This window comes from Chitinophaga filiformis, from assembly GCF_021646545.1.
Classification (GTDB): domain Bacteria; phylum Bacteroidota; class Bacteroidia; order Chitinophagales; family Chitinophagaceae; genus Chitinophaga; species Chitinophaga filiformis_A.
This window is the reverse complement of the sequence record NZ_JAKIRP010000001.1, coordinates 230,687-288,357: the sequence shown is the minus strand read 5'-3', so window position 1 is coordinate 288,357 and position 57,671 is coordinate 230,687. Positions and strand designations below refer to the sequence as shown.

At 44.4% G+C, this 57,671-nt stretch carries 53 protein-coding genes and 1 tRNA gene (2 of these 54 running past the window's edge); 26 read left to right on the top strand and 28 right to left on the bottom strand.

The window, feature by feature from the left end:
• The 3 genes in view from L3C95_RS01230 to L3C95_RS01220 are tightly spaced (at most 13 nt apart) and all read left to right on the top strand, a layout consistent with a single transcriptional unit that may run on beyond the window.
• Nucleotides 1-132: the end of a DoxX family protein gene (locus L3C95_RS01230; protein ID WP_236384230.1), read on the top strand. It extends 303 nt beyond the left edge of the window; only the last 132 of its 435 coding nucleotides appear in the window; its start codon lies beyond the left edge, outside the window; it ends in the stop codon at nt 130-132.
• Between the two features lie 13 nt (nt 133-145).
• Nucleotides 146-619 carry a Dps family protein gene (locus L3C95_RS01225; RefSeq protein WP_236384229.1) on the top strand — a complete coding sequence of 158 codons (474 nt, stop codon included), beginning with the start codon at nt 146-148 and terminating at the stop codon, nt 617-619.
• A gap of 7 nt (nt 620-626) precedes the next feature.
• Complete coding sequence (locus L3C95_RS01220) at nt 627-1,271, top strand: YoaK family protein (protein ID WP_236384228.1); 645 nt, start codon at nt 627-629, stop codon at nt 1,269-1,271.
• 110 nt (nt 1,272-1,381) lie between these two features.
• Here L3C95_RS01220 and L3C95_RS01215 read toward each other — a convergent pair whose 3' ends face one another.
• The 4 genes from L3C95_RS01215 to L3C95_RS01200 all read right to left on the bottom strand — a co-directional run bounded on the left by L3C95_RS01215 (nt 1,382) and on the right by L3C95_RS01200 (nt 7,798).
• Nucleotides 1,382-3,295 (bottom strand): SPFH domain-containing protein, encoded by a 1,914-nt coding sequence (locus tag L3C95_RS01215; protein WP_236384227.1) that lies wholly within the window; start codon nt 3,293-3,295, stop codon nt 1,382-1,384.
• Between the two features lie 423 nt (nt 3,296-3,718).
• Complete coding sequence (locus L3C95_RS01210) at nt 3,719-6,217, bottom strand: hypothetical protein (protein WP_236384226.1); 2,499 nt, start codon at nt 6,215-6,217, stop codon at nt 3,719-3,721.
• A complete protein-coding gene (locus L3C95_RS01205) occupies nt 6,180-7,319 on the bottom strand; it encodes a hypothetical protein (RefSeq protein ID WP_236384225.1) in 1,140 nt (379 codons plus the stop codon). The genes L3C95_RS01210 and L3C95_RS01205 overlap by 38 nt, the downstream gene beginning before the upstream one ends.
• A gap of 80 nt (nt 7,320-7,399) precedes the next feature.
• Nucleotides 7,400-7,798 (bottom strand): VOC family protein, encoded by a 399-nt coding sequence (locus L3C95_RS01200; protein WP_236384224.1) that lies wholly within the window; start codon nt 7,796-7,798, stop codon nt 7,400-7,402.
• Nucleotides 7,799-7,836: 38 nt separating this feature from the next.
• Between L3C95_RS01200 and L3C95_RS01195 the strand changes: the two genes are divergently transcribed.
• The gene (locus L3C95_RS01195; RefSeq protein WP_236384223.1) at nt 7,837-9,066 is read left to right on the top strand and encodes a multiheme c-type cytochrome; all 1,230 of its coding nucleotides are present in this window, start codon (nt 7,837-7,839) and stop codon (nt 9,064-9,066) included.
• Here the strand turns inward: L3C95_RS01195 and L3C95_RS01190 are convergent.
• Complete coding sequence (locus L3C95_RS01190) at nt 9,056-9,631, bottom strand: Crp/Fnr family transcriptional regulator (protein ID WP_236384222.1); 576 nt, start codon at nt 9,629-9,631, stop codon at nt 9,056-9,058. The two genes, L3C95_RS01195 and L3C95_RS01190, sit on opposite strands and share 11 nt — an antisense overlap.
• 85 nt (nt 9,632-9,716) lie before the next feature.
• Between L3C95_RS01190 and L3C95_RS01185 the strand changes: the two genes are divergently transcribed.
• The 5 genes from L3C95_RS01185 to L3C95_RS01165 all read left to right on the top strand — a co-directional run bounded on the left by L3C95_RS01185 (nt 9,717) and on the right by L3C95_RS01165 (nt 16,279).
• Nucleotides 9,717-10,697 carry an NAD-dependent epimerase/dehydratase family protein gene (locus L3C95_RS01185; RefSeq protein WP_236384221.1) on the top strand — a complete coding sequence of 327 codons (981 nt, stop codon included), beginning with the start codon at nt 9,717-9,719 and terminating at the stop codon, nt 10,695-10,697.
• A 185-nt stretch (nt 10,698-10,882) separates the two neighbouring features.
• Complete coding sequence (locus tag L3C95_RS01180) at nt 10,883-13,063, top strand: PQQ-binding-like beta-propeller repeat protein (RefSeq protein ID WP_236384220.1); 2,181 nt, start codon at nt 10,883-10,885, stop codon at nt 13,061-13,063.
• 334 nt (nt 13,064-13,397) lie between these two features.
• On the top strand, nt 13,398-14,471 hold the full coding sequence (locus tag L3C95_RS01175) for a sensor histidine kinase (protein ID WP_236384219.1): 1,074 nt from the start codon (nt 13,398-13,400) through the stop codon (nt 14,469-14,471).
• Nucleotides 14,449-15,201: a LytR/AlgR family response regulator transcription factor gene (locus L3C95_RS01170; RefSeq protein WP_236384218.1), complete on the top strand. Its 753-nt coding sequence runs from the start codon at nt 14,449-14,451 to the stop codon at nt 15,199-15,201. Before L3C95_RS01175 ends, L3C95_RS01170 begins: the two co-directional genes overlap by 23 nt.
• Before the next feature lie 265 nt (nt 15,202-15,466).
• Nucleotides 15,467-16,279: a 2OG-Fe(II) oxygenase gene (locus L3C95_RS01165; RefSeq protein WP_236384217.1), complete on the top strand. Its 813-nt coding sequence runs from the start codon at nt 15,467-15,469 to the stop codon at nt 16,277-16,279.
• 64 nt (nt 16,280-16,343) lie between these two features.
• On the opposite strand, the gene L3C95_RS01160 is transcribed toward L3C95_RS01165, so the two are convergent.
• The 3 genes from L3C95_RS01160 to L3C95_RS01150 are packed head-to-tail and all read right to left on the bottom strand — an operon-like array spanning nt 16,344 to nt 19,355.
• Entirely contained in the window at nt 16,344-17,849 is a 1,506-nt protein-coding gene (locus L3C95_RS01160; RefSeq protein ID WP_236384216.1) for a hypothetical protein, read from the bottom strand.
• Nucleotides 17,821-18,771, bottom strand: a complete 951-nt coding sequence (locus tag L3C95_RS01155; protein ID WP_236384215.1) for a FecR family protein — start codon at nt 18,769-18,771, stop codon at nt 17,821-17,823. The genes L3C95_RS01160 and L3C95_RS01155 overlap by 29 nt, the downstream gene beginning before the upstream one ends.
• 2 nt (nt 18,772-18,773) lie before the next feature.
• Nucleotides 18,774-19,355: an RNA polymerase sigma-70 factor gene (locus L3C95_RS01150; RefSeq protein WP_236384214.1), complete on the bottom strand. Its 582-nt coding sequence runs from the start codon at nt 19,353-19,355 to the stop codon at nt 18,774-18,776.
• Nucleotides 19,356-19,567: 212 nt separating this feature from the next.
• Here L3C95_RS01150 and abc-f point away from each other — a divergent pair, with 212 nt between their 5' ends.
• Nucleotides 19,568-21,157 carry a ribosomal protection-like ABC-F family protein gene (gene abc-f, locus L3C95_RS01145; protein ID WP_236384213.1) on the top strand — a complete coding sequence of 530 codons (1,590 nt, stop codon included), beginning with the start codon at nt 19,568-19,570 and terminating at the stop codon, nt 21,155-21,157.
• Nucleotides 21,158-21,165: 8 nt separating this feature from the next.
• On the opposite strand, the gene L3C95_RS01140 is transcribed toward abc-f, so the two are convergent.
• Nucleotides 21,166-21,429 (bottom strand): hypothetical protein, encoded by a 264-nt coding sequence (locus L3C95_RS01140; protein ID WP_236384212.1) that lies wholly within the window; start codon nt 21,427-21,429, stop codon nt 21,166-21,168.
• A gap of 350 nt (nt 21,430-21,779) precedes the next feature.
• Between L3C95_RS01140 and L3C95_RS01135 the strand changes: the two genes are divergently transcribed.
• Nucleotides 21,780-22,046: a hypothetical protein gene (locus tag L3C95_RS01135; RefSeq protein ID WP_143011353.1), complete on the top strand. Its 267-nt coding sequence runs from the start codon at nt 21,780-21,782 to the stop codon at nt 22,044-22,046.
• A 458-nt stretch (nt 22,047-22,504) separates the two neighbouring features.
• Here L3C95_RS01135 and L3C95_RS01130 read toward each other — a convergent pair whose 3' ends face one another.
• The gene (locus L3C95_RS01130) at nt 22,505-22,900 is read right to left on the bottom strand and encodes an SDR family oxidoreductase (protein WP_236384211.1); all 396 of its coding nucleotides are present in this window, start codon (nt 22,898-22,900) and stop codon (nt 22,505-22,507) included.
• A gap of 19 nt (nt 22,901-22,919) precedes the next feature.
• On the opposite strand from L3C95_RS01130, the gene L3C95_RS01125 reads away from it, so the two are divergent.
• Nucleotides 22,920-23,291, top strand: coding sequence for a winged helix-turn-helix transcriptional regulator (locus L3C95_RS01125; protein WP_236384210.1), 372 nt, complete (start codon nt 22,920-22,922; stop codon nt 23,289-23,291).
• Here L3C95_RS01125 and L3C95_RS01120 read toward each other — a convergent pair whose 3' ends face one another.
• Nucleotides 23,292-23,660, bottom strand: a complete 369-nt coding sequence (locus tag L3C95_RS01120; protein WP_236384209.1) for a VOC family protein — start codon at nt 23,658-23,660, stop codon at nt 23,292-23,294.
• Between the two features lie 61 nt (nt 23,661-23,721).
• A complete protein-coding gene (locus L3C95_RS01115; protein ID WP_236384208.1) occupies nt 23,722-24,306 on the bottom strand; it encodes a TetR/AcrR family transcriptional regulator in 585 nt (194 codons plus the stop codon).
• 130 nt (nt 24,307-24,436) lie between these two features.
• Here L3C95_RS01115 and L3C95_RS01110 point away from each other — a divergent pair, with 130 nt between their 5' ends.
• Nucleotides 24,437-26,563: a T9SS type A sorting domain-containing protein gene (locus L3C95_RS01110; RefSeq protein WP_236384207.1), complete on the top strand. Its 2,127-nt coding sequence runs from the start codon at nt 24,437-24,439 to the stop codon at nt 26,561-26,563.
• 345 nt (nt 26,564-26,908) lie between these two features.
• On the top strand, nt 26,909-28,633 hold the full coding sequence (locus L3C95_RS01105; protein WP_236384206.1) for a hypothetical protein: 1,725 nt from the start codon (nt 26,909-26,911) through the stop codon (nt 28,631-28,633).
• Between the two features lie 74 nt (nt 28,634-28,707).
• Here the strand turns inward: L3C95_RS01105 and L3C95_RS01100 are convergent, their stop codons facing one another.
• From L3C95_RS01100 to L3C95_RS01085, 4 genes are all read right to left on the bottom strand, one after another.
• Entirely contained in the window at nt 28,708-29,475 is a 768-nt protein-coding gene (locus tag L3C95_RS01100) for an ABC transporter permease (protein WP_236384205.1), read from the bottom strand.
• A gap of 1 nt (nt 29,476) precedes the next feature.
• Nucleotides 29,477-30,235: an ABC transporter ATP-binding protein gene (locus L3C95_RS01095; RefSeq protein WP_236384204.1), complete on the bottom strand. Its 759-nt coding sequence runs from the start codon at nt 30,233-30,235 to the stop codon at nt 29,477-29,479.
• Between the two features lie 13 nt (nt 30,236-30,248).
• A complete protein-coding gene (locus tag L3C95_RS01090; protein WP_236384203.1) occupies nt 30,249-31,181 on the bottom strand; it encodes a pentapeptide repeat-containing protein in 933 nt (310 codons plus the stop codon).
• Between the two features lie 63 nt (nt 31,182-31,244).
• Entirely contained in the window at nt 31,245-31,433 is a 189-nt protein-coding gene (locus tag L3C95_RS01085) for a hypothetical protein (protein ID WP_236384202.1), read from the bottom strand.
• A gap of 329 nt (nt 31,434-31,762) precedes the next feature.
• On the opposite strand from L3C95_RS01085, the gene L3C95_RS01080 reads away from it, so the two are divergent.
• From L3C95_RS01080 to L3C95_RS01070, 3 genes are all read left to right on the top strand, one after another.
• Entirely contained in the window at nt 31,763-32,284 is a 522-nt protein-coding gene (locus L3C95_RS01080; protein ID WP_236384201.1) for a hypothetical protein, read from the top strand.
• Nucleotides 32,284-32,742, top strand: coding sequence for a type II toxin-antitoxin system RatA family toxin (locus L3C95_RS01075; RefSeq protein WP_236384200.1), 459 nt, complete (start codon nt 32,284-32,286; stop codon nt 32,740-32,742). The genes L3C95_RS01080 and L3C95_RS01075 overlap by 1 nt, the downstream gene beginning before the upstream one ends.
• Before the next feature lie 163 nt (nt 32,743-32,905).
• Nucleotides 32,906-33,583: a hypothetical protein gene (locus tag L3C95_RS01070; protein WP_236384199.1), complete on the top strand. Its 678-nt coding sequence runs from the start codon at nt 32,906-32,908 to the stop codon at nt 33,581-33,583.
• A 154-nt stretch (nt 33,584-33,737) separates the two neighbouring features.
• Here the strand turns inward: L3C95_RS01070 and L3C95_RS01065 are convergent, their stop codons facing one another.
• Complete coding sequence (locus tag L3C95_RS01065) at nt 33,738-34,685, bottom strand: NADP-dependent oxidoreductase (protein ID WP_236384198.1); 948 nt, start codon at nt 34,683-34,685, stop codon at nt 33,738-33,740.
• A 52-nt stretch (nt 34,686-34,737) separates the two neighbouring features.
• The gene (locus L3C95_RS01060) at nt 34,738-35,475 is read right to left on the bottom strand and encodes an AraC family transcriptional regulator (protein ID WP_236384197.1); all 738 of its coding nucleotides are present in this window, start codon (nt 35,473-35,475) and stop codon (nt 34,738-34,740) included.
• Between the two features lie 254 nt (nt 35,476-35,729).
• Here L3C95_RS01060 and L3C95_RS01055 point away from each other — a divergent pair, with 254 nt between their 5' ends.
• The 3 genes from L3C95_RS01055 (at nt 35,730) to L3C95_RS01045 (ending at nt 37,809) form a co-directional block, all read left to right on the top strand.
• The gene (locus L3C95_RS01055; RefSeq protein WP_236384196.1) at nt 35,730-36,416 is read left to right on the top strand and encodes a hypothetical protein; all 687 of its coding nucleotides are present in this window, start codon (nt 35,730-35,732) and stop codon (nt 36,414-36,416) included.
• A 154-nt stretch (nt 36,417-36,570) separates the two neighbouring features.
• Nucleotides 36,571-37,155: a Crp/Fnr family transcriptional regulator gene (locus L3C95_RS01050; RefSeq protein WP_236384195.1), complete on the top strand. Its 585-nt coding sequence runs from the start codon at nt 36,571-36,573 to the stop codon at nt 37,153-37,155.
• 57 nt (nt 37,156-37,212) lie between these two features.
• Nucleotides 37,213-37,809: a sugar O-acetyltransferase gene (locus L3C95_RS01045; RefSeq protein ID WP_236384194.1), complete on the top strand. Its 597-nt coding sequence runs from the start codon at nt 37,213-37,215 to the stop codon at nt 37,807-37,809.
• 438 nt (nt 37,810-38,247) lie between these two features.
• Here the strand turns inward: L3C95_RS01045 and L3C95_RS01040 are convergent, their stop codons facing one another.
• The 4 genes from L3C95_RS01040 to L3C95_RS01025 all read right to left on the bottom strand — a co-directional run bounded on the left by L3C95_RS01040 (nt 38,248) and on the right by L3C95_RS01025 (nt 41,884).
• Nucleotides 38,248-39,537, bottom strand: coding sequence for an epoxide hydrolase family protein (locus L3C95_RS01040; RefSeq protein WP_236384193.1), 1,290 nt, complete (start codon nt 39,535-39,537; stop codon nt 38,248-38,250).
• Between the two features lie 334 nt (nt 39,538-39,871).
• Nucleotides 39,872-39,958, bottom strand: a tRNA-Ser gene (locus tag L3C95_RS01035).
• A 66-nt stretch (nt 39,959-40,024) separates the two neighbouring features.
• Entirely contained in the window at nt 40,025-41,068 is a 1,044-nt protein-coding gene (locus L3C95_RS01030) for an asparaginase (RefSeq protein ID WP_236384192.1), read from the bottom strand.
• 45 nt (nt 41,069-41,113) lie between these two features.
• Complete coding sequence (locus L3C95_RS01025) at nt 41,114-41,884, bottom strand: TatD family hydrolase (RefSeq protein WP_236384191.1); 771 nt, start codon at nt 41,882-41,884, stop codon at nt 41,114-41,116.
• A 120-nt stretch (nt 41,885-42,004) separates the two neighbouring features.
• Between L3C95_RS01025 and L3C95_RS01020 the strand changes: the two genes are divergently transcribed.
• The gene (locus tag L3C95_RS01020) at nt 42,005-42,895 is read left to right on the top strand and encodes a hypothetical protein (RefSeq protein ID WP_236384190.1); all 891 of its coding nucleotides are present in this window, start codon (nt 42,005-42,007) and stop codon (nt 42,893-42,895) included.
• Between the two features lie 126 nt (nt 42,896-43,021).
• Here L3C95_RS01020 and L3C95_RS01015 read toward each other — a convergent pair whose 3' ends face one another.
• Nucleotides 43,022-43,648 (bottom strand): polysaccharide deacetylase family protein, encoded by a 627-nt coding sequence (locus L3C95_RS01015; RefSeq protein ID WP_236384189.1) that lies wholly within the window; start codon nt 43,646-43,648, stop codon nt 43,022-43,024.
• A 54-nt stretch (nt 43,649-43,702) separates the two neighbouring features.
• Here L3C95_RS01015 and gltX point away from each other — a divergent pair, with 54 nt between their 5' ends.
• Nucleotides 43,703-45,235, top strand: coding sequence for a glutamate--tRNA ligase (gene gltX, locus L3C95_RS01010; protein WP_236384188.1), 1,533 nt, complete (start codon nt 43,703-43,705; stop codon nt 45,233-45,235).
• A gap of 75 nt (nt 45,236-45,310) precedes the next feature.
• On the opposite strand, the gene L3C95_RS01005 is transcribed toward gltX, so the two are convergent.
• Complete coding sequence (locus tag L3C95_RS01005; protein ID WP_236384187.1) at nt 45,311-46,978, bottom strand: glutamine--tRNA ligase/YqeY domain fusion protein; 1,668 nt, start codon at nt 46,976-46,978, stop codon at nt 45,311-45,313.
• Between the two features lie 128 nt (nt 46,979-47,106).
• Here L3C95_RS01005 and L3C95_RS01000 point away from each other — a divergent pair, with 128 nt between their 5' ends.
• The 4 genes from L3C95_RS01000 (at nt 47,107) to fumC (ending at nt 51,178) form a co-directional block, all read left to right on the top strand.
• Nucleotides 47,107-47,526 (top strand): cobalamin B12-binding domain-containing protein, encoded by a 420-nt coding sequence (locus L3C95_RS01000; RefSeq protein WP_236384186.1) that lies wholly within the window; start codon nt 47,107-47,109, stop codon nt 47,524-47,526.
• Nucleotides 47,527-47,611: 85 nt separating this feature from the next.
• The gene (locus L3C95_RS00995) at nt 47,612-48,412 is read left to right on the top strand and encodes an outer membrane beta-barrel protein (RefSeq protein WP_236384185.1); all 801 of its coding nucleotides are present in this window, start codon (nt 47,612-47,614) and stop codon (nt 48,410-48,412) included.
• Nucleotides 48,413-48,840: 428 nt separating this feature from the next.
• Nucleotides 48,841-49,617: an enoyl-CoA hydratase/isomerase family protein gene (locus L3C95_RS00990; protein WP_236384184.1), complete on the top strand. Its 777-nt coding sequence runs from the start codon at nt 48,841-48,843 to the stop codon at nt 49,615-49,617.
• Between the two features lie 160 nt (nt 49,618-49,777).
• On the top strand, nt 49,778-51,178 hold the full coding sequence (gene fumC, locus L3C95_RS00985; protein ID WP_236384183.1) for a class II fumarate hydratase: 1,401 nt from the start codon (nt 49,778-49,780) through the stop codon (nt 51,176-51,178).
• A gap of 82 nt (nt 51,179-51,260) precedes the next feature.
• Here the strand turns inward: fumC and L3C95_RS00980 are convergent, their stop codons facing one another.
• The 4 genes from L3C95_RS00980 to L3C95_RS00965 all read right to left on the bottom strand — a co-directional run.
• Complete coding sequence (locus tag L3C95_RS00980; RefSeq protein WP_236384182.1) at nt 51,261-52,268, bottom strand: sulfite exporter TauE/SafE family protein; 1,008 nt, start codon at nt 52,266-52,268, stop codon at nt 51,261-51,263.
• A gap of 210 nt (nt 52,269-52,478) precedes the next feature.
• Nucleotides 52,479-55,352, bottom strand: a complete 2,874-nt coding sequence (locus tag L3C95_RS00975; protein WP_236384181.1) for a TonB-dependent receptor — start codon at nt 55,350-55,352, stop codon at nt 52,479-52,481.
• A 287-nt stretch (nt 55,353-55,639) separates the two neighbouring features.
• Nucleotides 55,640-56,290 (bottom strand): lipoprotein signal peptidase, encoded by a 651-nt coding sequence (locus tag L3C95_RS00970; protein WP_236384180.1) that lies wholly within the window; start codon nt 56,288-56,290, stop codon nt 55,640-55,642.
• 53 nt (nt 56,291-56,343) lie between these two features.
• Nucleotides 56,344-57,671, bottom strand: partial view of a bifunctional UDP-N-acetylmuramoyl-tripeptide:D-alanyl-D-alanine ligase/alanine racemase gene (locus tag L3C95_RS00965; protein WP_236384179.1) — the 3' portion only. 1,177 nt of this gene lie beyond the right edge of the window; 1,328 of the gene's 2,505 nt are visible here — the last part of the coding sequence; its start codon lies beyond the right edge, outside the window; it ends in the stop codon at nt 56,344-56,346.

Sequence of the window (57,671 nt, the reverse complement as noted above, 5' to 3'; positions counted from 1 at the left end):
GTACACCGGCATGACAATATTGAAGTACGGGATGTACCTTATATGTATACGCTTTGTTTCCTTTTCCTGTTATGTACAGGCGCCGGGACCATTTCAGCAGATCATTACATCTATTCACTATTAACACAATAAACATTTTTTAAAGATGGAGCCAAATATCGGTATCAAAAAAGAATACCTGTCACAAGTCGCACACGAGTTAGTCAAAATACTGGCAGATGAATTCCTGCTGTATGCCAAGACCCGCAATGCACACTGGAATGTAGAAGGTCCGGACTTTCATTCTAAACATGTATTTTTTGAGCAGCAATATGAAGAGCTGGACGAGATCATGGACAGTGTAGCCGAACGCGTACGTTCGCTTGGTCACTATGCTCCTGCCACCCTGAAGGAATATATTGCGTTGACGCACCTGACAGAGAAAAGCCGTTCAGCAAATGATGGAGCCGGTTTTATTGGTGAGTTGCTGTCAGATCATGAAAGCCTGATCATCCATCTTCGTGAGAATATCAACCGCTTTGCGAACGACTGGCATGACCAAGGTACCAGCGATTACATTACAGGTCTGATGGAACAACATGAAAAAATGGCCTGGATGTTAAGAGCACATTTAAGATAAGAGACTTATGGATGAAAAGAAAAATATAGCTTACATCAGCATCTGCCTTGCTTTTGCAGCAGGCTTTTGTGATGCTGCTACTTTTACTGCGGCAGAAGAATTGTTCTCTGCACATGTGACGGGCAACTTCGTAGTGTTTGCCTATGACCTTATCAGGGGGGCAGAAGCAAAGTCCTGGTTGAAATTACTCTCCTTCCCGGTATTCACGGTCGCCGTTGTTACAGCGGGATGGTTTGCACCAAAACTGAAAAGCGGTTATACACTGCTGCTGGTAGAAGGTGCGATCCTCCTGGTAGCGGGAGCCCTTGATATTGCTTTCGGCAGACCAGGTAGTACCTGGGGAGCAGTGATGCCTTATATAGTAGTGCTGGCCATGGGAATACAGAATGCATTCGGCCGCCTGTATACCACCGCAGCATATGCGCCAACTACGATGATGACGGGCAACGTAACACAGCTAACATTGGATATTGCGAAGATATTGATGCCTGGTGTATGGAACAGCGATCGCCGTCCTGCGTTTGCAAAACAGTTCATTGTGATTGGCGGCTTCCTGGCCGGTTGTCTGGCGGGTGCATTCCTGGCTGCCCATTTTGGCATGTGGACAGTAGCGTTACCAGGTGCATTATTGCTGTTGCTTTTCTTTATATAATTTCTTTTTCCAGCAGATAAATTAATGACAGTACAAACTGTCCGAACAGGAATGGAAAAGGGCTGGCCTTTGTGGCCGGCCCTTCCTTGTATGTAGAATGGATGAAAGGGTTATTTATTTTCTTCTTTGGATGCTTCCTGTTTGTTACCTAACTGCTCCAGTAGTTTCAGTCCCAGCAAGCCGCTGATGGAACCGTTGGTACCGTCGCCGCCTCCGATGAGGATGTCAGGCATGATCTTGATATGCTGCTCACCGATGGCTTCCATTACCTTCAACTGGGTAAAGTTATTACCACCCATCGCCTCCACAGCCAGTTTATAAGACTCGGCGCTGGACTTACCGATAGCAAGGATCTTTTCAGCTTCCGCATTACCTGTGAGGGAAATCTTTTCAGCATCCGCTTTTGCGATCAGCTCAGTTCTTTCTGCTTCCGCTTTTGCCAGTACACGTACTTTTTCGGCCTCACCGCTTGCCAGCAGTTTCATCCTGTCGGCTTCCGCATTGGCCTGCAGACGTACACTATTGGCATCACCGGTAGCCTTTTTAACCGCAGCGTCAGCGATCCTCTCAGCGATCAGTACACCCTGGTCTGCCTTAACGATCTCTTTCTGGATTTCAGCGATAGCCGTTTCTTTTTCGAGCGCCTGCCTGGTTTCCTGTGCACGCATCTGTGTATCGTACGTTACTTTCTGCTCTTCCGCCAGTTTACGGTCTGTCAGTGTTTTCATCAGGCTTTCAGGAGGTACGATATCACCGATCAGGGTATCCACACCGAATACGTTATATTGTTCCAGTACTCTACCGATATGTTGTTTGGCGGAATCCTGTCTTTCCTTACGGCTCTTCAGGAAGTCGATCACCTCAGCATCCTGTGCAGAGTTACGGAAGTAGTTACCGATGGTAGGTTCCAGCACCTGTGTAACCAGGTTGCTCATATTACCGAAACGGGCAATTACTTTAGGCGCCTCAGTAGATGGAATGTGAATAATCTGTGCCACGTCCAGGTTGAAGGTAAACCCGTCCTTACTACGTACCGTGATAGTAGAGAGGTTCTTGTCCAGTTGGTGCGCTTCGCTCCGTGCAGAGGCCCAGTTCAGCACCAGGTTGGTGGTAGGCACGTATTCCACCTTCATGATGTATGGGTTGATAGGATATTTGCCAGGTCCCAGTGGTTCTGCCCATACACCTTTGTGGTTCTTGGCAACAATGTTACCGTGTTTAAACTCTGTGCCGCTGAGGTCTTCACCGTCACTACCCACATAAGAGATCACAACGCCCACATGGCTGATCGGGATCTCTGTCATCTGCCGCATTTCCACTTTGGCAAACCATGGGTTCAGGAAGTAAGAACCCGACAGGATCACCTGCTCCTGCAGACCTTTATACCCACCGTTGGCGAGGAAGGCGTCAGCGTCCTGGAAGTTGTTGTGGTTAGAGATGATCTTACCCGCGATCTGGCCGGTTTCAATAGCCTGACCTTCCAGTGTGGTAACGATACCTACTGCGTTATCGGGTACGGTGGTCATATCAGTGATCTCCACTTCGAAAAGGAAAGTGTTGATACGATAAGAACCGGGTGTCATAATAGCGGTCTGCCGTCCTTTTTGTCCGCCGTTGTTGAGGAATGATTCCGCATTCTGGTATGCATCGCAATCCACGCGGCGGGCCATAACAGCACCTGGCTGCAGTTCAGTACCGTCTTTTGCCAGTACAAGACCGATCTTACCGGTGGGGATAATGGTAAAAGACTGGAAGGTCACTTCATATTGCCAGAACCACTTCCCGAAATAAACACCGGGAGCCAGTGTCTGTGCCTGAAAACCCGCTTCACCATTAGTAGCGATGATGCGGCCTTCCGGCAATTCCTGTTTACCAACCAGGACGAATTTCTTTGTAACAAGCCCGATCTTGTCTTCCGGTACGATAACCAAACCAAAGAAGACGCGAAGGATGTACTTGTAGAGAATAAGGCATAGTACGGGTAAGCCGATAATAATCAGCCACCTGAGAACTTCATTTTGCATAAATGTGTGGTGTTTATATGATATAGAAATAGGATGCCCTTGACACGTATATATGCATATACGCGAATACATTGCACGAATCCGTACAAATGTGCATAACGTTGCTTTTACAGTTGTAGCTGTAGTTAAAACGTGTGCAGACAGTAAGCCTGTTAAAACTTTCCGTCGTTCATATAACTAAATTCCGGGGGGAGAAGTGTTAAGAATGGTGAAGTGTAAAAAGTGCAGGTCTGTGCGTATAAAGGAATCAGTGTCCATTGTAAATTTAATTACCATACAAAGGTTATAACAAATTTCTGAATTCCAAAAAAGATTCGGAAGAATGGTGTTAAAATCAACTGCAAAAACCTGTTGTTGTAATTTGGTAATCACGTAGTTGTGGGATGTGTATAAATATTTGAATATTTTTTCCGGATAATGCTCTTAACGCTTCGTAAACGCAGCAACATCCGGGCATTCCGTACGACTATCTGCATAGACTTTCGTGTCTGCATCGTGTTCTTTTAGTAGTTTCAGATAGGGGAAGCGATACGGCGCAGTTTCACGCCAGTAGTCGTCAATGCCTTTATTATATTTTGCTTTCTCTGCAAAGAAGGTATACCTGGATTTATCACATACGTTTAGCATTAGCAATATTTTTGCATGTAATTCCTTGTCGCGGGCACTTAAGCGTAATGCTTTTTCATACATATCGAAAGCATGTGAACATTGGTAATAGTCACTCTTATAAATATTCGCATTGGGGTAGAAGGAAAACCACGCCCATTTGTTGTTATTAAGCCCGCCTATTGACGCTTCCCTGTACGATTGCCCATAAGCGCTCATCATCCACGCTCTGCCATAGTAGGAAATATTGAAGTATGCATTTCCCAGCAGATAATGAAAGCGCGCTTTGGAGCTTGAAGTGCTGGCTTGTGAGAGACTATCCTGTAACAGCAGGATATCTCTTAGTATTGCTTTTTTGCTTGTTATGGGATAGCGTTTGCTTGTGTCTTCACCCGGTACTAATATGCCAGGGCTTCCAATGTAGATACGGGACAAATAATCGCTATACGCCCAATTCTTCTGCCAGAAATCGTCAGCTATTTTTGCGGTTTCCATAGCGGCTTGCCTGAAACGTTGTTGTCTGACAAGCAATGTGACTTTTGCATCCCGGTAGAAGTCGTCCGGCGCCCATGTTGCAGGTGCAATCATTTTTTCAAATGGTGTTTTCCCCGATTGGTGTTTGAAACGGATAAGCTTTTCTACATCCTCAGGTGAAGCGTATTTATCAAAATAAGCAATCTGGCGATAACTTACCAGTGGGGTATCAGATTCGTAATATTCGCCGGTATACTCGTTTATTGGAATATCGGCTTTCTGACATAACAACCCTGCCGTTAAATTGTCGCCTTTCTGTTTATAGCGTTGGCCCAGCATAAGGAATAGTGCGGCGCGGATATCTCTTTTTTCATTTCTCAATTCTATTGGCATTCCCTCATCGGTATCAGGAATTTCGTACGTATGACCAAGTTTTTCAAGGCTTTTGAACTGATGGTGTAAATACTGTTTTACGCTTGCATTCGTAATGTCCTGACTGTAAAAAGCCGCAATCAGTTTCTCAACAATAACCTGGCGTTTATAAACAGTATCTTTTAAAGTGTTTAATTTACCAAGGTGATAGGTCGCATCAGTATATCGTCCATCCATATTGTCGAGATGTGCGATTGCCAGCCGGATCATATCTTTATTATTGCTTCGTCCTTCCAGCATGTCCGCGAGAAAGTTTCTGAAAGAACGCAGGTATTGACGGTCGCTTTTAATGTTTTGATCCGCATAATACGCATAGCTGGTGTCGGGTTTACGACTCTCCCAGTTATACTCTCTTCTGGCGCGGCCAAAGAAAAGATTTTCTCTTACCGTAGAGTTGAATCCCAGTATCTCAGGAGTAGAGATCCAGTCTTCGAGTTTATTGACTTCCCTGCATATCAGCAAAGGGAAATATGTACAGTTGGGTTCAATGTTGTACAACTGTTGCAACGTTGTCAATGATCTGCCAGGTTGTTTCAATGCTTTCAATACATAAACAAGTGCGGTAGTATGCCTGTCCGATTTAGCAGCCGAAAAGGCATCCAGTTCTTTTCGGCTAAGCTTACCAAATACCGGCCCTTTTTTCTCTTCACATCTGTCAAAGCTCGCCAGCATATATTTGAGGTACATGTTTGGGTCTCGCTGTATAAATCCATAATAATACAGGCCCCAGTCAGATACAATGGTTGGCTTGCCTTTCAGATAAGTATCATAATAACTGATCAGGATGTTATTCGCGTTCGCGTCTTTGTTTCTGTTATAGAACTGTAGTTTTACAATCTGAAAGGCATAACGTTGCCGCAGAAATGTAGATGCTATGCTGCCGCAATTGCGGACTGCCGTATCGATCAGCGCTTCTGTATTTATAACCGGCGAATTAACTTCCCATGGATCACGATTGTAAAACTGACTGAACTCGACCTGCTTGGCAAAGGCCATATAGTCCAGCTCTTTTTTATGTGCCGGCATTCTTAACCACTGTACAAATGAATTATCTTTTAGTTGATTCCAGTCAGCATGCCGATACGCGTATATAAAATCGTCAGGAGAGATGTCATACTGTATCGTGTAGATATCCTTCAATGCAACGGCTTTACCTGTTATTTTCTGCCATTCCCTGCAATTGCGGAAGTAATCTCTTTGCTGCGGGTCGGAACGGAAGTAACCGGTTTCAGGCATACGATAGTATAAAGGCGCAAGGGTGTTATACCCGGAAAGATCGGGTTGAAATAATGCAAAGCGAAGGTCGGCAGGAAATAGCAGCGGGCCACAGCTTCGGGTATGCATATATGGGAAGACTAGCAGTAGTGAGGTGTTAACGAGCAGCAAAAGCCTTTTGGATAACTTTTTCATACGTCTTTATTGAAGACTGATTCCAGTGATAGAATGTAATACGGTGGTAATCGGGTACTTTTTCTTTTACAAGATCAATAGCTGTATTAAGCATATCGGCGTCAGGATATTCCATACGTAATATATCGCCCGATCGGTAGTAATTATCACCAAGCACAGTATCTGTCATTACTCGGTAGTGCTGTTTGTCTACATGGGCAAATGTAATTGTATCATTTACAAGCGAAGGATCGTCATGAATAATACCCTTAAATTCATTTCCCCTGAACCACGCATACCATCCAAATACCGGAAAGGCTATATCCAGTTGAAGCGGATAGGAAGGAACATTAAAATATTGCTGTAGTGTTTTTAAATCAAATACGGAATTGTTCGTATTAGCATCTTTAATATTGCCGAGGTTATAACACATCAGCATACCCCGGTCTACAGGAGGAACACCCATTTTGGGGGCATACTTATAAGGGTATAACCTGATGGTGGCGGAAAGTGTTTTATCGGGATAGTGTCCTTTTAGCGCTTGCAGAAAACGGAAATACTTCTCCCTGGTGCCAGCTGTCCAGTCGCAATCTATCTGGATTTCGGTTTTTAAGCGTTTTCGGGCAGTGGCCACTACTTTTACAATAGAATCCCATTGTGTAGATACAGGAGATGGCAATTGATTATAGATATCTGTACTCTTTCCATGAACGATGCTCCTTTCAAGTTTGTCAGTCATGCTATTGATCCTGCCTGCCACACGTTGGGCCAGCCATTCACAGGAGCTGTCGGGCAGTCTTTCAAAAGTACGGTTGGTGATAAAAACGACGGGTGTATAATTATCGCCTAACAGCCGGTCAATGTAATCCAAAGAGGCGAATTCCGCTACCGGAACCGGCATGGATAAATTCTCACTCCAGTCCACATCAAAATAATGCAGGTAAAAATGCTGTACTCCGACTGCTTTTTTAACGCTGTCAGTCCAGGTACTCCAGCCGTAATCCCAGTCATAGGTCGACTGCCAGTAGTAAAAAGAATTTTCAGCTTTTGATGTACGATTGGCGTTACATGAAAAGTATAAGGGTAGCAACAATAGCAGCAGGGACGCTTTAAAGTAAGACATATAAAGGGGGAAAGTGAACTGAAGTTAATGAAAAAAGCAATGGTAAATGTTTTCCCCCGCGCGTTTTAACAAAAAAAATATCATTGTCCGACGGGCTGTATCAGGTCCCACCTATTGCCATACAGATCTTCAAAAACAGCTACTGTTCCATAGGGTTCCTGAACGGGTTGTCTGACAATTTTTACCCCCTTATCCAGCAGGTTCCGGAAATCTCTTTCGAAATTGTCCGTATAAAGAAATAGGAATACCCTACCTCCGGTCTGATTGCCCACTCTGCTTTTTTGTTCTTCGCCAACTGCCTGCGCCAGTAACAGGCAGCAGCTTCCTTCCGATCCCGGCGGGGCTACCAGTACCCATCTTTTGTTATTACCCAATGGGGTATCTTCTACCAGGGTAAAATGGAGTTTTTCGGTATAGAACCGGATGGCATCGTCGTAGTTGTCTACGACCAGCGTGATATGGGCAATCTTTTGTTTCATACTATAAATATATATCTTGGGCCCATTATTCCAACGTCATGAATAAACGCCTGCTATGCATATCCCTGCTGATCATTTCCTGCATTATTATCTTTTCCCAATGTATCAGTAAGCGGCCCGGCAAAGATAGTAAAGATCTGAGGGGAGAACAGTTTGCGGGATCGGCAGCCTGTATCAGCTGTCATAAGAGCATATACGATAGCTACATGACCACTGGCCACTATAAAACTTCCGGTCCTGCCTTCCAGGCGGCTATCAAAGGCAGTTTCGTAAACCCTCATAACGTCTTTTCTTATAGTAATGGAACAAAGGTCGTGATGGAGGTCAGGGATAGTGGTCTTTTCCAGGTTGCTTATTCGGATAGTGCGCTGCAGGAATTACATCGTTTTGATATCACTATTGGATCAGGCAGAAAGGCGCAGACCTTTCTTTTCTGGCGGAATGGAAAATACTTTCAGTTGCCGCTGTCTTATTTTATCCTTACCAATAGCTGGGCGAATAGCCCCGGTTTCCCACCGGCTTATCCGAAATTTGACAGGATGATACCCAGTACCTGTTTCGGTTGTCATAGCTCTGCCGTGGGTATTAAGAATGTAAGTATGGAAGGTTTGCACCTCTCAGAGGAGTTTGAAAAGAATCAGCTGGTGTATGGTATTGACTGTGAGCGATGCCATGGCCCGGCGGCAGAACATGTGACTTTTCACCAGGAGCATCCGCAGGAAAAAGATGCCAGGCATATCACAAAGATCGCTTCCCTGAAAAATCAGCAAAAGCTGGATATGTGTGCGCTTTGTCATTCCGGGCTGGGCGCCCCGCAAAAACCTGCTTTTGAATTTAAACCGGGAGATGCTTTATCTGATTATTTCTTTCCCGATTTTACACGCCCGGAGAAGACAGCTGAAGTTGATGTACATGGAAAACAATACCAGCTATTTACTGCCAGTAAATGCTTTATAAAGAGTGATGGGATGAACTGCTCTTCCTGTCATAATCCGCATAACAATGAAAGAGACCAGCTACAGGCTTTTTCTCAGCGCTGCATGAGTTGCCATAAGGCGGATGGTCATACTTTTTGTAAAATGACAACTCTGCCAGCTGCGGTACTTTCAAAGAATTGTATTGATTGCCATATGCCGGCATTACCATCAAGGAATATCACCATGCTGACCAGGGGACAAACCAGTCCTACGCCAGATTCCATGCGTACGCATCTGATCACCGTCTACAGGGAAGAAACAAAGAAGTTTATGGCAGCGCTCAAAAAGTAGTATTGCCGGCATCTTTCAGTAACCTGTTCAGGCTTCTGACAGAAATGCCCAGGTATTCGGAAAGGTCCTGTTTGGTAAAGGTGATCTGCTGGGATTCGAGCGCAGATAGTAGCTGGGGTAATATTTCCGATAAGGTATATAACTGTTGTCTTGCCGCTTTCTCAGAGATCCTGGCTAGCCGGGTAGCTATCAGTTCCAGTACAACGCTGCCAAAGGCCGGCAATGTTTTGAAGAAGTGATGGAACTGTGCGCTGCTCATGGTATAAACTGTCAGAGGTGTGATAGCTTCTATCGTGCATGTTGCCCTGGTATGCCTGATGGCTTCTATCTCCCCAAGGATTTCGCCTTCTCCCAGAAAATCCAGGATATAATCCCGTTCATTGTTTTCTGTAATAAAACACTTTGTCACACCGGACCTGATAATATATACACTCTGAAGCGCCTGATCCTGTACAATCAGCCGCTGTTTTGGCTGAAGGGTCCGTAGCGTGATCGCATTGCCGGTGCTTTCATTGCCTGTCAGCTCTTCCATTAAATTCCGCAGTTGCAGATTTGTCGTGATCATATCTGTAAATGGGACAAATGTCCCGAAATTTGAATTAACACCCGTTAACTTCGGGGTAGAGAACATTATAAGATACCACTAACATATGAAAGTTTTAGTTACCGGAAGCGCCGGACATCTCGGTGAAGGGCTGGCCCGCATACTCAAGGCTCAGCACTATGAAGTGATTGGTGTAGATATTCTTGCCTCGTCATTTACAACACATGTAGGTTCCATTACCGACAGGGACTTTGTAAAAAGTTGTCTTGATGGCGTGGAAGCTGTATTCCATACCGCCACATTACATAAACCGCATGTTGCAACGCATAGTATGCAGGAGTTTATTGATACGAATATCACCGGCACACTGAACCTGTTGCAGGCATCTGTTGCTGCAGGTGTAGAAGCTTTTGTTTTTACCAGTACGACCAGTGTATTCGGAGATGCACTGGAACCGAAGGCGGGATCGCCGGCGGCATGGATTACGGAAGATGTAACACCTGTACCCAAGAACATTTATGGCGTTACCAAAGCTGCGGCGGAAGACCTGTGCCAGCTGTTTTTCAGGAACCAGGGACTGCCTTGTATCGTGCTCCGGACTTCCCGGTTCTTCCCGGAAGAAGATGACAATCGTAAGGTAAGAAATGCCTATGCAGATGATAACCTGAAAGCGAATGAATTCCTCCACCGCCGTGTGGAACTGGAAGATGCGGTGAATGCACATATACTCGCCGCCAAAAAGGCAAAGGAAATAGGTTTCGGTAAATATATTATTAGTGCTACCACTCCTTTTATGCGTGGACATGCAACGTATCTCCGGAACAATGCGTTGTGGGTAGTACAGGGACTTGTACCTGAATATGTACTGGAATATGAACGGCGGGGCTGGAAGATGTTCCAGGGAATTGACAGGGTATATGTGAATGAGAAAGCCAGAAAAGAGTTAGGCTGGCAACCAGTATACGACTTCAGGTATGTTATTGAACGCCTGAAGGCAGGGGAAGAACTACGTAGTCCGCTCGCTAAAACCGTAGGATCTAAGGGCTATCATGCGGAAGCATTCGAAGATGGTCCTTATCCGGTATAAATTGGGGAAGGGGCAGCTGGCTGTGAAGCCGGTTGCCCCTTTAGTTAGAATGGCGGTATTCACTTCCCCTGTATACTATTAACAAAGAAAGCACACCCGACAAATCTAAAATTGTAAAAAAGAGAACAACCGGAATAAACGGCAGCGCCTATTTTGTTATATTGGATACATAAACCGGTTGTTTAATGACAAACATTGTTTGGTTGGTATCGCTGTCCACGTTATTGCTATTTACTTCCTGTAAAGGCCCTGTTGCCACAAAAGATTATGATAGCTGGGCCACTTATGCTGGCTCCAAAGATGGCATCCGTTATTCCTCCAATATACAGATCAATCCGGACAATGTCTCCCGGCTACAGGTAGCCTGGACATATAGTACAAATGATAAGGATACTGCCGGCCGTTCACAGAACCAGTGTAATCCTGTGATGGTGGACGGGATATTATACGGTCTCTCTCCCCGCCTGAAACTTTTCGCCCTCGACGCAACTACTGGAAAACAACATTGGTTGTTCGATCCTGCTTCGGAAGATACTGCTGCCGGTAACGATCCGGCCGCCCTGATGAAGGTAAGCCGGGGTGTGGTATATTGGCAGAGCGAAGACGGAAATGATAAACGGATCTTTTACAACGCAGGTAATCGAGCCTATGCTATTAATGCAGCAGACGGAAAACCTGTGAGGAGTTTTGGAAAGGGCGGATATATTGATTTGTCAGCACATCTCGACAGAGAGACAGAAGGAGACTCCTATGTATCGGGTAATACACCCGGTATTATTTACAAAGACCTGCTGATCGTCGGTATCAGGGTTGCTGAATCGGCGGATGCAGCCCCGGGCCATATCCGGGCGTTTGATGTACATACCGGCGAACGTCGTTGGATATTCCATACCATTCCTCATCCCGGGGAAGTCGGCTATGATACCTGGCCAGACAAAGACGCCTGGAAGAAATTAGGGGGCGCCAATAGCTGGGCGGGCATGTCGCTGGATGAAGAAAGGGGCATTGTATATGTTCCTACAGGAAGTGTAGGCAGCGACTTTTATGGCGGCATCCGCAAAGGGGCCAACCTGTTCGCCAATTCACTGATCGCGCTGGATGCGGCTACCGGGAAATATCTATGGCATTACCAGGTGGTACATCATGATCTATGGGACCGTGATCTGGCGGCCAATCCTAACCTGGTTACGCTACATAAAGACGGAAGGAAAATTGATGCGGTCGCACAGATCACAAAACACGGTTATATATTCCTGTTTGACAGAACGAACGGTAAGCCTGTTTTTCCGATAGAAGAAAAAGCCGTTCCCCAGGAAGCCCTGTCCGGAGAAACGCCCTGGCCCACGCAACCCATTCCTGTATTACCGGAGCCTTTTGCCCGGCAGCAGTTCAGCGAGGAAGATCTGACTGATCTGAGCCCGGATGCACACCAGGAAATGCTGGAGAAGTTCCGGAAGGTAAAGCACTCTGCCATGTTCACACCGCCTTCAAAAGAGGGCAGCTGGATATTCCCCGGCTTTGATGGTGGAGGGGAATGGGGTGGCGCTGCGGTAGATCCTGAAACGCAGATCCTGTATGTAAACAGCACCGAACTGCCCTGGGCGCTAACGATGATCGATGTGCCAAAAGAAGGTAACAATAGTGCCGCGACTGGGCGTAACACCTATAATAAATACTGCATCAGCTGCCATGGCCCTGAATTAAAAGGGAACGGAACTTCCTATCCCTCACTGGTGAATATCGGGAGGAAGTACCAGGGAGATCAGATCAGGAAAATAATGGAAGGTGGGAGGAATATGATGCCCTCGTTTAAACAGATTCCCGAAGAAGAACGAAAGGCACTGATCGACTTCCTGTTACATACAGAAAGCGCTGCTAAAGAACCGGGCGCACAGGTAGCCGCCAACACTTCAGGGAAGAACAGTATCCTGGATGAGGTGCCCTATACCATGACAGGTTACATCCGTTTCCTGGATAAAGATGGTTATCCGGGTATAAAACCACCCTGGGGCACTTTAAATGCCGTAAATCTGAATACAGGGAAGTTGCTATGGAAAGTACCCCTCGGGGAGTTTGAAACGCTTAAAAAGAGGGGAATACCCCCTACAGGGACGCAGGTATACGGCGGACCTGTGGTTACGAAAGGTGGGCTGATATTCGTAGCCTCCACACAGGATGAAAAGATCAGGGCTTTCGACAAAAAGACCGGTCGCCAGTTATGGGAAGCACAATTGCCTGCCGCCGGGTATGCCACCCCGGCCGTTTATTCCCTGCAGGGCAGACAGTACGTGGTCATTGCCTGCGGTGGCGGAAAAATAGGCAGTAAATCGGGAGATACGTATGTCGCGTTTGCCCTGCCGGGCTAGGTATGTTATACCAGGCCTTTCACTTCAGTTGTCCATAATTTCAGTTCAGCAGGGATTTTTGTAAGTTCAGTCAGATCGGCCTGTATTTTTCTGGTATTTGCCCCAAATTGCCGTCAAATAACGGAAACGATCATGACAAGTACAATTCACTACGCGTCACAGCTGTATAAAATAGGTAAATTGCTGAATATTATTAAAATCGTTTTATCTGTTTTATCATTAGGCATACTATACATGATATGGGAGTTGCTGACAAATCCAGTTCGTCGCGTATATTCCAAATAAACATATTCATCAATAGGATAGTGTGGCCTGGTAAAAAGTCTCACATATTATGGCTACATCCAACTATAAATTCTTGCGACTTTATGGCTATCCTATTTTTTGTTTACTTACCAACCTTATTTTCTTCCTGATTAACCCCTACGAGCGTACCTTCAACGCCTGGCGACAATTCACCGTATTTGATTTTATTGTCAACACCCTGGTGTCCTGGTTGTTCCCACTGCTGGTGATAGAAACTGGTATATGGCTGACTTACCTGCTGCACCGCAGGCTGCCCTGGGAAAAGAACATGAGAATGCGCTTCATGGTACAGCTGATATCGCACATGGGTATCATCCTGCTGGTTGTTTATCTCTTTTTTCATATTCCCTTCCCTGAAAAATTCGCTTTTAACCAGCTGCTTTACCGGCAATCGTCCATCACGGGGATGATCTACTGCCTGGTAATTACTTCCATCTTCGCGGCAGAACATCTTATTAACAGGTTGAATAATGCCCGCCTGGAGGCATTTAAGTTGAATGAACTGGCGGTACAGGCACAGCTGGATGCCTTGAAGCTACAGCTGGACCCGCATTTCCTGTTTAACAACCTGAGCGCACTCACTTCCCTGATAGAAGAAAACCCTTCCCTGTCTGTTAATTACGTGGTGAAGTTATCTTCCATCTACCGTTACATGCTGACCAATCGTACACAGAACACTATTGCCATGGCGGTGGAGCTCGATTTTATCAAGAATGTACTTTTCCTCCATCAGATCAGGTACGGCCAGGCCATCCGTATCAACATATCAGAGGATGTAGATCATCTGCAAAGTGATATTGCCCCGCTCACATTGCAGTTGCTGATTGAAAACGCCATTAAGCATAACCAGTTTACGAATGATTCGCCGCTGATTATCGATATTTACATTGAAGATAACAAGTGGCTTGTAGTGAAGAATAACAAGAATCCCAAGCGCATACAGGAGCCGGGGGCGCAGCTGGGACTAAAGAATATTACCCAGCGCTATCTGCTGCTAAGCGGTAATAAGCCGGTCATTAGCAATACGGGCAACTATTTTGAAGTGAAGATACCATTGATGAAAAAAAATGCAGAGGAACATGCTGAGCATACTGATCATTGAAGACGAACTACCTAATGCGGCAAGATTGAAAAAACTGTTATTGCAGATCGATAAACAAATTGAGATTGTTGGTGAGTTGCAGACAGTACAGGCAAGTATTGACTGGCTGAAGGCGCATGAACATCCGGATATCATCTGCATGGACATTAAACTGACAGATGGATTGAGTTTCGAGATCTTTGACCATGTGCAGATCCGCTCACATGTTATCTTTATTACCGCTTATGACGAATATGCCCTGAAGGCCTTTGAAGTGAATGGTATTGATTATTTGCTGAAACCCCTGGAAGAAGCACAACTCGAAAAAAGCATTACGAGGATAAAAGGTTTGGTTAACCGCTCCAATGGTCCCGACCTGCTGGACGTGATCAGGAAGATGCAGCACCGGGAACTGGTGTACCGTTCCCGTTTCCTGGTATCTTACCGTGATATGCTGATACCGGTAATGGTAGAGAATATCGCTTACTTCTTTTCGGAACATAAACTGGTCTACCTCGTTACCAAACAATCCGAACGCTATGCGATAGATCAGACGCTGGAAGAGCTGGAGCAGGAGTTAAACCCGAAGGATTTTTTCAGAGCCACAAGACAATACATCGTATCTGCAGGAGCCATACAAAAGATCCACCAGGTATTTAATGGTAAATTGAAACTGGACTTATTCCCAGCAACGGAAGAAGTAGTGGTGAGCAGGGAGAAATCAAATGCATTAAGGAAGTGGTTAAGCTAAGCTGCGGGTTTCCTGTTTTCCATTAACTCCTTTTTTATCAATTTCTTACCTGCCTTTCTTTCTCCTTTCCAGTACCATCTGTGCATCTCTTTGCTCAGATGTCTACACCATTCGGTTATAACAGTAAGATGTCCTTTTCTTTTGTAAGCCATGGGGGAGTTAAAATAGTCTGACGAAGATAAATTATTTTCATCTGCGTAAGGGTAGTTGATAAATTGAATTGTCGTATAGTAACGTTGCTTTAACCAATTTAATCTATTATTCTATGAATTACTACATGCCAGATGTTACTAAGCTGCAAGCGCTTGCCAGTGAGAACAAGACGCGATACGCAGAAGGACACCCTTTCCCGCATATATATCTGGATAATGTTTTCCCGGAAGAAGCGCTGAATAATGTACTGGAGGAATTCCCGGGGGCAAATAATGAGCACTGGCATAGGTTCCGTAACGCGCAGGAAATGAAGCTGGCATTAAAAGATGAAAGTAATTACGGCGCATTCACGCGACATTTTATCAATTCCCTGAATTCCCGTCCCTTTCTCAATTTTTTGGAAGAGCTTACCGGTATAAGAGGTTTAATACCTGATCCTTATCTGGAAGGGGGTGGTTTACACCAGATTGTAAGAGGTGGGTTACTGAAGATACATGCCGATTTCAATAAGCATCCCATTACAAATCTTGACCGCCGTTTAAATGTATTAATATATCTGAACAAGGACTGGGAAGAAAGTTATGGCGGTCATTTTGAACTGTGGGATAGAAATATGGAAAAGGCAGAAGTAAAGATATTACCGTTGTTTAACAGGATGGCTATTTTTAGTACTACCTCCTATTCCTATCACGGACATCCTGATGCCTTGAATTGTCCTGAAGACCGCACAAGGAAATCCATCGCACTTTATTACTACACAAATGGCAGGCCTGAGGAGGAGATAGATCCTGCTTTAGGAAGTCATACAACGTTATTTAAGAGCAGAAAAGATAAGAAAGAAGATTTTAAAAAGGGGATCAGATTGGGCTGGAAAGACTTTGTGCCCCCGGTAATAATGCATGCTTACAACAGATTAATATCCTGAGTCGTTGCCATTGGAAGAATGCCGTGCAATGGCCATAAGCAGTCATTGCCGGCATCAAAACTGTTTAGAATAGTTTGTAAAACAAGGAAAGCTGTATGCCGATCCACCGCTTGAAATCGCCGGCTGCGCTGTACGGTTCGTCAAATTTATAAGCGCCGTAGCTCTCGCTAAGTGTGTATGGAACCCTGCCATATTCGAAGCGCTGATGGTCGTTCGCTACATTCTGCGCAAACACTGAGGTCGAGTCAGACGTTTTCCTGAGTATGTTGTAATGGAACTGTGCCTGAAACGTAATATGTGGGCTTACTGTCTTAGACCAGCCTGCGCCGAAACGCGTTAACTGTTCCTTCACTCCGTAAACGATGGCAGAATCAGGGGAAGTTCTTCTTTTCAGGGTCCCTGTAGTAAAACTGAAATGCAGTTGTTGTTCGTCATTTAATCTCACAGGAACGCCGGCGCCCCAGCGGAAACGCCCACCGGGGAAAGCATAACCGTAAGAAAGGATGCCATAGACGTATTTTATGCCTGCCATTAGCGAGGCATTGAGATACAATAGTTCATCTGTACTAAATCCTGTTTTTACGAATGGACGATACCAAGCCACCTGGTCCGCGTTTAACTTTCCACGCCGGGATGACCTGTCTTTCTGCCGGGCATTACTTTCTTTTTGGTTCTTCTCTTTGGCCATGGCGATGCGTTTCATAAGTGGTTGAACGGTGTTCCTGATAACAGGTATATTCTTCCGGCTGCCGTCATCATCCATGTTGTCAAACAACGACAGGGAGAACATTTTCGGCGTATAATGTGCCGCTGCAGCATATGCAGGTGCTAACGGCAATAAACGCTCTTTGTTGTCAACAGCCAGGCTGTCTGTGATGATCCTTCCCTGTGAGTAGAAAGGAATAGTGTCTTCTTTTGCAGCAGGAGTACTTGCTTTGCCGCTGGCTGCTGGTTGCTGCTTACCTGCAGCCGCGTTTGTTTTTGTGTCTGTTCCGGTAATTGCCGGCGCTTTGGATGCTTTATCTGAGATAGTATTTTTCGTAGTGTTTTTTACTGTAATAGAGTTACTATTTGCCCTGGTAGTAACGTTGTTAACACTGTTCTTTAATTGATTGACTGGGATTGGCCGGTTCGCTGGACTGGCGGCTTTGTTGCTACCTGATTTCGATGTCTGGCTTGCGGTGGTTGCTGGCAGTGATGAAAGATTAGTGGTATTGGGAACAGTTTTTTGACTAACAGGCGGTTGATAGTCCATAAAAAGAATATGATCACCAAGGATCCGGTAATTAAGTCCGGCTTGTTGCTGTATCTGTTTTAATATATCCGACAACTGCCACTTACCGACTTTTAATGTAATACGTTTTTTCAGCGATGCATTTTGCATATTCAGGGAATATTGTAATCCGGTTTGCTTCGCAATTGTTTTTGCCAGGGATGTAATGTCAATAGGAGTTTGTGATATTTTTACAATGGCTTTTTCATATTGTTGTGCATATAGTTTACCGGTGAGTGCAGACAAGAGGATACAGAACAAAAGAAGGTTAATTCGCTTTCTCGAAATAGATCTCATCGTTGTTTGGATTGGGAGTATATTTTACATTGAGTGTTAGAGCAATTACCTCCAGTATATAATCAAGTGGTTTATTGTCAAAATTGCTGGAGATCTTGAGCGAGGCGATCTCAGGATCTTTGATGATTATTTTCTTATGATAGGCTTGGGACAATGTCGCGATCACTGCTTCGAGGTTTTCATTGTCGAAATGGAAACTGCGTTGTTCTGGCTTCCGTTCCAGTTGTTGCTCCTTCTTCAGATATTGGCCTGTTTCCCCAGCCGAGATGATAACCTGTTGTTCCGCCACATACATGAGCACCTTACCGCTGATTACTTTTACCGTGATCGCAGTATCTGTATCATACACATGAAATGATGTACCCAGTACTTTGATGTTTACGGCGCCTGCCGTTACAATGAACGGCTTGTCTGCCAGCGCCGTTACATCGAAATAAGCGTTGCCATCCAGTATTACATGTCTTTCATTTCCCTCGAGTGATGTAGGGTAGGTGAGACTGCTGCCCTGAGAAATGGTAACCCGGGAGCCACAGGGCAGGATGCTCTGTTCTGTTTTATGCAATGAGGCAGTGACTGTATGCTGTTGATGCGTACCATTGTTAGTCTTCAGTAGTAATGCAGTAGCAATAACGATCAGCACTGACGCCGCCACTGTCCATCTGAGTAATATTGTACGTCTTGAGGACAGTCTGTTTGGAAGTGGTTGTAATTCATTCCATGCAGCCTGTATATTGCCTACTTTATGGGAACGTAGTGACGTTTGATTCCATGCATTCCACAGTGCGGTAAACTCCTGGCGGTTGATTGCGTTGCTGCTCTTCCACTCATCAACAGCCATGGCTTCTTCCGGCAAAGCTTCACCGGAGAAGTATTTTGACAGCAAGTCATCATTTACGATAATATTTTCAGCTCTCTGTGCCATAACTATTGAATAAGTTTGTTTATTCCAGTCAATAAGTGACAGCTTATCATGAGCCAGAAGAACGTCTTGCCGGATAGGATGGTCCGTAAAATACGCAGTGCTTTGCCCATTTGTGCTTCGACGGTTTTAACAGATATATTAAGCTCTTGCGCGATCTCTGCGTAACTTTTCTCTTCGAACCTGCTCTTGTAGAATATTTCACGGCATTTGTCCGGTAATGTTTTCATAGCTGCCAGCACTTCTTTTTTAAGGTCTGCCAGTTCTATATGTTCTTCCAGTGTGGATGTGCCCTCCTGCTCACCGGAGGCAAACTGATCATAATGTTTTCGCCGTATTTTCCTGCTTTTGATATGATTCAGACAATGGTTGTGCGTGGCTACATACAGGTATGAACGGACAGACTTTCTGATGGTCAGCACCTCCCTTTTCTGCCATAACTGCATAAATACAGACTGTACCACATCTTTAGCTTCATCATTGTCTTTCAGTATGGTATAGGCATAAGTATGCAATACTTCAAAATATTCAAAGAAGTACTGCTCCAGTAGACCATAGTCATTTTTTGACTCTTTTACCGCTTCCAATGCCGCGCGCTTATAATTTGTCGTCGAAGGTAGACAATGTAAAGAGAGGATTACCCCTATGCAAGATGAAAAAAATGAAAAAAAGTATTTAAGTTTGCAGAAATCAAACGAAGAGACCCATCAATGTGAGATATAATTTCTTTCAAAAAAGATAAGTAGCGCTTCCCCGGTGAGGGATGAGCTGGTATTATTGGCTTTAAAAGAAAGGAATTATGTTATTTCTGCAAAATCTCACGTATACCCATCCCAACAAAGATTTATTGTTCGACAATATTAATCTGACTGTTAACAGGCAAGATAAGATTGCCCTTATAGGCAATAACGGCGCAGGTAAATCTACCCTGCTGAAAATTATGGCCGGCGTGCTCCAGCCTTCTGGCGGTGTCATGCAAACTGATGCCGTACCCTATTATATACCGCAGCTCTTTGGGCAGTTCAATGATATTACCATTGCACAGGCGCTTCGGATCGAAGATAAATTGAAGGCCTTACAGGAAATCCTTGACGGCAACGTCACAGAAGAGAACATGACGGTGTTAAACGATGACTGGACTGTCGAGGAAAGATGTAAGGACGCCCTGATCTACTGGGGATTGGAAGAGCTGGACCTACACCAGAAGATGGCAACACTTAGCGGGGGACAGAAAACAAAAGTTTTCCTGGCAGGGATAGCCATTCATCAGCCAGAGATAGTGTTGTTGGACGAACCGAGTAATCACCTGGACAAAGCAGGGAGGGAGTTGTTGTATGAGTTTATACGGTCGGCCTCCTGTACTTTGATCGTAGTCAGCCACGACAGGAAATTATTAAACCTGCTGGATTCCGTTTGCGAACTGAGCAAACGCGGGATAACTGTTTACGGAGGTAACTATGATTTCTACCGGGAGCAGAAAATGATCGAAGGCAATGCGCTGGACCAGGATATCAGAAGTAAGGAAAAAGCCTTGCGAAAGGCGCGTGAAACGGAACGGGAAACCGCTGAAAGACAGCAAAAGCTGGATGCCCGCGGTAAGAAAAAGCAGGAGAAAGCAGGGCTACCTACTATATCCATGAACACTTTCAGGAACAATGCAGAGAAGAGTACTGCGCGCATAAAGGGTGTTCATGCAGAAAAGATAGATAACATTTCCCAGGGACTGAATGAGCTGCGGAAGGAATTGCCTGATATGGATAAAATGAAGCTGGGCTTTGATAATTCCACGCTTCATAAAGGGAAAATATTATTTACTGCCAATGATATCAATTATAAGTATGGTGAGCGCTTACTCTGGCAACAAGCCCTGACTTTTCAGATAACCAGTGGTGAGCGGATAGCGCTGAAAGGGTTAAATGGTTCCGGAAAAACAACGCTGATCAATATCATCCTGGGTAAGCTGGAACCTGCGTCAGGAACGGTTGTCAGGGCTGACAACAGGACGGTGTATATTGACCAGGACTATTCATTGATCGACAATGGTCTCCAGGTGTATGAACAGGCGCAGCGTTTTAATGATGCGGCATTACAGGAGCATGAAATAAAGACCCGTCTTACCCGCTTCCTGTTTACGAGGGATTATTGGGATAAACCCTGCAGTGCGCTCAGTGGTGGAGAGAAGATGCGCCTGATGCTTTGTTGTCTGACTATCAGCGATAAGACGCCTGATATTATTGTGTTGGACGAACCCACTAATAACCTGGACATTCAGAACATTGAGATCCTGACTGCAGCAGTGAATGAGTACAAGGGAACGCTTATAGTAGTGTCTCACGATGAGTATTTCCTGGAGCAGATAAATGTAGAACGGATAGTGGATTTATCCTGATATGGATATCAGCTAGCCTCTCCGGCATGCCAGCTGTGTTTGCAGAAGCGACACTGGCGTGCCAGGGGTGTCCGGGCGATCAGGTTACATTTAGGGCAAAGATTCAATGGTAGCACATCCTTGTGTTCCCGCCAGATCCTTTCCACTACTCTGCGTTTGAGTTCATGAGGACCGTCTGCTATCATATCCAGGATTACCGGTTCATCACTGATCCAGCCGTTTCTCCGCATTGAAGAGAGCATAGCTTCAGAGAGTCCATTTGATGTATACATGAGTGTCCTTTGGGCTATTAATTCATTTTGCGTCTGGAATTGCTGGCAATATTCATAAATATAGTCCTCGAGTTCCCGATAGATTATCATATGCATGTCAATTTCACACTTTATTAAAATATACACGAAATCCTCATATTCCTGCCGGATATCATGTGAAAAAAGTATATATCGCGCAATATAGGGCAAAAGCGAGGTTTTGCCTTCCCCGAGCGGAGTATCCGGGGGTAAAAGATCGTTACAACGGCGTTCTTTTCATATGGCTGAGTTTGATTACCAATAGCTTGCGGTGAATTATATTTGGTAACGATTGCAAACAGATATTTTCTTATACCTGTATACCTTGGACAATGAAAAATACATATCGCTTTAGAGCCAACAGCAAGCAGGATGTCTTGAAGTTACAGCGCATTCTGGGAGGTGATTATGAGATATCACCTGTTAAAGAGGGATCTTCCGCAGTGGAAGTGCATTTAGAATCTCCATTCACTATTGAGGAAATTATCCGGTTTATTGAGTCATTACCGAATAGTAATGTAATGTACCAGACGATTGATCATAAGGAGAAGTACACTGGAAAACTGAATTTGGCACGCTACCGGAATATTAATAATTGACCGTTTTAGCTAAATCGGTTTATCTGCTTTTCTTGCTCATCTACGGCTGGCTAGGCTGAATGAGGCAATGGAGGCGGGGTGGGTTTCTCTTGTACATATTTTTCAGCCGTCGCGGCACAGATCGCAGCAGAGGTGGTGATGTTTTGATGTGAGTTGCATATGACCAGGATGTTCCTCCGTTACTACTGCGTTTTTAACGGGGAAATATCCTGGTCACATGCAACTCAGGAGAACAATGTGTCTTGCGTTCCCGGGCGTTATGACTTCGCTACCACTATACTACCACTATACTACCAATCTATAGCTACAGGCGCTGTAGTCCTGCGTTACGCCTGCTATTCTATAGCCAGGGCTATAGAATAGCGGCTATAATGCTATAGTAGAGAGCCTATAAGTTATAGATGCTGGTATAGTCGTAGCATAGTGGTAGCGAATACATAGCCTTTCCAGTACATACTTTAGATTGTCGGGATTGTCCCTCCGTCGATGACATATTCCGCACCTGTGAGATATCCGGCCCTTGGTGAAACAAGAAATCCTACGAATTCAGCCACTTCTTCCGGCTTCGCTGGCCGGCCAATCGGTATACCACCTAAGGTGTCCATTACACTTTGTGTGGCTTGTTCTACCGTTGTATTTGAGCTTTCTGCAATACGTTCCATCATTCTGTTGGCGGCAGTGGTCATTATCCATCCCGGAGATACTGTCAATATCCGGACACCTTTAGGAGAAGCCTCATTTGATAAACTTTTGCTATAATTGATAAGTCCGGCTTTAGCTGCTGCATAAGGTAGGGTAGCATCGTACGAGGGAAGTTTGCCCTGAATGGAAGCGATGTGTCTCATCTGACGCATTGGGTGTAAATTTGTTGCTATGTACGAAAGGAAAATTTCTCCCAACCTGAATTGCGGGCTTGACCTCATTGCCGAAGTGTTATACGGCAAGTGGAAGATCCGTCTGTTGTGGTTCATAAACGAAGGCCACAGGCGCCCAAGTGAACTACAGCGGAAAATTCCTGATGCATCAAGACGAGTGCTCAATATTCAGCTGAATGAACTGGAAGAGCATGAATTGATATCAAAGGTCATTTATCCCCAGGCACCGCCAAAGGTTGAATATAGTTTAACTGAGTTTGGTAGAAGTCTGATCCCCGTGATCGCTGCATTAGGCAACTGGGGTGATGAGAACGCAGGCAGGTTGAGGACTGTTATTTCGAAGCGGATAGGGCAAAATCATGATCAATGATCAATCTAAGTAATGCGCAACCTCAATAAACAACTCATCAAAATAAAAATAGAAGCCGAAACTATCTCTTATTTTCTGAGGCTCCCGCTCAATTTGTACTCCGCCAGCTTTTAGCTGTGAAAAAGTAGCATTCACTTTTTCAATACTTTCGAGTATAAACCCAATATGGAAGGCGTCAGGATAGGCTGTATTATCATTTCTGTTCATCTTTGAAGACATCAGCACAAGGGTAAAGTTGGCCGGATTTCTCAATACGGCAATCATGTTATCTCCTTTTGTCTCAAGACATTTGAAGTCAAAATGGGATTCGAAAAAAGTTATCGCTCCCGCTACATCCGATACCGGTAAGTTGAGGTGGTTAATCGTCATTTTTCTACAATTAATAATTAATAATAAATGAATGTTCGTTCGTTTATAGGGCAAAAAAAATTTAAGGGTGCAGGGATTTTATCACTAATCTGAACAGCTGTTTCAGCTTCTGCTCAGTCAGGGTAAAGGGTTTACCTGCCATGGTGCTTTCAAGATGAAACTTTACCAGGGTGTAAAACGGTCCATATGCAATAGCCCAGTAGTGCTCAGCCGGTATATCTACAAGCTCTCCTTTCTTAACCGCATTGTCAACAAAGTCGTGCATAACTTTTCTGAAAACACTTGGTTTGATGTCTTTGTGATTAATAAGCGGAGAGTTACGGAATTGTTCGGAGAACTGGTATTCCAGGGGATTCTGGCAGATATTTTTGAAACGGTTCTTCCATTGTAACCATAGTCCGTCTTCAAATGGCATATCGGGGGAAAAATTGGTCAGGGCATCCCTTTCAAATTTCTCCCGGACACTTAAATAAAGCTGATTTAGCAAGTCCTCCCGGTTTTTGAAATAAATGTAAATAGTTGAGGCAGAAATATTTGCTTCTTTGGCCAATTTCTGCATGCTGAGACCATCAAATCCTTCCTTTACAATCATCTCGATCGCTTTTTCCCGGATGGTCAGCTCCTTATTTTCATCTTTCACTCTCATGGCGCAAATATAAACGAATATTCATTCGTTTTAGAAAATTATTTTTAATATCACTCTTTTATTAAGCGGATTATTAATCGCTTTATTAAGAGCCTCACTATTAAATTGCAGCGAACCAAATTCCACGTATATGCGGAAAATATTGTTACACATCCTGTTGATAGCAGCGCCATGCTGCAGCCCTTTATTTTTGTCAGCCCAGGTGGCGCCTGCCGCCCAATCTGTTACAGGCAAGGTGATCTGCGGTTACCAGGCCTGGTTTAACGCCTTTGGAGATGGCTCGCCAGTGGCCCGCTGGCGACATTGGTCGGCCGGACAGTACCAGACCAACAACGGCTCACCTGCTCCCGGAGCTATCACCTTTGAGGCATATCCTGATGTTACCGAATACGGATCCGGCCAGCTGTTTCAGACTAACCTCGGCAACCTGAATAACGGACAGCCTTCGAAGTTATTCTCGTCCTGGTTTCCGGAGGTGATTGACCGCCATTTCAAATGGATGCAGGATAATGGTATTGACGGTGCAGCCCTGCAACGTTTCCTGGGTGAGACCCGGGACGGTGTGTTCCGTACCAACCGCGATAGCGTAACCACCCGCCTGCGTCGCGCGGCCGAAAAATACCAGCGCATTTTCTACATCATGTACGATATGAGCGCCGATGACACTGCTTATTTTAAGAGTGACTGGCTGCATATAGAAAATGACCTGCAAGTGGTAAATTCACCCTATTATGCCCACCAGGATGGCAAACCGGTGATCTGTATCTGGGGCTTTGGCCTTACCGGCCGTACGAACTCGCCCGGCAATAGTCTGGCCATTATCAACTGGTTAAAAGCGAAAGGTTATTACGTAATCGGAGGCGTGCCTACTCACTGGCGCAATGGTACGGATGATTCCTATGCCGGTTATAGTGCGGTATATGATGCATTTGATATGATCTCTCCATGGTCAGTAGGCCGTTTCAAGGACCTTGCAGGTGCGGATAATTTCAAGAATAACCAGCTTGTGCCTGACCTGGCTTATTGTAATTCGCACGGTATTGACTATCAACCGGTCATCTTTTCCGGTTTTGCCTGGAGTAACTGGAACGGCGGACCGGTAAACGAAATTCCCCGTAATAAGGGAGAGTTCTTCTGGCGTCAGCTGTACAATATTAAGAATCTGGGAATGAACACGGCTTATATCGCCATGTTCGACGAATATGATGAAGGCACCAATATCATGAAAATGGCTGACAGCTATTTTGCCGTGCCCAATAATCAATACTTCCTGACCAGTAGTGCAGATGGCACTTACATCGGGTCTGACTTCTATCTGCGCCTTACCGGCAGGGCCACACAGGTACTGAAAGGCACGCAGCCGCTGACCACCAATGTGCCGATTCCTTATGCTGTGGCGCCCCTCTGGTTCCGTACCAGCGTTGAGGCCGGATATGACGCTATGTTAAGCTGGACCAACAGCGCCGATCCGAGCTCTGTTCCGCAGAATGTCAGCGCTCCTTTGTGTGGTGTGGTAAGTGGTGAGACCAGTCACACCGGCCCTTCATCCATTCGGGTAAGTGGTACAGACAATTCTGCCAGCAGCTCTTTCTACTACTTCCGGGCATTTGATGTGAACATCCCGGTGAATGCTGCTACCAAATTGAGCTTCTGGACCTACCCTACCAACAATCTTTCCCGTTATGTAACGGTAGACCTGGTAATGACCGACGGTACTACGTTGCGCGATATAGGTGCTACAGACCAGAATGGAACTTCCATGCATCCCGGCGCCGGTCATGGTGTTGCGAACAGCTGGCGTCGCATCTTCTGCAATATTGGTAACTGGCTGAATGGAAAGACTATTGATCGCATCATGATCGCTTACGACCACGGAGTGGAAACCGGTAACTTTAAAACGTATATAGAAGATATTATCATCAGTGATACTATCAATGTAAACAGTCCGCTGAAAATGGCTGGGGTAGCCGCATATGATGCCCCAATGCCGGTGGATGAAAGTAAGTTATCCGGTTCGTTGCAGGTATATCCACAACCTGCTGTTAATACAGCCATCCTGAAATTCAGAAATGGATGGAAAGGGAATGGCCTGGTGACTGTACTCAATGTAAATGGGACGGCTGTTAGTCAGCGGATGATCAATATTGAAGGAGGAAAGGCAATTTTACCGGTAGATGATCTGCATTCAGGGCTGTATTTCCTGAAGGTGGAGCAGCAGGGAAACAGTGTGACGCAGAAATTAGTAGTGGCGCATTAATCGCCCAGCCTCAAAGCTGAAGTGCCCGCAAAAAGCCAGATACTTTTTGCGGGCACTTCAGCTTTAGACAATAACAGTATCGGGTAAAAAAGGAGTATTGTCTTTTATTGACACTTCCTTAAACTTAATATTGCTATAGAGTGATGGAAGTCAGGAACGAGCATCTGGCACCGTTATCTGCGGGCCATGAATCAGGTTGTTGGCGGCGGATAGCAGGTATTCTTCATTGGCGACCTTTTGGGCTTTTGGGTCGACTTTATTGAATAATGTATTTAATAATTAAGAAACAAACAAATATACATGAAATATTATCATATTATTGCTTTGTAATCTATTAATTAGTACATGAAACCTATTTATCTCTTTTTAATTTCATCAGTAATCAGCATTTCCGGTTTTGCCCAGGACCGGGCTGCTGTCAAATGGGGGGAAGAATTCAAACTTCGCAAAGGCTCAACAGATTTAAAGGTGGTGTTCGCAGACAAAACCGGTGCGTATCTTGAAGAGAATCATCTGGCTGGAAAGGCGTTACATGTGGCCGGTGAAGCAGCCACACTATTAAAAGTGAATACGAGTTTGGCAGAGGTGTACCGGCATGATTTCAAGAAAGAACTTAAAGGCCGGAACTTTGTTCAGTTCTTTTCCTGTGGAGATGATCTGTTCATCTTTTCATCTGATTATAGCAAGGGAGATAAGCAACTGGCTATCTTCGCAGCAAAGGTGGATAAAAGCTCCGGAGAACTGGCAGGAACCTGGGAGCAGATAACCTCGCTGCAACAGGAGAATAAGAACGATGTTACGAACATCAGGCTTACCTATAATGCTGACAGTACGAAGATGGTTATTGTGAGCAGTGTAGAAGGAAAGGAACGGAATGAATATAAAGTACAGGAGTTGGATATTGATCTGAAGCCATCGGGTAAGCTGATTACCATCTCAAATGAATTTGAGTCGAAGAAGTTCCGGCTTGAAGACCTGATATATACAATCAACCATAAAGTGATACTGGTCGGGCGTGTATATGAATATGCCGAGGGCAAAGCGAAGAAAGAGAAGTTCCTTGATTTTGATCATTACAATATTCGCGTGTATAACGAAAAGGGTAAGCAGGAGTCGGAGATTAACACCAGTATCAACGATAAATGGCTGAGCAGCACCAGGATCTTACAGGAAGGGAACGAAAATTTAATATTAGCGGCCTTCTATAGTAATAAAAAGAGGGGTTCAATTGATGGATTGCTAGTGCAACGGCTTGATATTGCCAGTGGAAAAGTAGTTTCCACCAGCAATAAGCAAATCAATAACTCGCTGTTATCTACAGCGCAGGCTGATGTCAACGACAATGGTGATAAAGATGATGACAAAGAAGATAAAGCAACCAAAGAAGAGCTGGAAAAAATGAAGAAGGAAGGCGAAGGCTTTTCTAAGTACATGCAATTCAGCAGGATCTTTTATACGTCGGATGGTGGTCTGGTTATTCTTGCCGAATCACGCGAAAATTATTCATTTACTAACAGTACCTACACCGCGGGTTCCAGTAATATACCTGGCCGTTGGACGACTTCTACCTACTCTGTTTATGAGTACGGAGATCTACTGATGTGTAAGATAGATGCCAAAGGAGACGTTTCCTGGTTGGACGTACTACCAAAGTTCCAGAAAGAGTTGTACAAAACAGCACAACAATCCGGCACTGTTGCTGCCTCTTTTCTTCCCGCGGGAAGCTTGTTCGAGGAATTTAATATGCCGTTCTATGCCGGTTTTGGCGCTATGAAGGTGGGAAGCAACATTAAGATCATATTTAATGATAATCCGAAGAACGCTGAGGTAACACAGGCTGGTCAGAAAATAAAAGGAATTGGCCGACTTGACAGATCGGATTGCTTTATGCTTGATGTAGATGAAGTTACTGGTAAGGTAAGCCGCAAAAAACTGTTTAGCAATGTTGAGTTACCAACTGCCATGCCGCGGTTAGGTTCAGTGATCGGTAACGATATGTATTTGGTGGGAAGAACAAACAGGGCATTGGCAAAAACGAGAATAGCGGTAGGGAAGATTTCAGTGAAGTAGTTGCTTCAGTGGCTTGATCAAAACATAATAGCGGCTCTCGTTAAAGAGGGCCGCTATTATTTTGCAATTCGTCTTTAGCCCTGTTTTTTATACACTCTCATTGCAAGGCCATAAGCCATGAGCATAATTCCTACACACCATGCAAGGGCAACCCATATTTCATTACCTACCGGCTGATTGGAAAGTAGCGCACGGATAGCTTCAACGATCGCGGTAAGCGGCTGATTTTCTGCGAAGGCGCGAACGGCCGGCGGCATCGTTTTAGTTGGCACGAATGCTGAACTGATTAGCGGCAGAAAGTGGATTGGATAGGCTATAGCACTTGCGCCATCCACTGTTTTTGCCGACAATCCTGCAATCGCGGCAATCCATGTCAGGGCCAACGTAAACATTGCGAGTATACCGCCCACAGCCAGCCATGAAAAAACTCCGGCTGAAGAGCGGAAACCCATAATGAGTGCCACGATAATGATTACGAAAATAGAGATTGCATTAGATACCAATGAGGTCAGTACATGTCCCCATAATGCGGCAGAACGAGCCACCGGCATGGAGTGAAAGCGCTCAAATATTCCCCGTTGCACATCGGTAAACAGACGGAAAGATACATAGCCCACACTGTTTGCAACAGCAATCAGCAATATACCAGGCAATAGGTAATTCACATAGTTGTCCGAGCCGCTTTGAATGGCGCCACCTAAAACATAGACAAACAACAGCATCATCGCAATGGGCATGATGGTAACGGTAATGATGGTGTCCATGCTACGGAAGACATGGCGCATGGAACGTCCAAGCATAACACTCATGTCCAGAAAAAAATAGTTCGTTATGGTTTTCATGTTACTTTTCTTTTTTTCCAACAATTGCAAGGAATATCTCCTCTAACGTCGGTTGTTTTTCAATGTATTCGACTTTTGCAGGCGGGAACAACTGCTTCAGTTCTGCCAGCGTACCGCTCACGATAATCCTGCCCTCATGAAGGATGGCAATCCTGTCTGCGAGTTGTTCAGCCTCTTCCAGGTACTGAGTGGTCAGAAAGACTGTCGTGCCATTATCAGCCAGTTCTTTAACCATCTTCCAAACCTCAATACGCGCCTCTGGATCAAGTCCTGTAGTGGGCTCGTCAAGAAAAATGATCGGCGATTTTCCAACGAGGCTCATGGCAATATCGAGCCGGCGGCGCATGCCTCCTGAATAAGTGGAAGCGCGGCGGTCTGCAGCATCAGTCAGATCTAAACGTTTAAGCAAATCGTCTGCAACCTGATGTGGATTGTCCAGATGCCACAGTCTGGCTATCATAACAAGATTTTCCCGTCCTGTCAGAATCTCGTCCACCGCAGCGAATTGCCCGGTCAGGCTGATCGACTGGCGTACGCTGTTGGGGCTTGACGCGACGTCAAATCCGTTTACAATAGCATTTCCTTTATCTTGTTTGAGTAGCGTGGTAAGGATTTTAACGATCGTTGTCTTGCCGGAGCCGTTGGGACCGAGTAGGGCAAAAATGCTGCCCTTTTCGACCTCGAAATGTACTCCCTTCAGGACATGAAGCTGCCTGTAGGACTTTTGCAGTCCTATCACTTGAATTGCGGTATTTTTCATAGAGATTTTTTCTTTAGATGATTGTAACCTTCGATAAATCGGCCCCCATGCCTTTGAGTGAAGCGTAGGTCAGTTTATCCATCATCGCACCGTCAAAGTGGATGGTTTTGATAGCGCGGTAATATTTGTTAGTCAAAGCAAATGTGGAACGGAAGGACACATTTTTGAGTGTGGCGCCATTAAATGTAGCTTCGTTCAGTGCCGCGTTGTGGAATTTCACACCAATAAAGGTCTGTCGGTCAAGGCAAAGCTCCCGCAGATCGGAATAATTAAAGTCCACGCCATTAAAGACACAGTTTTCAAAGATTGTTTTTCTAAGATCGCTCTTGGTCAGCTTAGTGTCGATAAGTTTTGTGTCGGTGAATTTTGTGCGGATCATCTCCGATGCGCTGAATTCGGTGCGTATAAGAACCGTCTTATTGAAACTTGCATCCGTAACGTTAACGGCAGACAGTACGCAATCTGTCAGATTCGTTCCGTCGAACTTGGCTTCACTTATATCGCTGGCCAGAAACGAGCTGCCGGTTAAATCCGCAGCGGAAAAGTCAGAGCCACGTAATGCACTCCCGTTAAATTTCATTTTATGTGCAGTGACGCCTGCGAAATCGCTCTTTGACAGGTCGCTTCCGCTGAAGTTCGTCACTAGTGGTTGCTCTGCCGGAAGAGATAAGTCGCTGATTTCCTGTTCTGTTTGTTCAGGGTTGCCGGTGGGCGCTTTAAAGGTTTCAGTATCTGCGGAAGGGAAGTTTTCCGAAAAATAATTCAGGTCAACACCTGAGATTTCCGCCAGCCGGTTAAATGTAATAATGTCCGGGATTGATTCTCCGCGTTCCCATTTGCCAACTGCCTGAGGGCTAACAAATAGCAGTTGAGCTAGTTGCGCCTGAGACATATTTACCTTTTTTCTTGCGTGGGCGATTTTGCTGCCGATTATCTTCGTATCCATATCTGCTGTTTTTTTGGTTTTATTTTTTTGACGCTACAAAGATATTCTGCTTCATTCCCACAATCAGCAAAACGGCCGCTCCTCATAGTTGTAATTATGCCACTTGTGGTTGTTTTTTAGCAACTGACGGTTGTATGTGTTGAAAATCAATGCCATTGGTTTGGCAAAGGCTTGGGCAAATCTCTTCGACTCTCTTTTTGAGCGCGCTGAAAGGGTCAGTTTGTTCAATGCTACCTGCGCTCTTCTTTTCATACGGCCATTCATATTCACCTATTCTTTAAGTATCTGAGGGACCTTAGCCTTCTGTCTTTTACACTTGAAGTACATAGCCAGCTGACATGTGTCAGTTCCCCATAACGGCTGACCCTTTAAATATTCCCGCTAAATTGTTCATTTATTGAAGTATGATGTCAAGGTTTCCGGTCGTCATTTAGCTTGGCTGCGACAAGGAGCTAGCGTTATCAATAGCCATGTTTCACTATGGTGTGCAACATACGTCTTATTTTAAATTCTAAATGCAAACGCCATTTTCTCTTAAAAAAATAGCGTATTATAGCGATAAGTTGTGTTAAGCCACTCCCATGACAATTGTAGTCAAACCTAAAAACAGACATATCGTCAAAACGCTTGGCTCGTCCATTGAAATTAATAGTCGGCCAGAAATAATCTGGGAAAACATCATCAATGTAAAGATTGAACAATTTTCAGACCCGGCTATTTTCAAACTTCTTGATATACCAAAACCAGTAAGGGCGGACATTATTTCTGATGGACAAGGCGGCAAACGAATTGCATATTTTGCCAATGGTAAAAGGTTCATTCAAGAGATACTGACTTGGAAACCTTTGACGGAATATTCTTTTTCATTCAATCCTGAGAAAGGATTTAAAGTTTTATATTTCTTCGACCTTGCTGAAGGTGTTTTCCAAATTCCGACAGGTGCTTATTATTTAACAACGAGAGGCCGCACAACATTCTTAAAACTATCGACAACATATAGTATGGATAAACGACTTTATTTTTTATTCAATATCCCGGCAAGACTTATTTTAAAGGCATTTCAACGTTATTTACTGACTTCAATTAAGAAAAATTCAGAGTAATGGAAACAGTCAAATTCGCGGAGTCCATTATTATTAATGGAAGTTCAGAACACGTTTTTGATTTTACACAGGATTACAATAGACGACTTGAATGGGACACATTTTTGAAAACGGCTAAGTTACTTAACGGTGCTGTAGTACCTGATAAAGGGGTTGCGGCCTATTGTGTCGCCAAAAATGGACTTGGGATGGTGACGGAATATATTACATATAACCGCCCTAAAGTAACAGCTATTAAAATGACAGAAGGCCCTTTTATGTTTAAATCATTCTTAGGCTCATGGACATTTAAGAAAGTTGCAGTTGATAAGACGGAAGTTATTTTTTTATATTCATTTTCGCTTAGATTTCCATTTAGCATGTTGACAAAATGTATAGGTCATAATTTGCGAACGAATGTAAAAAAGCGACTTGTTGACCTTAAAATGAATATCGAAAATGAAAGTATGAAGGCGTGATATGGGCTTGAGGATGCACACTTTCCCACCACTTTTTGTTTGATATAACAACAGTATCAGGCATATGCACAAGGCTTCTGCGTAACAAAAAATGATTGGTTTAAGCAATGTTGCCAGTTTTAGGATGGCATTCAAATGGTATCTTTCGATAACTTTTCATAACATGAAACTATTTCTCTTGTTTATTTTACTGGTCTTTTCTGCTTGCTCAAATTCTATTTCGCTAGAGAAAAGAACCGATGCTTCATACAAAGAGCCTTTTTTAATTTATATCGCAGAGCCCAATGCGCCAGGTAACTTTTATTACCGCCTCTATGACAGTTTAGACCGTCATATCTACGCAATAAATAGATCTGGATTAACTGCAACAATCAATGGAGATGAAGACAAGGATGAATTCTTAGGCTGGCTATTTGAGCAATTTGAGGATGCCTCGTCAGGTATTAGTAAAAAAGCGCCCTCGAAAATTGACAAAGACAGAACCTCTGAAGAGGTCAAACTAAAGAACACACTCAATTCACGAACGGATAAATTCTCGTTTACTGCAAATTTCAGAGTCGATTCGATACCCGAGGAATATCTTTACCCTGATCTTTGGAAAAAAGCGACGGCCTCAAATAAATTTGAAAAAGAACTTCAGACTGAGCGTGAGCGATTTGCCAAAGGAGGTCGATTAATCAGAACAAACCAGGGGATTAAAGACACTCTTTTTGTATATGCATATAAACTTCCGGTAGATATTTCTTTAAATTATTACTCAACAGAAGAAAAAAGGTGGTTTAAATCAATATTTACAATACTGGCAGAAACCGGCGTTTACCACCAGCTTAAATTCAAATAGTCGATGCTACCGCAATGAGGGGACAGGATAGTGGTTAGTTTAATTTGGAGAAGTGCTAAGCTTTTAAGAAAATATCAAACAAGGAAGCCTTCAGGTAGATCTGAAGGCTTTTAACATTTAGCAGGCCGTGGCGACAATTATTGAACCAATTTACTCATGATTTAATTTCAATGGCAACTTTACCAATAATGCCACCGCCTTCGGCGTAGCGGTATGCTTCGACGGACTGGGTAAATGGAAAAACCTTGTTTACTTCAATTTGTAACCCGTTGCTGACTGCATTCAGCAGTGTGTCTACGTTTTTTGAAGACGCCTGCGAGAGGATTACAATGTGCTTTTTGCCGGTAAATAAATTTTTGAAGAGTGATGTGGGAATTTCAATGGGCCGGGGTGTAGGGTTTAAGAACAGCGATTTGGGTTTCATGATTTGTTTGGCATTTGTATAACCCATCTTGCCTGACAAATCAATAACAATGTCATAAGTTTTCTGCTGTGCGAGTATATTTTGTTTCGTGTAATCAACTACCGAATCTGCACCCCATTTTTCGGCAGAATCCAGTGCTTTTGTGTTGGCAACAGCCGTTACGTTTGCACCTTTTTGTTTTAATAATTGTAGTAAAAACATGCCAAATCCACCGGTTGCGCCATTTACCAGAACCTGACTGTTTGTATTTATGTTACCCATTTTTTCTAATGCGGTAACAGCGGCGGCGCCAACAATGGGAATAGAAGCAGCCTGAGCGAAACTGAGCGCTGCCGGTTTTTTCCAAATATATGTGGCCGGTACGGCAACATACTCGGCCAATGCTCCGTCTTTCATGTTATTCTTTACGACGCCAAAAACTTCATCTCCTTTTTTGAAATTCTTTACAAGGGTTCCTGCATCTTCAATAATACCTGCAAAATCAACTCCGGTATGCCTGGGAAAGGTTGAGCCGGACATCAATTTCATTTCGCCTTTTCTGATCTTCCAATCCATTGGATTGATAGAAACAGCTTTTACTTTTATCAAAACCTCATTTGACCGGATAAGGGGTTTGGGTTCTTCTACCGTTTGCAAAACATCTGTGTTGCCAAACTTTTGATATGCTATTGCTTTCATTGTACTATTTTTAATTGTTTAATTTGATAGTACAAAGTTGAAAACAATAGCCCTAATAAACTTGTATCAGATCACTATTGTGTTTTAATGCTTTCGGTGGCATACCAAACATCTGATACATATACTTGTTCAGTTGAGGCAGGTCATAAAAGCCTGTGTCGTATGCAATATCTGTCAGACTCCTGCCTTTTTCAGAGAGTGTAAGATAAGTGACTTGCCGAAGCCTTGTCCACAATAAATATTTGGATATGCTGCTACCGGTTTGTTGTTTGAAAAGTGCAGCTAAGCGGGAAGGGGAAAGAAACACCATATCAGCAAATGTTTGTGGCGTTATGTCCTGCTGAAAATAATTAGCCTTTATATACTCAACTATTTTTGTTACTCTTTCGTCATAGCGGGCGGGCGGCAGCGTTAGAAGCAGCGCATCTATAATTGTATATATATCAAAGGTGTCTTTGCCGGTTTGAAAAAACATATTTGCTTCGGTTGGAGAATGAAAAACAATGTGATCTTGATTTGGGCCAAATCTGTTTAAAAGCTCTAAACCCACATTAGAGTAAGGTTCGATGTTCAGGACGTTTAAACTTCCTTTTTCAGCTATACAAAAATGCGGCACCTGTGGTTTGATCAAAAATCCATGAATACGTTCGAACAACTGGCCGTTTATCGTTGAAGTAAAAGGCGTGTCGTTCGATAAAACAATTTGATAAGCCGAATGGTGATGAATTTCAACCGTAAGGTTGTGCGCCTTAAGTGCCAGGATGAAGGGATTATTTATTTGTTTTTTCATATTCTTGATTTTTTATAGAAAATACTTGCGGTACATCTAATATATATATATAATTTACTGCTTGTAAGAATAGCCAGCACCGTTTTATTACGCTTTGCAAGGCACCTTCTTGTTTGAAATTTTTTGCATAAGGACCTGGACAAGTATATTTAGATGCAAGTGACTGTGGTCAGACGAAAACACGGAATGCCACCACATCTCCAATGCACAGACCTTAGGTGGAATTTTGTGCTCAAAAAAACTAAAAATGCAAGATGATTACGAAGGAAAGATTGTACAGTAAAATTTTAGATTTAATAGAGGAAGAGTATAATGACGTATATTTCAACAACAATAACATTGTTCATCAAATAGAATTTTACAATTTGGGTGAATTCGACTGTATAAATATTAAGTCGCAGCATGAAAGTGGCCTTTACGACGCAACTCATCCTAAGAACAAGGCAATTAAAATCGATCTGACATTTGAAGTTTTAAATAAGGAGCACGGTGGGGTTAGTTCAATAAGTGTATCTGGATATAACAACCTGATTCAATTCATTAAATTTCCCAAAAACGAAATTGAGCAATTTGACTTACAAACCTTAAAGTTGACTTCCCGAAAAAGGACACTTTTGAACGGTAAAAGCGTAAAACGGCTTCATCGTAAATTCAACCATAAGAATTTCGACTTTTTTGAGCTATTAGAAATAGAAAATTCATTTCACTATAACGATACTACAGGGAAGTGTTATTACTCAATTTCTTCTACAGAACACTACCACTATTTAGTAATTGATAATAGTGGCAGTGTATATATCTACAAACATGTGAGACCGAAAATTCTAAGAAAAAGTGATAATGAAATTGAGATAATTGGATGTTCTGAAATACAAATTACAGACTACAATATCTACACCATAACAAGAGATGAGTTCATAAATTTAAAAAACTGCACCTGATAGGCATTCCCGACCGGGCTTATGGAAGGGTATTGAAGATATTGATTAAATGTGATACCTGCAGCCAGCCATTACTGGTATGTTGCCAAGGCACCTCATCAGGTTGATTGGCTATAAGGGATAATCTTTCTATTTTTAGAATAAAGTTTCGATATTGAATATAAGCAAAATAAGCAATATTGTAGCGGGGATCAGGCGCTACTATCGGGTTTCAGATACTTCTCTTGGCATTCTTGCAGCAAATTTGGAAGAACGTAAATATTCCAAGGGGCATTTGCTTACAAGACCTGGTATTAAAGACCACTATGTTTATTTCATTGAAAAGGGGTGTACACGTACTTATCTATCTGTAAATGGAAAGGAAGTGACTAACTGGTTCAGTTGTGAAGGGGATATTACTTTTTCATCCACATCGTTTTATTACAAGAAACCTGCGTATGAATTTGTGGAGGTGTTGGAGAATGCTACTATATATGCAATCAGCATTGAAACCCTGGAAAAGCTGTTTGAAACAGATATAGAATTTGCAAACTGGGGCAGGGTAATCCATCAGGACGTCTTGTTTAAAATGCAGACCTTACGACTGGATAGATTGAATCTTACAGCCAATGAACGCTATGATAAATTTTGCTTAGAGAACCCAACTCTTTTAAACCGTGTAAATCTAGGTTACATAGCGTCGTTTCTTGGCATTACTCAGCAGTATTTAAGTAATTTGAGAGGACAAAATCGATTTTAAGATAGATTAAAAAATATCTATCAAATGGATTTTACCTTTGGTTTATAAATACCTGAAATGAAATCTGAAATAGAAAAATGCCTTGCTGGCCAGCTGTTTAATACCTCTGATTCCGAAATTCAGTCACTTATACATAAAGCACGAGCGTATACCAGAGAATACAATTCCACGGCTAGTTATGATGCTTTAAGCCGAAAGAAAATATTGTCAGAACTGTTTCATAAAATCGGAAATAACGTAAATATTGATACTCCGTTCTACTGCGATTATGGTAAGCATATCTCTATTGGCAATAACGTTATTATTAACATCAATTGTACGTTTGTAGATTGTAATAAGATTGAAATAGGCAACAATGTTTTGATCGCATCTAATGTACAGATATATACTGCCACACACCCTGTAGAAATGCAGGAGAGATTGGTAGAAGGCTGGAAAGATGATGGAAAAACACCCTATTTCCGTACTTTCGCACTACCGGTTAAAATAGAGGATAATGTCTGGATCGGAGGAGGAGTGATCATATTACCTGGTGTAACTATTGGCGAAAACTCGGTCATCGGTGCCGGCAGTATTGTTACTAAATCTATACCGAAAAATTGTGTAGCCTTTGGCAATCCATGCCGACCAGTACGCTCTATCAATAAATCATGAAAATAAAGACCGTTATATTTGAACTGGATGGTACAATAGCAAATATGCTACCTATTTGCATTCATGCATTAAGTTTTGTAAAATCTGATGGCTGTTTGCAAGAATATCTTCCATGATATTTGAGATTGATCTTTAATGTTAATTTGAGGACAGATCTTATTAATTAGATGATATCTTGTATTGTCATTCACAGCGTGAAGAATATGGATAGTATTAAGCAGACTTTCGCTAAGATGTAGGAAGTCTGATATATAACAGAAAAAGCCTTCAGATGAATCTCTGAGGGCTTTTTTACTGGTAGTCCATCTCGTTTCACTACTGATATGGAAGGACATATCTTTTGACCAATCAGCTTAATATTATTGACAGTCTATCCGGAATTTGTTCTATCCGTATCCAGGTTTATTCGGATGCCGCAATAATAACTTCTGCAACTTCTTATCGCAGAGATCTGAAGGCAGCCCTAAGTTCTTCAGTAAAGATTTGTGGCTGCTCCCATGCTGCAAAGTGTCCACCTTTAGGTGCTTTATGATAGTAATACAACGAAGGATATGCTTTTTTTGACCAGCTTTCAGGCGCCTGGTAAATTTCATGTGGAAAAACAGAAATGGCTACGGGAACTTTTATGTCCTTTGTTTTCTGATGTTCGGAACTGAAATTATTGTTATTGTTTTCCCAATAGAACCGGGAAGAGGAAGCCCCTGTATTGGTCAACCAATAGAGCGTGATATCATCAAGGATAGCGTCCCGGCTGATTACCTTTTCGGGTTTTAAGTCACTCTCTGTCCATTCTGCAATTTTTTCGTACAGGAATGCTGCTAATGCACCTGGAGAATCGGAAAGTAAATAGCCGGTAGTTTGTGGACGGGTCACCATCATACCGCCATAAGCCGCATTTCTACCAAAGAAGGTACTTAAAGAATTATATGCCTTAGTTTCGGATTCAGAAAGTCCTGATGGTGCAGGGTCTCCTGCATTAATTGGTTTTACAAGTTCAGCAGGAATTGTTGCAGGCATTGTAAGATGTATACCTAAAAGTCCTGCAGGTGCTTGTCTTGCCAACGCGTCGGAGATCACTGAACCATGGTCGCCACCTTCGGAAACATATTTTGTGTAACCAAGACGTTTTACCAAAACGTCCCATGCTTTGGCAACGCGGTCGGGATTCCAGCCCACTTCTTTGGGTATTTCTGAAAAACCATATCCCGGGATTGCAGGTATTATTACATCAAATGCATCTTCCGCTTTACCACCATATTTTACCGGATCAGTTAAAGGGCCTATGGCATCAAGGAACTCCAGGGGAGATCCTGGCCAGCCGTGGGTCAGAATTACAGGCAGTGCATTGGGTTCTTTTGAACGTACATGGATGAACTGGATGTCTAAACCATCAATTTTTGTCACAAACTGAGGTAAGGCATTTAACTTGTTTTCCAGTTTTCTCCAGTCATAACCATTTCCCCAATAGTCAATGAGTTCTTTTAACTGTGCCAGTTGAATACCCTGAGATTCATCTTTTACTGTTTCCTTATCCGGAAAGCGGGTTTCAGCGATACGTCTTTTAAGTCCATCGAGTTTTGCCTGGGGAATGTTGATCTTGAAAGGCCTGATACTTATATCAGATGCTGATGTTACTGTTTTTGTACCCGTCGTTTGTGCGTTAGTAATTGCAGGAATACTTAGTGAGAAAGCTGCTGCTAGCAGAATGGTATGAATTTTTGTTTTCATTGCTTTTTAAATTTAGATTTTAAGCTTTGGTTTCTATTGTTGCAGCAAAATTAGACGTAGGGAAGCGCCAGGTAAATAAGCAATCTGTCCAAGTGGACGAATTCATTGTCGAGCTGGATAATACAGGGCGTGAACAGGAAGCTCAAATTGAAAAATCAGGGAAAGCAAATAAGGGAGATAGGCGGAAATCTGCTTAGCGGGGTTGCTTTTGTACTTAGAACACAACAGGAATATAGGATCCCGTTTAGTGGTATAAATTGTGCCCGACTACAAAGGAATTGGACCGAAAACGAAAAAGGGACAAATCATACTTGTGATGATTTGTCCCTCTTAGCGGAGAAGAAGGGATTCGAACCCTTGAAACCCTTTCGAGTTTACACACTTTCCAGGCGTGCCAGTTCAACCACTCCTGCACTTCTCCGGTTGAATTGAAATTTTTATTCAGGGTTGCAAAGATATCTCTTTCCCCCGGATTACCAAAATTAATTTATATCACTTCCCAGTCATTGGCATTTGTTGTCAGTTCTCCCCTCAGGGGCGCCTCGATCATTGCCTTGGTAGCCTCAAGATCCAGATTTTGGCCCAGCACGAACATTAGCTTGGTAATAGCTGCTTCGAAGGTCATGTCATGGCCGCTGATCACCCCTATCTGCTGCAGGGGCTGGCTGGTTTCATATTTACCCAGTTCTACCGAACCACCGTCACATTGGGTGATATCCACGATCACTACGCCCCTGTCAATAGCCTTTTTAAGGCTTTCTATGAACCAGGGCTGGGTATTAGTGTTCCCGCTACCGAAAGTCTCCAATATCACCCCGCGGAGGCCATTTACGTTAAGTGTCGCTTCCACTGCCTTGCGGGTAATACCCGGGAACATTTTCAGGACAGTCACATTATCATCCAGGTGCTTATGGACCTTCAGCGGTTTCTCCGGAGAAGGTAATACAAACTGCGTCTTGTATTTGATATCGATGCCTGCTTCTGCCAATGGCGGGTAGTTCATGGAGTAGAACGCTTCAAATTTCTCAGCATTATACTTCTTGGAACGGTTTCCCCTGAAGAGCGCAAAGTCGAAATAGATGCATACCTCTGGTACTACGACCTGCCCGTTATGACGGGTGGCGGCAATTTCCATGGCAGTAATAATATTCTCTTTGGCATCGGTACGGATCTTGCCGATAGGCAGCTGAGACCCGGTCAGGATAACTGGTTTCGAAAGGTTCTCCAGCATAAAACTCAGTGCTGAAGCAGTAAACGACATGGTGTCGGAACCATGTAGGATAACAAATCCATCATACCGGTCGTACCGGTCTTCTATGATAGAAGCTATTTCTACCCAGATCTCCGGTTGCATGTCAGAAGAATCGATAGGAGGATTGAAGGCATATACGTAAAAGTCAATCCCCATACGGTATAACTCCGGAAGATTGTTACGTATTTCATTAAACCCGATAGGACGCAAGGCTTTGGTTTTCTCGTCGTAGATCATCCCAACTGTGCCCCCAGTATAAATAATCAGGATTTTACTCATTGATGCTGCTGTTCCAAATTGCCTGCAAAGGTACCGCCTAAAAGGTTAGTGGGTTTTGAATAATTTAAGCGCGTTGTTTGTAGTCATTGTAGCGACGTCCGCTATTTTTAGATTTTTTACATCTGCTATCTTTTCTCCGATCAGCGGAATGTAGGCACTTTCATTCCTTTTTCCCCGGTAAGGTACCGGCGCCAGATATGGTGCATCGGTCTCCAGGACAACATATTGCAGGTCGATATCTTCCAGGATCTTATCCAGCCCGGATTTTTTGAATGTTACCACACCACCTATACCCAGGTAAAAGCCCAGATCAATGATCTCTTTCGCTTCTTCCAGGGTACCGGAAAAGCAATGGAAGACTCCGGACAAACGGCCGTCCTGTAAGGCTTTCACCTCGTCAATACATTCACGGGTACTTTCGCGGCTATGAATGGCTACCGGCAGATTGTACTCTCTGGCCAGTTCCAGCTGACTGCGAAACGCATGGTACTGTTGTTCACGGTAGGTCGTGTCCCAGTAAAAATCAAGCCCTATCTCCCCGATGGCCTTAAACGGTCTTTTTGCCAGCCATTCCCGTACAACAGAAAGTTCCTGTTCCACATTCTCGTTAATATAGCAGGGGTGTACGCCCATCATGGCAGAGCAGTTGTCAGGAAACTGCGCCTCTAATGCCAGCATACCCTCAATGGAAGTACTGTCAATATTAGGAAGATATAACCTGGATACGCCCGCTGCCAACGCCCGTTCCACCATTGCTGTCCTGTCCGCCGAAAACTCCTCCCCATACAAATGGGCATGTGTATCAATCCAGTTCATTACTCAGATATTAAATTTTTTTATAGGATTTGTAAAAATATTACATTTGTATAATATTTATATTTCAGTAGCCCGTACAAAAGTACGGCCGGAAAACCTCATTTAAAACTATACTATTCTATGAAAAGCTACTTTTGCTTTAACCGTATCTTCGCAGGAGTTGTAATCCTGTTATTGATGGCAACCCTCTTTTTTGCATGTTCCAAATCGGCAACTGATACCGCCAATGTGGACACGAATAAAGGAGATAATCAAGCAATCACTGCTGCTGCTGATCAGGCAGTTGTAAGCGGAATATATGATGACCTCTTCGGCATTGCGCTGGAGGTAGGTGCTGATGCCAGTCTGAATGAAACTGGCCGTAAAGCTCACCGTGCCGAGATGGCCGCAAAACTGGGCAGCTGCTTCTCATACGATATCGATGATGTAACACAGGACCAGTGGCCTAAAACCCTGCTGATCAAGTTTGGTGCAGGCTGCGCTGACAATACCGGCCGCGTGCGTGCAGGTAATATTCAGGTGGTTTACAGCGGTTACTTCTACTACCCTGGCTCTGTGATCGTTATTAAACCGCTGACTTATAAAGTAAATGGTGTGACTGTAACCGGTACCAAGACTATCACCAACATGAGCACCAACAGCGTATATAAATATAGCTCTGTAGTTACTGGTGGCACCGTGCAACTGGATACTGTGATGGTTGGCTTTAACAGCAATACCATTATCACTCAGACTGCCGGTACTGCTACCATGGGCGATGTAACTGATGATATCTTCAGCATCACTGGTACTGATTCACTGACATATCCTATGGGAATAGCCGCGTCCATCACTGTAAATGAGGCAGATGCACTGGAAAGGAAACTGGAATGCCCATGGATAGGCAAAGGTAAAGCGCTGGTGACTGTAAAAGGCGTTACTGCTACTGTGAACTACGGTAATGGTATCTGTGATGATTCTGCTACTATCGACCTGGGTGACAAAATTAAAAGCATTGCATTGCCTAAATAAGCAATCATTAGACATAATAAAAAAGCCTGTCCGTTTAAGGTGGACAGGCTTTTTTATTCAGATATCTACCGAAGGCAGGGTGACTTTTAAGCAGTTTCAGGAGGCTTATTCTATTTCAAGTGAGCCTCAGTAAGGAATTGCTTCCATGTTCAGCTTTTGTTTTTTGAAATACTCCATCACTCTTGGCAGGGCATACTCCAGCCGGTCCCAGGCCTTGGTGCTGTCGTGAAACACGATAATGGATCCCGGTTTTGCCTTAAATACCACGTTCTGCACACAATCTTCTCCGCTTTTTTCTGTATCAAAATCAGCGCTTAATACATCCCACATGATAACCTGTGCATTGGGGATCACTTTTTTTAGATGCCTGATCTGAAAGGGCGTGATCCTGCCGTAAGGTGGTCTGAACAGGGAAGAATTAATGTATTTGCTGGCTTCCAGGATGTTCTCTATATATTTATCCGTACCCGTTTTCCAGCCGTTCAGGTGGTTATGGGTGTGATTGCCGGTATGATGTCCTTCCTCCAGTATCCGCTGGTAGATGTCGGGGTGGTCAATAACGTTTTTCCCTATACAGAAGAAAGTGGCCTTTGCCTCATATTTGCGCAGCAGGTCAAGTATAAAGGGGGTAGCTGTAGGATGAGGGCCGTCATCAAAGGTTAGGTATACAGATGGCCTGGCCGGGGAGAAGTTCCAGGTGCAGCTTTTATACAGTGCTTTCAGCAATGCAGGTGTTTTCGTAAGATAAAACATGGATGTTGTGATTGAAAAATAAAGGTAGCTAAAATCTTTCTTTACCTTTGCGGCATGCAACAACAGAAAGTAAGGGTACGCTTTGCGCCCAGTCCAACAGGTGGCCTGCACCTCGGAGGTGTACGCACGGTTTTATTCAATTATTTATTTGCTAAGCAGCACAGTGGTGAATTTGTGCTGAGGATAGAAGATACGGATCAGACCCGCTACGTGCCGGGTGCGGAAGAATATATCATAGAATGTCTCCGTTGGTGCGGATTGAATCCTGATGAAGGTCCGCATGTAGGAGGGCCCTTTGCGCCTTACCGCCAGAGCGAGCGTAAAGCGCAATACCGCCAGTATGCAGAACAGCTGGTGAAAGATGGTTATGCTTACTATGCTTTCGATACTCCGGAAGAACTGGAGGAAATGCGTAATAAACTGAAAACTGCTGAGAATCCTTCTCCGCAATACAACGCGGCTGCCCGTCAGCAGATGCGGAACTCTATCAGCCTGTCTGCCGAAGAAACAGCCAGCCTGCTGGAGAAAGGTACGCCCCATGTGATCCGTATCAAAATGCCACACAATGAAGAAGTTGGCTTTACGGATCTGATCCGCGGACATGTACAGTTCAATACAAATACCGTTGACGATAAAGTGCTGCTGAAAGCAGACGGTATGCCTACCTACCATCTCGCAGTGGTGGTGGACGACTACCTGATGAAGATCACCCATGCCTTCCGCGGAGAAGAATGGCTGCCTTCTGCACCGGTACACCTGCTGTTGTGGAAATACCTGGGTTGGGAGGCGCAGATGCCTAATTGGGCACACTTGCCATTGATCCTGAAGCCAGATGGTAATGGTAAGCTGAGCAAACGTGATGGTGATAGATTGGGTTTCCCTGTGTATGCGATGAACTGGACAGATCCCAAGAGCAATGAATTAACCAAAGGATTCCGTGAACTCGGTTTTCTGCCTGAGGCGTTTGTGAATATGCTGGCAATGATCGGTTGGAACGATGGTTCCGGTCAGGAGATCTTCACTATCGAAGAGTTGATCCAGCGTTTCTCTCTGGAGCGCGTGCATAAAGGAGGCGCTAAATTCGATTTTGAAAAGGCAAAATGGTTCAATCACCAATACCTGCTGCACGCAGATAATAATCGTTTAGCAGCGTTATTTGCACCTGTACTGAAAGAAAAGAATATCAACGCATCTCCTGAATATGTAGCGAAAATAGCTGGTCTTGTGAAAGAACGTTGCGACTTCGTGAACGATATCTGGGAACATGCTTTCTTCTTCTTCCAGCAGCCTGAGAACTACGATGTGGCAGCTGTGAAGCCTAAATGGAATGACGATAAAACACAGTTCTTCCGTAACTGGGCGGCTGTAGTAGAAGATCATGCTGAATTCACGGCGGTATCGCTGGAAGAAAGTTTTAAAACACTGGCGGCTTCCATGAATATCAAACCAGGAGAATTGCAATTGCCGTTCCGTATTATGTTGTGCGGTGGTAAGTTTGGTCCTCCGGTGTTTAATATCGCGGAAGTATTGGGTAAACATGAGACGATTGCAAGGATAGTGAAGGGACTGGATGCGATCAATGCGTAATCAGCGATAAGTAATAAAACGAAGAAGCCGTATCAACATGTTGATACGGCTTCTTCTATGTAATAGAATATCTAATTACCCTTTCTTCGCCTCTTTCGCCCAGGTATCCTTCAGCGTCACTGTACGGTTAAACACCACTTTCTCCGCAGTGCTATCAGTATCCACACAGAAATAACCTTTACGCAGGAACTGGAAGCGTTCGCCTGGTTTAGCTTTGAGCAGACCAGGCTCGATGTATGCATTAGGAATAACCTGCAAAGAATCCGGGTTAATATACGATTTGAAATCGCCTTCTTCGTTGCCTGGATCTTCCACTTTAAACAAACGATCATACAGTCTTATTTCTGCAGTAGCAGCATGTGCGGCGCTTACCCAGTGGATAGTGCCTTTCACATTCAGACCGCTGGTATCGCCACCACTTTTGCTTTCAGGGAAATAAGTAGCGTAGATTGTAGTGATATTGCCATCGGCATCTTTCTCAAAGCTTTCGCCTTTAATGATGTAGGCATTTTTCAAACGTACCACCAGGCCCGGCCCCAGGCGGAAAAATTTCTTCGGAGGCTCTTCCATAAAGTCTTCACGCTCGATGTACAGCGTGTTGCTGAAAGGCAGCGTACGTGTACCTGCATTGGGATCTTCCGGATTGTTCTCAGCAGTCATTTCTTCAACCTGATCAGCAGGATAGTTAGTGATCACCAGTTTTACCGGGTCCAATACTGCCATTACGCGATTGGCTGTTTTGTTCAGCTCTTCACGGATGCAAAATTCCAGCAGGCTCACATCGATCATGTTATCACGTTTCTGTACGCCGATACGTTCGCAGAAAGCGCGGATACTGGCAGGTGTGTAGCCACGGCGGCGCAGACCGCTGATAGTTGGCATACGGGGATCGTCCCATCCGGTAACATGTTTCTCATTTACCAGCTGTAACAGTTTACGTTTGCTCATTACCGTATAGGTAAGGTTTAAACGTGCAAACTCGTACTGGCGAGATGGGAATATCTCCAGTTGCTCGATGAACCAGTTATACAGCGGGCGGTGCGGAATAAATTCCAGCGTACAGATGGAATGGGTGATATTCTCAATACTATCGCTCTGGCCATGGGCAAAATCATACATCGGATAGATGCACCAGCTGTCGCCCGTACGGTGATGATGTGCATGTTTGATACGATACATGATAGGATCACGCATGTGCATATTAGGAGACGCCAGGTCTGCTTTTGCACGTAATACTTTCTCACCGTCCTTGAATTCTCCTTTACGCATACGATCGAACAGGTCAAGGTTTTCCTCTATACTGCGGTTGCGGTAGGGAGTACCTTTACCAGGTTCAGTAGGGGTACCTTTAGATATGGCGATCTCCTCCGGCGTAGAGTCGTCTACATATGCCAGTCCTTTTTTTATCAGTTGTACAGCGAAGTTGTATATCTGTTCGAAATAATCGGACGCATACAGTTCCTGGGCCCAGTTGAAACCCAGCCATTGTATGTCGGCCTTAATGGAATCCACATATTCAGTATCCTCCGTAACGGGATTTGTATCGTCAAAACGGAGGTTGGTTTTACCATTGTACTTCTGTGCAAGGCCAAAGTTGAGGCAGATGGATTTGGCATGCCCGATGTGCAGGTAGCCATTTGGTTCCGGTGGGAAGCGTGTAAGCACCCTGCCGCCATTTACTCCATTGGCAATGTCCTCTTCTACGATCTGTTCCAGAAAATTGAGGGTCCTTTCTTCGCTCATAAAGTTTAATATATTTCGGACGGCAAAGGTAGTGAAAAGTCCACAGACCGGAGTACGAAGTAAGGTAGCATCCCATGATGGACTGCTCAAAAAACTTATATTGCAACCTTAACAACTACGTTTGAAATATGGTCAACCCCCTACAACGTCCTGTACGTGTGCTGGTGGCTAAGGTCGGACTGGATGGTCATGACCGGGGCGCCAAGGTGATTGCGGCAGCCCTAAGGGATGCCGGTATGGAAGTGATTTACACCGGCTTACGGCAGACTCCCGAAATGGTGGTTAGCGCCGCACTCCAGGAAGATGTGGACGCTATTGGCGTCAGTATCCTGTCAGGTGCACACATGACGGTTTTCCCACGTATTATGGCCCTTATGAAAGAAAAAGGGATGGATGATGTATTGCTCACCGGTGGCGGTATCATACCGGAAACAGATATGTCGGAACTGAATCAGATCGGAGTAGGGAAGCTGTTCCCGCCGGGTACCCGCACCGAGGATATTGCCACATATATTACAGAATGGGTTGCCAGTCACCGGAGTTTTTAAAAAATGGCGCCGTTTTGAAACTTTTTTTCGTCCCGGGCGTCTTACAGTGATATATGAGACAACCAATTAAACCAGAAGAAGATATATGAAACGGAAACTCTACTTCATTCCACTGCTACTTTGTTTGTTGCAGTTCCCCGCATTTTCCCAGGACAATCCATCTGATTCCAGCAAACATGCATGGAAGAAAATGATATTTAGCAGATATGCCGGTGCTGGTCCCAGTAAACGTCCTTACCTCACCTGGGGTGGAGATGGCCCCCTGTTATCTTTCAGTGACAAGGTCAGAGATGCAGGCAAGCATGTGCACAACATTCCCCGTTTTACCTTTTTCTTTAACGTTGGTCACAACCTGAACTATGATTTCAACAGGCACTTCGGTATTTTTACCGGGCTGAATCTCAAGAACATAGGGCTCATCACAGAAGATGACAGAGATTCTGTAAAACTAAAACGCCGTGTATACACACTGGGTATTCCTGTGGGTTTCAAGATCGGTGACCTGAGAAGGGGTTCGTTTTTCTTCTTTGCGGGTGGCTCTTATGACCTCGCGTTCAATTACAAGGAAAAGAAATTCATCCACGGCGATAAAAAAGATAAGTTCAACGAATGGTTCAGCGACCGTACACCGCTCCTGATGCCTTCGCTGTTTGCGGGTTTGAGGATGAGTCCCGGTTTCGGACTGAAGGTGCAGTACTATCCTGAAAACTTCTTCAATAAAGAGTATAAGGAAGTGTTGCCTGGCGGTACTGCTACGCCCTATAAGGACCTGGAGGCCAAACTGTTCTTCGTAACGCTCAGCTATGATTTTGGCCGGCTCCCTGATCACAAACAGTGGAAAGAAATGCATAAACGGCATAAGAAACATCGGGAGAAAAGATCCTGATGTAGTACAGATAAGTTTAAAGCAATATTGTTGATCTGATGCCTGAAAATGGCTATCTTAGGAATGACGAATAATGTTAATGGATGTGTAACGTTTATTCGTCATTCCTGTTTTTTATCGTTTTTCCTGTGCTCCTGTATTATTTTAACATCCCGTAATAATCCTTTTTCTTTCCTTTTTTTTGACTTTTCTTGTTCGTTGCGTCTTCGTTGCTTCTTCGCTGCTTGTTCTACCCTTGGTCTCTGTTTGTTCTCTCAAACTTCATTGCGGCCTTCAAATCCTTTCTGCTGGCGGGTCTATAGGAGGATGGTGTCTCAAGCTGCTGGTCAGAAGGAAGATATATGGCTATTTGTTGCTATGTTAAAATAACATCACAGGTTTATCTCGGAAAATAAAATAAATTAGTCCTCTAACAAAACCCGGATCTCATGTACAACACTATCAAAACTGAACTCACAGATAATATCTTCTTTATTTACATCAATCGCCCCGATAAAATGAATGCGCTGAACGCGGAAGTGATGAAAGAGCTGGCATTGGCGGTGGATGAAGTGTATTCGAATAAAGAGATTAAGAGTGCAGTCATCACCGGTAAAGGAGAGAAAGCTTTTGTCGCAGGTGCTGATATTTCTGAATTTCTCACTTTGTCAGATCAGCAGGGAGCTGAACTGGCCAAGAAAGGGCATGTGGTTTTCAAACGCATTGAAGATAGCCCCAAGCCGATCATCGCAGCTGTCAATGGCTTTGCGCTGGGAGGTGGATGTGAACTGGCGATGGCCTGTCACTTCAGGATAGCGGCAACCAATGCGCGGTTCGGGCAGCCGGAAGTTAACCTGGGACTGATACCTGGTTATGGAGGTACACAACGCCTGACCGCCCTGGTAGGAAAAGGTAAGGCGTTGGAAATGATGATGACGGGCGATATGATCAGTGCTGATGAGGCACTGGAGTGGGGACTGGTCAATCATGTTGTGGCGCCGGGCGACCTGCTGCTGAAATCAATAGAACTTTTAGAAAAGATACATACCAAAGCGCCGCTGGCGATAGCCCGTGTTATCAAATGTGCTAATGCCGCACTGGACCAAAGCCAGGATGGTTATGAAGTAGAGTTGAATGAGTTCGGTGCCTGCTTCGCTACAAAAGATCTGCAGGAGGGAGCTGAGGCATTTGTGCAAAAAAGAGCAGCAAGATTTGTAGGGGAATAAGAGCACTATTTTCCCGATTGTATAAGAACAGCCAGGACAGAGAAGACACGGCCCCATGACGGGGCCTGGGTTTATCTTTTCATTAACTGCATTGAATTAGTAATTCGTAATTGATATTTCATAATTCATATGTACGTTTGTACCGCAAAAAATCAAGCATATGGAATATAGAATAGAGAAAGACACGATGGGCGAAGTGAAAGTACCTGTAGATGCTTACTATGGTGCTCAAACTCAACGTTCTATCGACAATTTCAAGATTGCCCAGGATATTAACAGGATGCCGAAGGAAATTATCCAGGCGTTTGCCTACCTGAAGAAAGCTGCAGCACTGACCAACCTGGATGCTGGTGTACTGCCTCAGGAAAAGGCAAACCTGATTGCACAGGCTTGTGATGAAATACTGGCCGGAAAACTGGATGATCAGTTCCCGCTGGTAGTTTGGCAGACCGGTTCCGGTACACAGTCAAATATGAACGTAAATGAAGTGATTGCCTACCGTGCACACGTAATCAACGGCGGTAAGCTCTCCGATAAAGATAAAGTGATACACCCGAATGACGATGTGAACAAATCACAGTCATCCAACGATACTTTCCCTACCGCTATGCACATTGCTGCATACAAAATGTTGATCGAGACCACTATTCCAGGTATCGAAAAACTGAGGGATACTCTCGCGGCAAAGGCGCAGGCTTTCAAAAACATCGTGAAGATTGGCCGTACCCACTTCATGGATGCTACGCCGCTTACACTGGGTCAGGAGATCAGTGGATATGTTTCCCAGCTGAACCATGGCCTGAAAGCTATTAAGAATACCCTTGAACATCTCAGCGAACTGGCTTTGGGCGGTACTGCAGTAGGTACAGGTATCAACACGCCAAAAGGTTATTCTGAGAACGTTGCAAAACATATTGCTGCGTTGACAGGCTTACCATTCGTTACTGCTGAAAATAAATTTGAAGCACTGGCTGCACACGATGCTATCGTGGAAGCTCATGGCGCACTGAAAACTGTAGCAGTTAGCCTGATGAAGATCGCGAATGATATCCGTATGCTGAGCTCCGGCCCACGCTCCGGTATCGGTGAGCTCCATATTCCTGACAATGAGCCAGGTTCTTCCATCATGCCAGGTAAGGTAAACCCTACCCAGTGTGAAGCGCTGACCATGATCGCTGCACAGGTACTGGGCAATGATGTGGCTATCAACATCGGTGGCGCTACCGGTCATTTCGAACTGAACGTGTTCAAGCCGGTAATGATCTACAACTTCCTGCACTCAGCGCGTCTCATCGGCGATGGTTGCGTAAGCTTCAATGATAAATGTGCTGTCGGTATCGAACCGATTGAAGCAAACATTAAAAAGCATGTGGACAACTCCCTGATGCTGGTAACTGCACTGAATACGAAGATCGGTTACTATAAGGCAGCTGAGATCGCGCAGACAGCGCATAAAGAAGGTACTACCCTGAAAGAAATGGCAGTGAAACTGGGTTATGTAAAACCAGAGGAATTTGATGCATGGGTAAATCCGATTGATATGGTGGGTGAGATCAAATAGGCATTAACTTTAGCCATAAAATAATAAACGGGTATCTGTTCATACAGATACCCGTTTATGTTTAACCGGAAGCCGGTTTATATCAATGAAGAAGCGTCAGGATAATTGTACGCAGACTTAAAAGTATGATGAGCGAACCCACCATGATCATCAGTGGTTTACGTTTAAGCCTTCTCACAAGGATCGCTGCAAATGGAGAAGCGATCACTCCACCAATGATCAGCCCAATAATAACAGGCCAGCCTGCAATCGCGCCGAAAATGAGGAAAGTGCTTGCACTGGAAAGGGCGATAAAGAATTCTGCAGCATTCACAGAACCAATGGTATAATGCGCCGTACGGCCCTTACTCAGCAAGGTGGAGGTCACGATCGGGCCCCAGCCACCACCACCAAAAGAATCCATAAAGCCACCAAAGAAAGCCAGAGAACCCAGGCGCTTGGTTTTACTTTTTGCTTTCTTAGGGAGGAATGCTTTCCGTAGTACGATTGCGCCCAATATGAGCAGGTAAGCACTGATGAAAGGTTTGATATTGTCTTCCTTAAAGTAAGATAACCAGGGAACAGCCTCGGAGATCGCGTTCATCCTGGAGAGCAGTAATGAACCACTGACAGCACCTATTATACCTGGTATCAGCAGATAGAGAAATAACTTCTTATTCACATTACCAAAACGGAAGTGGGAAATACCGGATGCCCCGGTGGTGAATACTTCAGCCACATGCACACTGGCGCTGGCAATAGAAGGAGGTATGCCCAATCCCAACAATAGTGAAGAAGAAGTAGCCCCATAGGCCATGCCCAGCGCTCCATCTACAGTTTGCGCCGCCAGACCTACCAGTATGTAGAACAATAGCTCCTTTGTAAAAAGGGATCGGGTGAACTCGAAAACCCGTGTATGGGTGGCCTCGGATGTATTATAATACGATAATATCCCCACCCCGGCGAGTACTACCACGGCAATAATACCAATCAGCAGCCACAATGCCGGCTTACGCTGGTTCTCCTCATTGACAAGGTCAATCAGTATCTCCTGACGTTCTACTGTAGCGTACTTTTTTTCAAGTTGGTCTATCTCCTCGTTATGCGGCATGTATTACTTCAGTTATATAGTCTATAGATGTTATAGACTAAGGTAGGTCGAAATCGCCGGATATCCAAATGCCGAAGATTAAAATATGCTGAATATTCTAATAACGAAGCAAAACAGGGGTAGCCAGGATGGATCATCACCCGGAATGAAAAAGAAAACCCGCCGGGCAAATACGCTGCTGCCGGCGGGTTGCTTAATTATGTTGATGCCTTACTTCTTGAAAGGCAGATCATATGTGAATGCAACATAATACAATCCTTTGATGGTCGGACCACCAACATACTGGAAATAAGACGTATTGAAAATATTGGAACCGCCCACTTTTACAGAAGTATGCAGTTTAGGCAAACTGTAGGTCACCTGTGCATCTACAGTGCTGTAAGCAGGTACGTCCCCATTGCCGAACAGGTTCTGCCAGTAGAAAGTTTCCTGCCAGTGCCATACTACGTTGAAACCGAGATTAGGTAACACTCTTCTGTTCCCAAAGCTCACATTGGTGAACCATTTGGGAGTATTAAAGCCGGGGATCAGTGCATCGTCCTTCGTCTTATCCTGCGCCAGGGCATTGTAGTTAGCATTACCACTAATGGTGAATGTTTTCAGGAAATTATATGTAACGCCAAGCGCAAAGCCATAGTTCTGTACGGTGGACTTACTGTTTGTCCATACGCGATAACGGTTCTGGAACTGTTTATCATACATCTGGTTCAGTACCTCCTGGGTTGGATTATTCACATTACCGCTTTTGGGTACTGCTACTTCCACCTGGCCGATGAAGTTCTTGTAAGTGTTATAATAACCGTCGATGTCGATGAATACTTTGTTGTCAAACAACACGCTCTTGTACCCTGCTTCAAATGACTGGATCTGCTCAGGTTTGATGGCATCCAGGTTAGCTACTTTCAGCACGTTTGCATTCTGTATTTCCGCCTGATCTCTGGTCAGGGTAGGATCGGCATTGGTAGCCTTGTTCACCGCTGTGGTAAATGCAGTAGCGCTGGAAGTGAGGTAGGAGTTCTTGAAGTACCCCAGTCCTTCCTCTATAAATGCTAGCCCGCCTACACGCCTTACACCGCCGTTGTTCACGAAAGAATAGGCTTCAAACAGGGATGGGAAACGGAAACCGTTCTGCCAGGAAGCCCTGAAGTTGTGGCGTTGATTCGGTGTAGTATATACTGCCGCTACACGGGGATTGAATTTGCCAGAAAACTCCTGGCTCTTGTCAAAACGCAGAGACGCGGTCAGTTTCAGCTGGTCGTGCAGTAATACTTTGCTACCCTGCACGAACCCACCGGCCTTACCGTACCAGATGTTCTTACCACCGGGAGTGTTACGTTTGTCCAATGGTTTGGTCAGGTCCACAAAGTTGTTACCATCGGGGATGATCTCGTAAGTACGGTAGTCAGCTCCAACCAGTACATCCATGAAGTGGACATATTTACGCAGGTTCCAGGTACCCTCTGCATGGTAGAAACGGCTCATCTGGAGCAGGGCCGCGCCACCACTTTTGTTGGTGCTGTCTTTAGAAACAGGGTAAATATCCCAGTCGTTAATGCTCTTGATCTTGGCTACCTGTGCATCGAAAGCTGCAGTACCCGGTGTCCAGCGGCCCGCATCAGCAGCTGCACGCGCCGCTTTATGTGCTTCTGCTATATTGCTGCCGGAAGCATCCAGTGCATTATTCAGCGCAGCTGTATAATCGGCCTGCCATTGTTTATCTGTTTTGAATGACTTCTCCAGGTTGTCTGCCAGCGGGTTCATATTGTAGGAATCGCCGGTGTTTTCCAGGGAAACGTAAGAGCGCAGGGTAAAATCCTGTCCTACTACTTCTACCTTATGATTCTGCACTACCACATTTTTCAGCCCGATACGGTTACCACGCTGGAAGAAACCGTCCATTTTACCTATGCGGTATGTATAGGATGCTTCAATTTTAGGAGTGATCTTATAGTGCAGGGCCCCGTCGAACTTCAGGTTCCTTACAGTGTAATCGCCTACCAGGTCTTTTTCCCAATAGCCGGTGCGGGACACGTTATAAGACTTACCGAATTTGTCGGTAATAGGGAACGTACTCTGGTCTGCGTACTTATTCCAGGCATCGTTTGCCGGGTTGTTGGCACCGGTCAGCTGTGGGAAGTCAGGGTTCGCCTTGCTGCCTGGATTGAAGTCATTGTGGCTGTCGGCATACCAGTCGGTACCCTGCATATAAGAGAAGTTCACCTTAAACGCCAGCTTTTTACTAAGCGCCTGTGCATAACGCACCGAGGTTTCGGAGATCGGCTTTGGAGAGCTGCCATTGCCATCGAAGTGGTTGAAGGCAACTTTCTGGTATACACTGATACCCTGGTACTGGAAAGGGTTTTTAGTAATGAGGTTGGACATCCCGTTCAGGGCGTTCATACCATAGAGTGCAGAAGATGCGCCGGGTGTTACCTCAATACTTAAGATATCCAGTTCAGTGGGCCCGATGGCATTGCCCAGTGGCACGCCCAGTGTGGCGGCCTGGTTGTCCACACCATCTATCAGCTGCATGAAACGGAAGTTATTGGGAACGTTGAAACCACGTGTATTAAAAACTTTGAAGGTCAGGCCGGCAGTAGTCATCTGAACGCCTTTCAGGTTGCCGATGGCGTCATAAAAGGAAGCCGCTGGTGTTTCTTTCAGGGCTTTTACATCCAGCTTTTCGATGGCTACCGGAGATCTCATCAGCTTTTCCTGCTGGCGGGAGGCCGATACCACCACTTCATTTACCAGCAACGATTGTGTTACCAGCTGAAACTGCAGGCGGCTGTTGCTGTTCTTTACATCAAATTCCTGGGTTTGATATCCCAGCAGGCGTACCTGCAATTTCAAAGGAAATTTAGTATTTGCAGTGATCTCAAACCGGCCGCTGGTATCTGTCGTTGCGCCGAATGAGGTCCCCTTTATCTGAACAGTGGCACCCACCAGTGGTTCGCCTTTATCCCCGTTGATTTTCCCGCTGAGAATATAAGAGCCGTTCAGCTGAGCCTGGGCCAGTACAGGCAGTAATAATGCCAGCAGCCAAAAAGATGCTGTATAGATAGTGTGTCTTTTTGCGGACATAACTATAGTTTATTGATAAATAATGGTCTTGTGAATGAAAATGATTTTGGCAACTGCCATTACAGGTTTATCGGGGAAAAGTAGCTTTCATTGCTCAGCAACATCGTAAAGAAGCGTTCATTGCGTATTAAATTGGTGGTGAATACTAGTTTAATTCCTTTATTACATCTATTAGTCTATCGGATTTGTGGACAAATGTAATGCGGCAATTTAATTTTTCAAAGGAATAGGCAAAAAAAAAGCGGTCTCGTCCTGGACGAAACCGCTCTTAAAAGTATCGGAAAAACTTATTTTGTTACTGCAACTGTTTCTTTTTCAGTCGATTGTTTCTCGTTGTGTTTGTGAAAAAAACGTTTCTGGAATACCAGGATAGTAATCACGCCCACGGAGATGGCAGCATCCGCGATATTGAAGATCGGGTTAAAGAATACGAAATAGTCGCCTCCCTTGAATGGTATCCAGGTAGGGAGATAACCACGGTAAACCGGGAAATAAAGCATATCTACCACTTTCCCATGCAGGAAGCCGGCATAACCGCCGCCTTTGGGCAGGAAGGTTGCCACATCGTAGAAGTTGGTCTCTGAAAATATCAGCCCGTAGAACATGCTGTCTATCAGGTTACCGGCTGCGCCTGCGAGAATAAGGGCGCCACATATCAGCAAACCGGTATGATGCTGCTGTTTTACCAGCGTCTTCATGTACTTAAAACCGATTATTACGGCCGCCAGGCGGAAAAGCGTCAGTAAGACCTTACCCCACTCTCCTCCCAGTTCAAGGCCATAGGCCATGCCAGGGTTCTCAGTGAAGTGAATGCGGAACCAGTTAGGGAAAATGATGAATTCCTGGCTAAAGTTCATGTGCGTCTTTATCCAGAACTTCAGGGTCTGATCCACCACCAGCACTAAGACAACAATCCAAATTACGTGACGATATTTCAAAGGGTAAAAATTTTATCAAAAATAATAATAATGTGCAAAATCGGAATTTCCGGTCATTCCTCGAAATATACACGCTTCACTCGCTGCGAAATTCCTGTTAATATTTCGTAAGGAATTGTTTCTGCCCATGCTGCTACCTGCTGAACGGGCAATTCACTTCCAAATACGATCACTTCATCACCTTCTGTGACTTCCGGGATGTGGGTCACATCGAGCATTAGCATGTCCATGGCTATAATACCGGCCACAGGAGCCAGTTGTCCGCGTACCAGCATTTTCCCTTTGCCATTGCTCAGGTGACGGGGATAACCATCTGCATAACCTATGCGTACGGTCGCTATCACTGAAGGTACTTTGGCCACCCATTTGGCGCCATATCCTACCGTATCTCCGGCTGCCAGGTGTTTTACCTGTGCCACTGTCGTTTTCAGTGTACTGACAGGACGCAGCTGCTCCTGGATGGCCGTTGCACTGTCAATCCCATACATCCCGATGCCCAGTCTCACCATATCCAGCTGCAGGTCAGGATGCCGTTCTATAGCTGCACTGTTGGATATATGCCTGATCACGGCATATCCCAGGGCTTTTTGCAGCTCATGGCTCATTTCAAAGAATAAGCGGCCCTGCTGTTTTGTAAATTCGTCCATTGCCGGATCTTCGCTGGCTGCCAAATGACTGAATACGGAGCTTACCCGCAGGTATATATTGTCATTCAGCAACCTTCCGAGTTCAGGAATGTCTTTCTTTTCAAAACCAAGCCTGTGCATGCCTGTGTCCAGCTTAATATGTACAGGAAAGCCATTTTTACCGGCCAGTTGTACTTCTTCTTCAAACTGTTTTAACAGGTGGAGGGAATATATTTCGGGTTCCAGGTTCCATTGAAGGATGGCATCGAAAGAGGCGGGTTCAGGGTTCATTACCATGATCGGCATGGTAATACCGGTCCTTCTTAATTCTACTCCTTCATCAGCATAAGCAACGGCGAGGTAATCTACGCCATGGAACTGCAATAGATTTGCAATCTCAAAACTTCCGCTGCCATAAGAAAATGCCTTCACCATTGCCATCAATCTGGTACTGGATTTCAGGCGTGATTGGTACTGTTTTACATTGTGTGCTACCGCGCTTAAATTAATTTCCAGGATGGTCTGATGTACTTTCTGTTCAAGTAACTTGCCGATCCTTTCAAATTCAAATACGCGGGCGCCTTTCAGTAAAATAGTCTCATGTTGAAAATCCTGCTGGTTGAATTGATGGATAAATTCTTCCGTTGTAAGAAAGAAACTGCTTTTCAGACCAGGAACCTGCTGAAAGCTTTTTTTCTCCCTGAAGATGTTTTTACCGATGCCGATCACTTTATTGATCCCCTTCTGCTGCAGCA

Bases quoted from the DNA above. Each gene is read 5' to 3' on its own strand.
- fumC (WP_236384183.1), top strand. From the start codon at position 49,778: ATGGAATATAGAATAGAGAAAGACACGATGGGCGAAGTGAAAGTACCT.
- L3C95_RS01165 (WP_236384217.1), top strand. From the start codon at position 15,467: ATGAATTACTACATGCCAGATGTTACTAAGCTGCAAGCGCTTGCCAGT.
- L3C95_RS01045 (WP_236384194.1), top strand. From the start codon at position 37,213: ATGAAATCTGAAATAGAAAAATGCCTTGCTGGCCAGCTGTTTAATACC.
- L3C95_RS00990 (WP_236384184.1), top strand. From the start codon at position 48,841: ATGTACAACACTATCAAAACTGAACTCACAGATAATATCTTCTTTATT.
- L3C95_RS01225 (WP_236384229.1), top strand. From the start codon at position 146: ATGGAGCCAAATATCGGTATCAAAAAAGAATACCTGTCACAAGTCGCA.
- L3C95_RS00995 (WP_236384185.1), top strand. From the start codon at position 47,612: ATGAAACGGAAACTCTACTTCATTCCACTGCTACTTTGTTTGTTGCAG.
- L3C95_RS01060 (WP_236384197.1), bottom strand. From the start codon at position 35,475: ATGAAAAAACAAATAAATAATCCCTTCATCCTGGCACTTAAGGCGCAC.
- L3C95_RS01020 (WP_236384190.1), top strand. From the start codon at position 42,005: ATGAAAAGCTACTTTTGCTTTAACCGTATCTTCGCAGGAGTTGTAATC.
- L3C95_RS01085 (WP_236384202.1), bottom strand. From the start codon at position 31,433: ATGAAAAGAAGAGCGCAGGTAGCATTGAACAAACTGACCCTTTCAGCG.
- abc-f (WP_236384213.1), top strand. From the start codon at position 19,568: ATGTTATTTCTGCAAAATCTCACGTATACCCATCCCAACAAAGATTTA.
- L3C95_RS01200 (WP_236384224.1), bottom strand. From the start codon at position 7,798: ATGAAACAAAAGATTGCCCATATCACGCTGGTCGTAGACAACTACGAC.
- L3C95_RS01125 (WP_236384210.1), top strand. From the start codon at position 22,920: ATGTACGAAAGGAAAATTTCTCCCAACCTGAATTGCGGGCTTGACCTC.
- L3C95_RS01000 (WP_236384186.1), top strand. From the start codon at position 47,107: ATGGTCAACCCCCTACAACGTCCTGTACGTGTGCTGGTGGCTAAGGTC.
- L3C95_RS01040 (WP_236384193.1), bottom strand. From the start codon at position 39,537: ATGAAAACAAAAATTCATACCATTCTGCTAGCAGCAGCTTTCTCACTA.
- L3C95_RS01115 (WP_236384208.1), bottom strand. From the start codon at position 24,306: ATGAGAGTGAAAGATGAAAATAAGGAGCTGACCATCCGGGAAAAAGCG.
- L3C95_RS01075 (WP_236384200.1), top strand. From the start codon at position 32,284: ATGGAAACAGTCAAATTCGCGGAGTCCATTATTATTAATGGAAGTTCA.
- L3C95_RS01135 (WP_143011353.1), top strand. From the start codon at position 21,780: ATGAAAAATACATATCGCTTTAGAGCCAACAGCAAGCAGGATGTCTTG.
- L3C95_RS01100 (WP_236384205.1), bottom strand. From the start codon at position 29,475: ATGAAAACCATAACGAACTATTTTTTTCTGGACATGAGTGTTATGCTT.
- L3C95_RS01195 (WP_236384223.1), top strand. From the start codon at position 7,837: ATGAATAAACGCCTGCTATGCATATCCCTGCTGATCATTTCCTGCATT.
- L3C95_RS01205 (WP_236384225.1), bottom strand. From the start codon at position 7,319: ATGTCTTACTTTAAAGCGTCCCTGCTGCTATTGTTGCTACCCTTATAC.
- L3C95_RS01015 (WP_236384189.1), bottom strand. From the start codon at position 43,648: ATGTTTTATCTTACGAAAACACCTGCATTGCTGAAAGCACTGTATAAA.
- L3C95_RS01055 (WP_236384196.1), top strand. From the start codon at position 35,730: ATGATTACGAAGGAAAGATTGTACAGTAAAATTTTAGATTTAATAGAG.
- L3C95_RS01110 (WP_236384207.1), top strand. From the start codon at position 24,437: ATGCGGAAAATATTGTTACACATCCTGTTGATAGCAGCGCCATGCTGC.
- L3C95_RS01120 (WP_236384209.1), bottom strand. From the start codon at position 23,660: ATGACGATTAACCACCTCAACTTACCGGTATCGGATGTAGCGGGAGCG.
- L3C95_RS01155 (WP_236384215.1), bottom strand. From the start codon at position 18,771: ATGGCACAGAGAGCTGAAAATATTATCGTAAATGATGACTTGCTGTCA.
- L3C95_RS01105 (WP_236384206.1), top strand. From the start codon at position 26,909: ATGAAACCTATTTATCTCTTTTTAATTTCATCAGTAATCAGCATTTCC.
- L3C95_RS01140 (WP_236384212.1), bottom strand. From the start codon at position 21,429: ATGTATACATCAAATGGACTCTCTGAAGCTATGCTCTCTTCAATGCGG.
- L3C95_RS01070 (WP_236384199.1), top strand. From the start codon at position 32,906: ATGAAACTATTTCTCTTGTTTATTTTACTGGTCTTTTCTGCTTGCTCA.
- L3C95_RS01210 (WP_236384226.1), bottom strand. From the start codon at position 6,217: ATGAAAAAGTTATCCAAAAGGCTTTTGCTGCTCGTTAACACCTCACTA.
- gltX (WP_236384188.1), top strand. From the start codon at position 43,703: ATGCAACAACAGAAAGTAAGGGTACGCTTTGCGCCCAGTCCAACAGGT.
- L3C95_RS01185 (WP_236384221.1), top strand. From the start codon at position 9,717: ATGAAAGTTTTAGTTACCGGAAGCGCCGGACATCTCGGTGAAGGGCTG.
- L3C95_RS01130 (WP_236384211.1), bottom strand. From the start codon at position 22,900: ATGCGTCAGATGAGACACATCGCTTCCATTCAGGGCAAACTTCCCTCG.
- L3C95_RS01190 (WP_236384222.1), bottom strand. From the start codon at position 9,631: ATGATCACGACAAATCTGCAACTGCGGAATTTAATGGAAGAGCTGACA.
- L3C95_RS01160 (WP_236384216.1), bottom strand. From the start codon at position 17,849: ATGAGATCTATTTCGAGAAAGCGAATTAACCTTCTTTTGTTCTGTATC.
- L3C95_RS01215 (WP_236384227.1), bottom strand. From the start codon at position 3,295: ATGCAAAATGAAGTTCTCAGGTGGCTGATTATTATCGGCTTACCCGTA.
- L3C95_RS00975 (WP_236384181.1), bottom strand. From the start codon at position 55,352: ATGTCCGCAAAAAGACACACTATCTATACAGCATCTTTTTGGCTGCTG.
- L3C95_RS01170 (WP_236384218.1), top strand. From the start codon at position 14,449: ATGCTGAGCATACTGATCATTGAAGACGAACTACCTAATGCGGCAAGA.
- L3C95_RS01175 (WP_236384219.1), top strand. From the start codon at position 13,398: ATGGCTACATCCAACTATAAATTCTTGCGACTTTATGGCTATCCTATT.
- L3C95_RS01005 (WP_236384187.1), bottom strand. From the start codon at position 46,978: ATGAGCGAAGAAAGGACCCTCAATTTTCTGGAACAGATCGTAGAAGAG.
- L3C95_RS01080 (WP_236384201.1), top strand. From the start codon at position 31,763: ATGACAATTGTAGTCAAACCTAAAAACAGACATATCGTCAAAACGCTT.
- L3C95_RS01065 (WP_236384198.1), bottom strand. From the start codon at position 34,685: ATGAAAGCAATAGCATATCAAAAGTTTGGCAACACAGATGTTTTGCAA.
- L3C95_RS00980 (WP_236384182.1), bottom strand. From the start codon at position 52,268: ATGCCGCATAACGAGGAGATAGACCAACTTGAAAAAAAGTACGCTACA.
- L3C95_RS01090 (WP_236384203.1), bottom strand. From the start codon at position 31,181: ATGGATACGAAGATAATCGGCAGCAAAATCGCCCACGCAAGAAAAAAG.
- L3C95_RS01220 (WP_236384228.1), top strand. From the start codon at position 627: ATGGATGAAAAGAAAAATATAGCTTACATCAGCATCTGCCTTGCTTTT.
- L3C95_RS01095 (WP_236384204.1), bottom strand. From the start codon at position 30,235: ATGAAAAATACCGCAATTCAAGTGATAGGACTGCAAAAGTCCTACAGG.
- L3C95_RS01030 (WP_236384192.1), bottom strand. From the start codon at position 41,068: ATGAGTAAAATCCTGATTATTTATACTGGGGGCACAGTTGGGATGATC.
- L3C95_RS01180 (WP_236384220.1), top strand. From the start codon at position 10,883: ATGACAAACATTGTTTGGTTGGTATCGCTGTCCACGTTATTGCTATTT.
- L3C95_RS01025 (WP_236384191.1), bottom strand. From the start codon at position 41,884: ATGAACTGGATTGATACACATGCCCATTTGTATGGGGAGGAGTTTTCG.